This is a genomic window from Escherichia sp. E4385, from assembly GCF_963883145.1.
In the GTDB taxonomy this organism is placed as follows: Bacteria; Pseudomonadota; Gammaproteobacteria; order Enterobacterales; family Enterobacteriaceae; genus Escherichia.
In genome coordinates this window covers 1-57,671 of sequence record NZ_CAWOOJ010000009.1, presented here as the reverse complement: position 1 = coordinate 57,671, position 57,671 = coordinate 1, and the positions used below count along the sequence as shown (strand labels likewise).

45 protein-coding genes and 5 pseudogenes (1 of these 50 running past the window's edge) are annotated in these 57,671 nt (G+C 48.6%); 40 read left to right on the top strand and 10 right to left on the bottom strand.

Features of this window, described 5'->3' with window-relative positions; all coding sequences use genetic code 11:
- The 21 genes from glcB to AACS80_RS08195 form a co-directional block, all read left to right on the top strand.
- A protein-coding gene (gene glcB / locus AACS80_RS08295) for a malate synthase G (protein WP_135410452.1) crosses the window boundary here: on the top strand, positions 1 to 1,188 show its 3' portion. It extends 984 nt beyond the left edge of the window; the window shows 1,188 of its 2,172 coding nt (coding positions 985-2,172); its start codon lies beyond the left edge, outside the window; the stop codon is at positions 1,186 to 1,188.
- 355 nt (positions 1,189 to 1,543) lie between these two features.
- On the top strand, positions 1,544 to 3,226 hold the full coding sequence (gene glcA / locus AACS80_RS08290) for a glycolate permease GlcA (protein WP_106991688.1): 1,683 nt from the start codon (positions 1,544 to 1,546) through the stop codon (positions 3,224 to 3,226).
- 495 nt (positions 3,227 to 3,721) lie between these two features.
- Positions 3,722 to 8,284, top strand: a complete 4,563-nt coding sequence (sslE, locus tag AACS80_RS08285) for a lipoprotein metalloprotease SslE (RefSeq protein ID WP_138183745.1) — start codon at positions 3,722 to 3,724, stop codon at positions 8,282 to 8,284.
- Between the two features lie 184 nt (positions 8,285 to 8,468).
- Positions 8,469 to 9,278, top strand: a complete 810-nt coding sequence (gene pppA, locus AACS80_RS08280; protein WP_135410451.1) for a prepilin peptidase PppA — start codon at positions 8,469 to 8,471, stop codon at positions 9,276 to 9,278.
- A 65-nt stretch (positions 9,279 to 9,343) separates the two neighbouring features.
- Entirely contained in the window at positions 9,344 to 9,754 is a 411-nt protein-coding gene (gspS2, locus tag AACS80_RS08275; RefSeq protein ID WP_138183744.1) for a type II secretion system pilot lipoprotein GspS-beta, read from the top strand.
- A 15-nt stretch (positions 9,755 to 9,769) separates the two neighbouring features.
- Positions 9,770 to 10,729, top strand: a complete 960-nt coding sequence (gene gspC, locus AACS80_RS08270) for a type II secretion system protein GspC (protein WP_135410450.1) — start codon at positions 9,770 to 9,772, stop codon at positions 10,727 to 10,729.
- A gap of 29 nt (positions 10,730 to 10,758) precedes the next feature.
- The gene (gene gspD / locus AACS80_RS08265) at positions 10,759 to 12,819 is read left to right on the top strand and encodes a type II secretion system secretin GspD (RefSeq protein ID WP_000498829.1); all 2,061 of its coding nucleotides are present in this window, start codon (positions 10,759 to 10,761) and stop codon (positions 12,817 to 12,819) included.
- Positions 12,819 to 14,312, top strand: coding sequence for a type II secretion system ATPase GspE (gene gspE / locus AACS80_RS08260; protein ID WP_135410449.1), 1,494 nt, complete (start codon positions 12,819 to 12,821; stop codon positions 14,310 to 14,312). Before gspD ends, gspE begins: the two co-directional genes overlap by 1 nt.
- Positions 14,312 to 15,535, top strand: coding sequence for a type II secretion system inner membrane protein GspF (gene gspF / locus AACS80_RS08255; RefSeq protein WP_135410448.1), 1,224 nt, complete (start codon positions 14,312 to 14,314; stop codon positions 15,533 to 15,535). Before gspE ends, gspF begins: the two co-directional genes overlap by 1 nt.
- A gap of 16 nt (positions 15,536 to 15,551) precedes the next feature.
- Complete coding sequence (gspG, locus tag AACS80_RS08250) at positions 15,552 to 16,007, top strand: type II secretion system major pseudopilin GspG (RefSeq protein ID WP_001087289.1); 456 nt, start codon at positions 15,552 to 15,554, stop codon at positions 16,005 to 16,007.
- A 3-nt stretch (positions 16,008 to 16,010) separates the two neighbouring features.
- The gene (gene gspH / locus AACS80_RS08245; RefSeq protein ID WP_135410447.1) at positions 16,011 to 16,574 is read left to right on the top strand and encodes a type II secretion system minor pseudopilin GspH; all 564 of its coding nucleotides are present in this window, start codon (positions 16,011 to 16,013) and stop codon (positions 16,572 to 16,574) included.
- The gene (gene gspI, locus AACS80_RS08240) at positions 16,571 to 16,942 is read left to right on the top strand and encodes a type II secretion system minor pseudopilin GspI (RefSeq protein WP_135410446.1); all 372 of its coding nucleotides are present in this window, start codon (positions 16,571 to 16,573) and stop codon (positions 16,940 to 16,942) included. Before gspH ends, gspI begins: the two co-directional genes overlap by 4 nt.
- Positions 16,939 to 17,544: a type II secretion system minor pseudopilin GspJ gene (gspJ, locus tag AACS80_RS08235; RefSeq protein ID WP_135410445.1), complete on the top strand. Its 606-nt coding sequence runs from the start codon at positions 16,939 to 16,941 to the stop codon at positions 17,542 to 17,544. The genes gspI and gspJ overlap by 4 nt, the downstream gene beginning before the upstream one ends.
- Positions 17,541 to 18,518: a type II secretion system minor pseudopilin GspK gene (gene gspK, locus AACS80_RS08230; protein ID WP_135410444.1), complete on the top strand. Its 978-nt coding sequence runs from the start codon at positions 17,541 to 17,543 to the stop codon at positions 18,516 to 18,518. Before gspJ ends, gspK begins: the two co-directional genes overlap by 4 nt.
- A complete protein-coding gene (gene gspL / locus AACS80_RS08225; RefSeq protein ID WP_135410443.1) occupies positions 18,515 to 19,693 on the top strand; it encodes a type II secretion system protein GspL in 1,179 nt (392 codons plus the stop codon). Before gspK ends, gspL begins: the two co-directional genes overlap by 4 nt.
- Before the next feature lies 1 nt (position 19,694).
- Positions 19,695 to 20,231: a GspM family type II secretion system protein YghD gene (gene yghD / locus AACS80_RS08220; protein WP_135410442.1), complete on the top strand. Its 537-nt coding sequence runs from the start codon at positions 19,695 to 19,697 to the stop codon at positions 20,229 to 20,231.
- Between the two features lie 1,173 nt (positions 20,232 to 21,404).
- A complete protein-coding gene (locus AACS80_RS08215) occupies positions 21,405 to 22,181 on the top strand; it encodes an ABC transporter permease (RefSeq protein ID WP_138183743.1) in 777 nt (258 codons plus the stop codon).
- Positions 22,178 to 22,843, top strand: a complete 666-nt coding sequence (locus AACS80_RS08210) for an ABC transporter ATP-binding protein (RefSeq protein ID WP_135410441.1) — start codon at positions 22,178 to 22,180, stop codon at positions 22,841 to 22,843. Before AACS80_RS08215 ends, AACS80_RS08210 begins: the two co-directional genes overlap by 4 nt.
- A gap of 135 nt (positions 22,844 to 22,978) precedes the next feature.
- A complete protein-coding gene (locus tag AACS80_RS08205) occupies positions 22,979 to 24,262 on the top strand; it encodes a hypothetical protein (protein WP_138183742.1) in 1,284 nt (427 codons plus the stop codon).
- 166 nt (positions 24,263 to 24,428) lie between these two features.
- Positions 24,429 to 25,802 carry a bifunctional cytidylyltransferase/SDR family oxidoreductase gene (locus AACS80_RS08200; RefSeq protein ID WP_138183741.1) on the top strand — a complete coding sequence of 458 codons (1,374 nt, stop codon included), beginning with the start codon at positions 24,429 to 24,431 and terminating at the stop codon, positions 25,800 to 25,802.
- A gap of 12 nt (positions 25,803 to 25,814) precedes the next feature.
- Entirely contained in the window at positions 25,815 to 26,975 is a 1,161-nt protein-coding gene (locus AACS80_RS08195; protein WP_138183740.1) for a hypothetical protein, read from the top strand.
- A 192-nt stretch (positions 26,976 to 27,167) separates the two neighbouring features.
- Here the strand turns inward: AACS80_RS08195 and AACS80_RS08190 are convergent, their stop codons facing one another.
- Both AACS80_RS08190 and AACS80_RS08185 read right to left on the bottom strand, forming a co-directional pair.
- Positions 27,168 to 27,296 carry a tail fiber assembly protein gene (locus tag AACS80_RS08190; protein WP_077778016.1) on the bottom strand — a complete coding sequence of 43 codons (129 nt, stop codon included), beginning with the start codon at positions 27,294 to 27,296 and terminating at the stop codon, positions 27,168 to 27,170.
- Between the two features lie 126 nt (positions 27,297 to 27,422).
- A pseudogene (locus AACS80_RS08185) lies at positions 27,423 to 27,700 on the bottom strand (hypothetical protein).
- A 585-nt stretch (positions 27,701 to 28,285) separates the two neighbouring features.
- Here AACS80_RS08185 and AACS80_RS08180 point away from each other — a divergent pair.
- Positions 28,286 to 29,614, top strand: coding sequence for a glycosyltransferase family 2 protein (locus AACS80_RS08180; RefSeq protein WP_240730944.1), 1,329 nt, complete (start codon positions 28,286 to 28,288; stop codon positions 29,612 to 29,614).
- A gap of 303 nt (positions 29,615 to 29,917) precedes the next feature.
- Here the strand turns inward: AACS80_RS08180 and AACS80_RS08175 are convergent, their stop codons facing one another.
- From AACS80_RS08175 to AACS80_RS08140, 8 genes are all read right to left on the bottom strand, one after another.
- Positions 29,918 to 31,153 (bottom strand): capsule biosynthesis protein, encoded by a 1,236-nt coding sequence (locus tag AACS80_RS08175; RefSeq protein ID WP_135410440.1) that lies wholly within the window; start codon positions 31,151 to 31,153, stop codon positions 29,918 to 29,920.
- 34 nt (positions 31,154 to 31,187) lie between these two features.
- Positions 31,188 to 33,215 carry a capsular polysaccharide biosynthesis protein gene (locus AACS80_RS08170; protein ID WP_138183739.1) on the bottom strand — a complete coding sequence of 676 codons (2,028 nt, stop codon included), beginning with the start codon at positions 33,213 to 33,215 and terminating at the stop codon, positions 31,188 to 31,190.
- Positions 33,212 to 33,952 carry a 3-deoxy-manno-octulosonate cytidylyltransferase gene (kdsB, locus tag AACS80_RS08165; protein ID WP_135410439.1) on the bottom strand — a complete coding sequence of 247 codons (741 nt, stop codon included), beginning with the start codon at positions 33,950 to 33,952 and terminating at the stop codon, positions 33,212 to 33,214. The genes AACS80_RS08170 and kdsB overlap by 4 nt, the downstream gene beginning before the upstream one ends.
- Positions 33,953 to 33,961: 9 nt before the next feature.
- Entirely contained in the window at positions 33,962 to 35,638 is a 1,677-nt protein-coding gene (locus tag AACS80_RS08160; protein WP_032226219.1) for a polysaccharide biosynthesis/export family protein, read from the bottom strand.
- 23 nt (positions 35,639 to 35,661) lie between these two features.
- The gene (locus AACS80_RS08155; protein ID WP_000905920.1) at positions 35,662 to 36,810 is read right to left on the bottom strand and encodes a capsule polysaccharide export inner-membrane protein KpsE; all 1,149 of its coding nucleotides are present in this window, start codon (positions 36,808 to 36,810) and stop codon (positions 35,662 to 35,664) included.
- Between the two features lie 71 nt (positions 36,811 to 36,881).
- On the bottom strand, positions 36,882 to 37,865 hold the full coding sequence (locus tag AACS80_RS08150) for a KpsF/GutQ family sugar-phosphate isomerase (protein ID WP_135410438.1): 984 nt from the start codon (positions 37,863 to 37,865) through the stop codon (positions 36,882 to 36,884).
- A gap of 722 nt (positions 37,866 to 38,587) precedes the next feature.
- Positions 38,588 to 38,923, bottom strand: coding sequence for a lysozyme inhibitor LprI family protein (locus AACS80_RS08145; protein ID WP_135410437.1), 336 nt, complete (start codon positions 38,921 to 38,923; stop codon positions 38,588 to 38,590).
- A complete protein-coding gene (locus tag AACS80_RS08140) occupies positions 38,920 to 39,411 on the bottom strand; it encodes a hypothetical protein (RefSeq protein WP_138183738.1) in 492 nt (163 codons plus the stop codon). The genes AACS80_RS08145 and AACS80_RS08140 overlap by 4 nt, the downstream gene beginning before the upstream one ends.
- A gap of 642 nt (positions 39,412 to 40,053) precedes the next feature.
- Here AACS80_RS08140 and tssB point away from each other — a divergent pair.
- From tssB to AACS80_RS08055, 18 genes and pseudogenes are all read left to right on the top strand, one after another.
- Positions 40,054 to 40,551, top strand: coding sequence for a type VI secretion system contractile sheath small subunit (gene tssB / locus AACS80_RS08135; protein WP_130207941.1), 498 nt, complete (start codon positions 40,054 to 40,056; stop codon positions 40,549 to 40,551).
- 33 nt (positions 40,552 to 40,584) lie between these two features.
- Positions 40,585 to 42,132 carry a type VI secretion system contractile sheath large subunit gene (tssC, locus tag AACS80_RS08130; RefSeq protein ID WP_130207939.1) on the top strand — a complete coding sequence of 516 codons (1,548 nt, stop codon included), beginning with the start codon at positions 40,585 to 40,587 and terminating at the stop codon, positions 42,130 to 42,132.
- A gap of 18 nt (positions 42,133 to 42,150) precedes the next feature.
- Positions 42,151 to 42,426 (top strand): annotated as a pseudogene (gene tssK / locus AACS80_RS08125) (type VI secretion system baseplate subunit TssK); the annotation flags it as partial.
- Positions 42,420 to 43,097 (top strand): annotated as a pseudogene (locus tag AACS80_RS08120) (OmpA family protein); the annotation flags it as partial. The pseudogenes tssK and AACS80_RS08120, both read left to right, overlap by 7 nt.
- Positions 43,098 to 43,101: 4 nt before the next feature.
- Positions 43,102 to 43,593 (top strand): type VI secretion system effector Hcp, encoded by a 492-nt coding sequence (hcp, locus tag AACS80_RS08115; RefSeq protein WP_024558534.1) that lies wholly within the window; start codon positions 43,102 to 43,104, stop codon positions 43,591 to 43,593.
- 176 nt (positions 43,594 to 43,769) lie between these two features.
- On the top strand, positions 43,770 to 46,409 hold the full coding sequence (tssH, locus tag AACS80_RS08110; protein ID WP_138183737.1) for a type VI secretion system ATPase TssH: 2,640 nt from the start codon (positions 43,770 to 43,772) through the stop codon (positions 46,407 to 46,409).
- A gap of 101 nt (positions 46,410 to 46,510) precedes the next feature.
- Complete coding sequence (tssA, locus tag AACS80_RS08105) at positions 46,511 to 48,106, top strand: type VI secretion system protein TssA (RefSeq protein WP_135410435.1); 1,596 nt, start codon at positions 46,511 to 46,513, stop codon at positions 48,104 to 48,106.
- A 229-nt stretch (positions 48,107 to 48,335) separates the two neighbouring features.
- A pseudogene (locus AACS80_RS23945) lies at positions 48,336 to 48,464 on the top strand (type VI secretion system baseplate subunit TssF); the annotation flags it as partial.
- Positions 48,456 to 48,581, top strand: a pseudogene (locus AACS80_RS23940) (type VI secretion system lipoprotein TssJ); the annotation flags it as partial. The pseudogenes AACS80_RS23945 and AACS80_RS23940, both read left to right, overlap by 9 nt.
- On the top strand, positions 48,574 to 49,023 hold the full coding sequence (tssE, locus tag AACS80_RS08095) for a type VI secretion system baseplate subunit TssE (protein WP_130207931.1): 450 nt from the start codon (positions 48,574 to 48,576) through the stop codon (positions 49,021 to 49,023). The pseudogene AACS80_RS23940 and the gene tssE, both read left to right, overlap by 8 nt.
- A 123-nt stretch (positions 49,024 to 49,146) precedes the next feature.
- Positions 49,147 to 50,550, top strand: a complete 1,404-nt coding sequence (locus AACS80_RS08090) for a VasL domain-containing protein (RefSeq protein ID WP_135410434.1) — start codon at positions 49,147 to 49,149, stop codon at positions 50,548 to 50,550.
- Between the two features lie 181 nt (positions 50,551 to 50,731).
- The gene (locus AACS80_RS08085) at positions 50,732 to 51,607 is read left to right on the top strand and encodes a ParA family protein (RefSeq protein ID WP_135410433.1); all 876 of its coding nucleotides are present in this window, start codon (positions 50,732 to 50,734) and stop codon (positions 51,605 to 51,607) included.
- Positions 51,608 to 51,682: 75 nt separating this feature from the next.
- Positions 51,683 to 53,035 (top strand): SPI-7-type island replicative DNA helicase, encoded by a 1,353-nt coding sequence (gene dnaB-PI, locus AACS80_RS08080; protein WP_135410432.1) that lies wholly within the window; start codon positions 51,683 to 51,685, stop codon positions 53,033 to 53,035.
- Positions 53,025 to 54,635, top strand: a complete 1,611-nt coding sequence (locus tag AACS80_RS08075; RefSeq protein ID WP_135410431.1) for a ParB family protein — start codon at positions 53,025 to 53,027, stop codon at positions 54,633 to 54,635. The genes dnaB-PI and AACS80_RS08075 overlap by 11 nt, the downstream gene beginning before the upstream one ends.
- A complete protein-coding gene (locus AACS80_RS08070) occupies positions 54,632 to 54,853 on the top strand; it encodes a TraR/DksA C4-type zinc finger protein (protein ID WP_135410430.1) in 222 nt (73 codons plus the stop codon). Before AACS80_RS08075 ends, AACS80_RS08070 begins: the two co-directional genes overlap by 4 nt.
- Before the next feature lie 102 nt (positions 54,854 to 54,955).
- On the top strand, positions 54,956 to 55,483 hold the full coding sequence (locus tag AACS80_RS08065; RefSeq protein ID WP_135410429.1) for a DUF2857 domain-containing protein: 528 nt from the start codon (positions 54,956 to 54,958) through the stop codon (positions 55,481 to 55,483).
- Positions 55,480 to 56,679, top strand: a complete 1,200-nt coding sequence (locus AACS80_RS08060; RefSeq protein ID WP_135410428.1) for an STY4528 family pathogenicity island replication protein — start codon at positions 55,480 to 55,482, stop codon at positions 56,677 to 56,679. The genes AACS80_RS08065 and AACS80_RS08060 overlap by 4 nt, the downstream gene beginning before the upstream one ends.
- Positions 56,680 to 57,002: 323 nt before the next feature.
- A partial coding sequence (locus tag AACS80_RS08055; RefSeq protein WP_445236443.1) for a hypothetical protein occupies positions 57,003 to 57,671 on the top strand: 669 nt, incomplete at its 3' end.

Below are 57,671 nucleotides of genomic sequence, written 5' to 3'. Positions count from 1 at the left end.
CTGCACGGGCGCTCGCTGCTGTTTATCCGCAACGTGGGTCATTTGATGACCATTCCCGTAATTTGGGACAGCGAAGGCAATGAAATTCCGGAAGGCATTCTTGATGGCGTCATGACTGGCGCGATTGCCCTCTATGATTTAAAAGTGCAGAAAAACTCGCGCACTGGCAGCGTCTATATTGTGAAACCGAAAATGCACGGTCCGCAGGAAGTGGCGTTCGCCAACAAACTGTTTACCCGCGTTGAGGCAATGCTCGGTATGGCACCGAATACCCTGAAAATGGGCATTATGGATGAAGAACGCCGGACCTCGCTGAACTTGCGTAGCTGTATCGCTCAGGCGCGCAACCGCGTGGCGTTCATCAATACCGGTTTCCTCGACCGTACTGGCGATGAGATGCATTCGGTGATGGAAGCTGGCCCGATGCTGCGTAAAAACCAGATGAAATCGACGCCGTGGATCAAAGCCTACGAGCGCAATAACGTGCTTTCCGGTCTGTTCTGCGGGCTGCGCGGTAAAGCGCAAATCGGCAAAGGCATGTGGGCAATGCCGGACCTGATGGCAGACATGTACAGCCAGAAGGGCGACCAGTTACGTGCCGGGGCAAACACGGCCTGGGTTCCGTCGCCAACTGCAGCTACGCTCCATGCGCTGCACTACCACCAAACCAACGTACAGAGCGTGCAATCCAACATTGCCCAGACCGAGTTCAATGCTGAATTTGAACCGCTGCTGGACGATCTGCTGACCATTCCGGTTGCTGAAAATGCTAACTGGTCGGCGCAAGAGATCCAACAAGAGCTGGATAACAACGTGCAGGGAATTCTGGGCTACGTGGTGCGTTGGGTAGAGCAGGGGATTGGTTGTTCAAAAGTGCCGGATATTCACAACGTGGCGCTGATGGAAGACCGTGCAACGCTGCGCATCTCCAGCCAGCATATTGCCAACTGGTTACGCCACGGCATTCTGACCAAAGAGCAGGTGCAGGCGTCGCTGGAGAATATGGCGAAAGTGGTTGATCAGCAAAACGCTGGCGATCCGGCTTATCGTCCGATGGCGGGGAATTTCGCTAACTCGTGTGCCTTTAAAGCTGCCAGCGATTTGATCTTCCTCGGCGTGAAACAGCCAAACGGTTATACCGAACCGTTATTACACGCCTGGCGTTTACGCGAAAAAGAAAGTCATTAATAGCGTCAAAAAAAGCCCCGGCAAGTTTTATTGTCGGGGCTATTATAGTAACTGCGGTAGTACATTTATCCCGGAAATAACCGGAGCGATTATCAGGGTTTAACAAAATTAAATACCCGCAGCGCATTACTAGCGGGCCTAAAACAACAATATGGACATCTTAACGATACTCTGCACCTGCGTGTGCGGAACAGAAACCCTTACCCGATATACTTGTTATGCCAGAGGTAGCAATTGCGTTAGCAGCGTACTGTTGCTGTAAAGTATAACGCCTATATTTTACAGTTCAGTCCTCTTTTGCTTATTACAACCTTAATCATATCAAGCATATAAAGATAATAAGAGACTGAACAATATGGTTACCTGGACCCAAATGTATATGCCGATGGGAGGACTGGGGCTATCCGCTCTGGTTGCCCTGATCCCAATAATATTCTTCTTCGTTGCACTTGCGGTATTACGTCTGAAAGGGCATGTCGCTGGAGCAATAACCCTTATATTATCTATCCTGATTGCGATATTCGCCTTTAAAATGCCGATTGATATGGCATTTGCGGCTGCGGGCTATGGCTTTATTTATGGATTATGGCCTATTGCCTGGATTATTGTCGCGGCGGTATTCCTGTATAAATTAACCGTTGCCAGCGGTCAGTTTGATATTATCCGCAGTTCGGTTATCTCCATCACCGACGATCAGCGTTTGCAGGTGTTACTGATTGGTTTCTCCTTTGGCGCGTTGCTGGAAGGGGCGGCAGGCTTTGGCGCACCGGTGGCAATTACAGGGGCATTGCTGGTGGGCCTGGGCTTCAAACCGCTATACGCAGCGGGGCTATGTCTGATAGCCAACACTGCGCCGGTGGCGTTTGGTGCGTTGGGCGTGCCGATACTGGTCGCCGGTCAGGTGACCGGAATCGATCCGTTCCACATTGGTGCAATGGCGGGACGTCAGTTGCCGTTCCTGTCGGTGCTGGTGCCGTTCTGGCTGGTGGCGATGATGGATGGCTGGAAAGGGGTGAAAGAGACGTGGCCAGCGGCGCTGGTTGCGGGTGGTAGCTTTGCGGTTACCCAGTTCTTTACCTCTAACTACATTGGTCCTGAGCTGCCGGATATTACTTCGGCGCTGGTGAGTATCGTCTCACTGTCTTTATTCCTTAAAGTCTGGCGACCGAAAAATACCGAAACGGCAATCAGCATGGGGCAATCCGCAGGTGCGATGGTGGTGAATAAACCGTCTTCTGGCGGTCCCGTGCCTTCAGAATATAGTCTGGGGCAAATCATTCGCGCGTGGTCACCGTTTTTAATCTTAACGGTGCTGGTCACCATCTGGACCATGAAGCCGTTTAAAGCGTTATTTGCTCCGGGCGGTGCGTTTTATTCGCTGGTGATTAATTTCCAGATCCCTCATTTGCATCAACAAGTCTTGAAAGCGGCCCCCATTGTCGCCCAGCCGACGCCAATGGACGCGGTGTTTAAATTCGACCCGCTCTCTGCTGGCGGCACCGCTATTTTTATTGCAGCGATTATCTCTATCTTCATCCTCGGCGTGGGGATCAAGAAAGGTATTGGCGTCTTTGCAGAAACGCTAATTAGCCTGAAGTGGCCGATACTGTCGATTGGCATGGTGCTGGCATTTGCCTTCGTGACCAACTATTCCGGTATGTCTACCACGCTGGCGCTGGTACTGGCGGGTACTGGTGTGATGTTCCCGTTCTTTTCGCCATTCCTCGGCTGGCTGGGGGTATTCCTTACCGGCTCGGACACCTCCTCGAACGCTCTGTTTGGTTCACTACAATCAACCACGGCGCAGCAAATCAACGTCTCTGACACTCTGCTGGTGGCAGCAAATACCAGCGGCGGCGTAACTGGCAAGATGATCTCCCCGCAATCTATCGCCGTGGCCTGCGCCGCGACGGGCATGGTGGGCCGAGAATCTGAACTGTTCCGCTACACCGTGAAGCACAGTCTGATTTTTGCCAGCGTTATCGGCATTATCACCCTGCTGCAGGCATATGTGTTTACCGGAATGTTAGTTTCGTAAGTCAATAATGCCGGATGATCGTCAATATCATCCGGCTTCTTTCTACTCACGTTTCATTATCCTGACTAAATAATTGTAAAATCATTTCGTTGTTTATTATCCATGCATAAATAATATTTCGTGTTCAGATAACTCGCTAAATAATTAAGGGAGTGAGAATATCTATTTTTTTGTCACGCAAAACAAGTCTGTATTAATTGTGTTCGCTTGATGAGCAAACACCGTGCTGTCTGTTGCTTTTGCAATCGCAATCGTTAAAACTATCAACAACTTGGGATAGTTACATTGTGAATAATTGTTACTTTTTTGTTTGTTGAATCATTTTATAAATACCCCGTCTGACATCGAATAGGGGATATTCTTATAAATTTCACCTGTTTCGTTATCAATAATGCAGTTTTTTTAAGAATGGAGGAAGTTACTAGAGAAGGTAAAACATAAAACTATTTCCCCAGTTACGAATTTTTTAACTATATTTTGTCACTTGCGTTATTAATGAATAAGAAATTTAAATATAAAAAATCGCTTTTAGCGGCTATTTTAAGCGCAACCTTATTAACCGGTTGTGATGGCGGCGGTTCAGGTTCTTCCTCCGATACTCCGCCTGTAGATTCTGGAACCGGGTCTTTGCCGGAAGTGAAACCCGACCCAACGCCAACCCCGGAGCCGACGCCGGAGCCTGAACCTACTCCGGACCCGACACCTGAGCCAGAGCCAACGCCAGAACCGGAGCCAGAACCTGTTCCTACGAAAACAGGTTATCTGACCCTGGGCGGAAGCCAGCGGGTAATCGGTGCTAAATGTAATGGTGAATCCAGCGACGGCTTTACTTTTACACCTGGCGAGAACGTTACTTGCGTGGCAGGTAACACGACAATTGCCACCTTCAACACTCAGTCAGAAGCTGCGCGTAGCTTGCGTGCGGTTGAAAAAGTGTCGTTTAGCCTTGAGGATGCGCAAGAACTGGCGGGGTCTGATGACAAGAAAAGCAATGCGCTCTCGCTGGTAACCTCCATGAACAGTTGTCCGGCGGATACAGAACAGGTTTGCCTGACGTTCTCCTCGGTGATCGAGAGTAAACGCTTCGACTCGCTGTATAAGCAAATCGATCTGGCACCGGAAGAGTTCAAAAAGCTGGTCAATGAAGAGGTGGAAAACAATGCCGCGACTGATAAAGCGCCATCCACTCATACTTCACCGGTTGTGCCAGTCACCACACCGGGAACAAAACCGGATCTGAACGCTTCCTTCGTGTCGGCTAACGCGGAACAGTTTTATCAGTATCAACCTACGGAAATCATTCTCTCCGAAGGCCGACTGGTAGATAGCATGGGCAATGGTGTGGTTGGCGTAAATTACTACACCAGCTCAGGCCGTGGCGTGACTGGCGAAAACGGCAAATTCAACTTCAGCTGGGGCGAAACCATCTCCTTTGGTATCGACACCTTTGAACTGGGCTCAGTACGCGGCAATAAGTCGACCATTGCGTTGACTGAGCTGGGCGACGAAGTTCGCGGCGCGAATGTCGATCAGCTGATTCATCGTTACTCCCAGGCCGGAAAAAATGATGAGCGTGAAGTGCCGGACGTAGTGCGCAAGGTCTTTGCCGAGTATCCCAACGTGATCAACGAGATTATCAATCTCTCGTTATCCAATGGCGAGGCGTTGAGCGAAGGCGATCAAACCTTTGAGCGGACAAACGAATTTCTTGAGCAGTTTGAATCCGGGCAGGCTAAAGAGATTGATACGGCGATTTGTGACTCCCTTGGGGGCTGCAACTCTCAGCGTTGGTTCTCGCTGACGACGCGCAATGTTAATGACGGCCAGATTCAGGGCGTTATCAACAAGCTGTGGGGCGTGGATGAAGATTACAAATCGGTGACGAAATTCCACGTCTTCCATGACTCTACCAACTTCTATGGCAGCACCGGTAATGCGCGCGGTCAGGCGGTGGTAAATATCTCCAACGCGGCATTCCCGATTCTGATGGCGCGTAATGATAAAAACTACTGGCTGGCCTTCGGCGAAAAACGCGCCTGGGATAAAAACGAGCTGGCGTACATTACTGAAGCGCCTTCTCTTGTGGTACCTGAAAACGTTACGCGCGATACCGCGACCTTCAACCTGCCATTTATTTCGCTGGGGCAAGTTGGTGAGGGTAAACTGATGGTTATCGGTAACCCGCACTACAACAGCATTCTGCGTTGCCCGAACGGTTACAGCTGGAACGGGAGCGTTAATAAAGACGGACAGTGTACGCTCGACAGCGATCCGGACGACATGAAGAACTTCATGGAGAACGTACTGCGCTATCTGTCAAATGAACGCTGGCTGCCGGATGCGAAGAGCAGTATGACCGTGGGCACTAACCTGGATACGGTTTATTTCAAAAAAGCGGGTCAGGTATTAGGAAATAGTGCTCCGTTTGCTTTCCATAAGGATTTCGCAGGTATCACGGTTAAACCGTTGACCAGTTATGGCAATCTGAATCCAGATGAAGTTCCTCTGCTGATCCTCAATGGCTTTGAGTATGTGACTCAGTGGTCTGGCGATCCCTATGCAGTGCCTCTGCGTGCAGATACCAGCAAACCGAAGCTGACCCAGCAGGATGTGACGGATCTGATCGCCTATCTGAACAAAGGCGGATCGGTGCTGATCATGGAAAATGTGATGAGCAATCTTAAGGAAGAGAGCGCATCAGGCTTTGTACGTCTGCTTGATGCCGCAGGTCTGTCGATGGCGCTTAACAAATCGGTGGTGAATACCGATCCGCAGGGTTATCCAGACCGCGTGCGCCAGCGTCGAGCGACTGGCATTTGGGTTTATGAACGTTATCCGGTTGTGGAGGGTGAACTGCCGTACACCATTGATTCCCAAACAGGAAAAGTTACCTGGAAATATCAGATTGATAACAAACCTGATAAGAAACCGAAACTGGAAGTTGCCAGCTGGCAGGAAGATGTCGATGGCAAACAGGTCAAACGCTATGCCTTTATCGATGAGGCGGAGTTTAAAACAAAAGAGTCTCTGGAGGCGGCAAAGGCAAAAATCTTTGAGGCGTTTCCTGGATTAAAGGAATGTAAGGACCCGGCATATCACTATGAGGTCAACTGTCTGGAATACCGCCCGGGCACGGGAGTTCCTGTAACGCCAGAGAATAATACTGGCATGTTTGTTCCGCGCTATACGCAACTGAATCTCAGCGCCGACACTGCGAAAGCGATGGTGCAGGCGGCGGATTTAGGCACCAACATTCAGCGCCTGTATCAGCATGAGCTTTACTTCCGTACCAATGGTCGCAAAGGTGAGCGTCTGAGCAGCGTCGATCTGGAACGTCTGTACCAGAACATGTCGGTCTGGCTGTGGAACGACATTAAATATAGCTATGACAGCAGCAAGGAAGACGAGCTGGGCTTTAAAACGTTCACCGAGTTCCTGAACTGCTACGCCAACAATGCCTATACCGAAGGCACGCTGTGTTCTGCAGATCTGAAAAAATCGCTGGTCGATAACAATATGATCTACGGAGATACAACTGCCAAAGCGGGCATGATGAACCCGAGCTATCCGCTCAACTATATGGAAAAACCGCTGACACGCCTGATGCTGGGTCGTTCCTGGTGGGATCTGAACATTAAGGTTGATGTCGAGAAATATCCGGGAGCGGTATCGGCAGAAGGGCAGGAGGTTACTGAAAGCATCAGCCTGTACTCGAGTCCGACCAAATGGTTTGCGGGTAACATGCAGTCTACAGGCCTGTGGGCTCCGGCTCAGCAGGAAGTCAGCATTAAGTCCAATGCGAACGTTCCTGTGACTGTCACCGTGGCGCTGGCCGACGACCTGACCGGACGTGAGAAGCATGAAGTTGCTCTGAACCGTCCGCCAAAAGTGACGAAAACCTATGATCTGGATGCTCAAGGCACGGTGACCTTCAAGGTGCCTTACGGTGGTCTGATTTATATCAAGGGCAACAGCTCAAAGAATGAGTCAGCCAAATTCACCTTTACCGGTGTAGTAAAAGCGCCGTTCTATAAAGACGGTAAGTGGCAACACGATCTGAACTCCCCTGCGCCGCTAGGCGAGCTGGAGTCTGCGTCGTTCGTCTATACCACGCCGAAGAAGAACCTGAATGCCAGCAATTTCACGGGTGGCGTAAAACAATTCGCTAAGGAACTGGATACCTTTGCCAGCTCGATGAATGACTTCTACGGACGCGATGGCGAAAACGGCGACCACCGGATGTTTACCTTTGAAAACTTGCCGGGTCACAAACACCGTTTCACCAACGATGTGCAGATCTCCATCGGTGATGCGCACTCTGGTTATCCGGTAATGAACAGCAGCTTCTCGACGAACAGCACCACGCTGCCGACGACGCCGCTGAACGACTGGCTGATCTGGCATGAAGTAGGGCATAACGCCGCAGAAACACCACTGACTGTACCGGGCGCAACTGAAGTGGCGAACAACGTGCTGGCGCTGTACATGCAGGATCGCTATCTCGGCAAGATGAACCGTGTCGCTGAAGATATTACCGTCGCGCCGGAATATCTGGACGAGAGCAACGGTCAGGCATGGGCGCGCGGCGGTGCGGGTGACCGTCTGCTGATGTACGCGCAGCTGAAGGAATGGGCAGAGAAAAACTTTGATATCAAGAAATGGTATCCAGATAGCAAGCTGCCAGAGTTCTACAGCGAGCGTGAGGGGATGAAAGGCTGGAACCTCTTCCAGTTGATGCATCGTAAAGCACGCGGCGATGATGTTGGTGACAAGACCTTTGGTGGCAAGAATTACTGTGCTGAATCCAATGGTAACGCTGCCGACACGCTGATGCTGTGTGCCTCCTGGGTCGCTCAGACGGATCTTTCGGAGTTCTTTAAGAAATGGAATCCGGGCGCGAATGCTTATCAGCTGCCGGGGGCAAGCGATATGAGCTTCGAGGGCGGTGTGAGCCAGTCGGCTTACAACAAGCTCGCTGCGCTTGGTCTGCCGAAACCGCAGCAAGGAGGACCGGAAACCATTAACAAGGTTACCGAGTATTCGATGCCTGCTGAATAAACCGGATAAGGCGCTCGCGCCGCATCCGGCATGAAATAAGGTGCATCGGGTTAACACATATGCCCGATGCGCCAGCTTATCGGGCCTGGAGGGAAAGCCGCGATTATTTGCGTTGGCAGACACCCGTAGGCCGGATAAGGCGTTCACGCCGCATCCGGCAAGTTACAACAAATAACCTTTAACCATGCTTTTTGATGTTTTTCAGCAATACCCTGCGGCGATGCCCATACTGGCAACCGTCGGAGGATTGATCATCGGCAGTTTTTTGAATGTGGTGATTTGGCGTTACCCTATCATGCTGCGCCAACAAATGGCGGAGTTTCACGGTGAAATGCCGAGTGCGCAGTCAAAAATAAGCCTTGCGCTGCCGCGTTCGCACTGTCCGCATTGTCAGCAGACCATCCGGATACGTGACAACATTCCGCTGCTCTCCTGGCTGATGCTCAAAGGGCGCTGCCGCGACTGTCAGGCGAAAATCAGCAAGCGTTATCCGCTGGTCGAGTTATTGACGGCACTCGCTTTTTTGCTTGCGAGTCAGGTGTGGCCGGAAAGTGGATGGGGGCTGGCGGTGATGATATTATCCGCCTGGCTGATTGCCGCGAGCATCATCGACCTCGATCACCAATGGCTGCCCGATGTTTTTACTCAGGGCGTATTGTGGACCGGGCTGATTGCGGCATGGGCGCAACAGAGTCCGTTAACGCTACAAGACGCAGTTACCGGCGTACTGGTGGGATTTGTCAGTTTTTACTCCCTGCGCTGGATAGCCGGAATAGTTCTGCGTAAAGAAGCATTAGGCATGGGCGATGTATTACTCTTCGCTGCGTTAGGTGGCTGGGTGGGAGCACTGTCGCTACCCAATGTTGCTTTAATCGCCTCATGCTGCGGCCTGATATATGCCGTTATTACAAAAAGAGGATCAACCACACTGCCTTTTGGACCGTGTTTAAGTCTGGGCGGTATAGCAACACTTTATCTACAGGCATTGTTTTAATGATAACCATGTCATTATCGAAGTGACATTTTAACTCTTATTAATAACCTTAGAGATTATTTACCATGTCGATAAAACAAATGCCAGGGAGGGTATTAATATCGCTATTGTTGAGCGTTACAGGATTATTAAGTGGCTGCGCCAGCCATAATGAAAATGCCAGTTTACTGGCGAAAAAACAGGCGCAAAATATCAGCCAAAACCTGCCGATTAAATCTGCGGGATATACCTTAGTGCTGGCGCAAAGTAGCGGCACGACGGTAAAAATGACCATTATCGGCGAAGCGGGTACTCAGACCACGCAGACGCCTGACGCCTTTTTAACCAGCTACCAACGACAAATGTGCGCTGATCCGACGGTGAAATTAATGATCACCGAGGGAATTAATTACAGCATAACGATTAATGATACACGCACAGGTAACCAGTATCAGCGGAAACTGGATCGTACCACCTGTGGAATAGTCAAAGCATAACGTCGGGTATATAAATTGGCGCGGGTTGTTTTTCGTGACACACGAATTTATCTCATTCAATGGCTGACAAAAATTCGTCACACACTTAGCCAGAGACAATCTCTTAATACAGACAAAGAGCATCTGCGCAAAATTGCACGCGGGATGTTCTGGCTGATGCTGCTTATTATTTCTGCAAAAGTGGCGTATTCACTCTGGCGTTATATCTCCTTTTCTGCGGAATATACGGAGGTTTCCCCATCGGCGAATAAACCGACCCGTGCAGGTGCAAAACCGTTCGATAAAAATGACGTGCAATTAATCAGCCAACAAAACTGGTTTGGCAAATATCAGCCCGTCGCCGCACCGGTAAAACAACCCGAACCTGCGCCTGTGGCAGAAACGCGTCTTAATGTGGTGCTGCGTGGGATCGCCTTTGGTGCCAGACCCGGCGCGGTTATTGAAGAAGGCGGCAAACAACAGGTTTATTTGCAGGGCGAACGGCTTGGCTCTCACAACGCGGTGATTGAGGAAATCAACCGCGACCATGTGATGCTGCGCTATCAGGGAAAAATAGAGCGCCTGAGTCTGGCTGAAGAGGAGCGTTCCACCGTAGCCGTGACCAACAAAAAAGCCGCCAGTGACGAAGCAAAGCAAGCTGTTGCTGAGCCTGCTGTCAGTGCGCCCGTTGAGATCCCGGCTGCCGTGCGTCAGGCGCTGGCGAAAGATCCGCAGAAAATTTTTAACTATATCCAGCTTACGCCTGTGCGTAAGGAGGGGATTGTCGGTTATGCAGTGAAACCGGGGGCAGATCGTTCTCTGTTCGATGCCAGCGGTTTCAAGGAAGGCGATATCGCCATTGCGCTAAATCAGCAGGATTTCACTGATCCACGAGCAATGATTGCTCTGATGCGGCAGTTACCTTCAATGGATTCCATTCAACTTACGGTTTTACGCAAGGGTGCGCGCTACGACATTTCCATCGCGCTGCGCTAACCGCATTTAATCCAGGAGAATCATTCATCGTGTTTTGGCGTGATATTACGTTGTCGGTCTGGCGTAAGAAGACAACTGGCCTCAAAACAAAAAAGCGTTTACTGCCGCTGGTGCTGGCAGCGGCATTATGTAGTTCACCGGTCTGGGCGGAAGAAGCCACTTTCACCGCTAATTTTAAAGATACCGACCTGAAATCGTTCATCGAAACCGTCGGCGCTAACCTTAATAAGACCATCATTATGGGGCCGGGCGTACAGGGGAAAGTGAGTATTCGCACCATGACCCCGCTCAATGAACGCCAGTATTACCAGCTATTCCTTAACCTGCTGGAAGCGCAGGGGTATGCCGTCGTACCGATGGAAAACGACGTGCTGAAGGTGGTGAAATCCAGCGCCGCGAAAGTCGAGCCGCTGCCGCTGGTCGGTGAAGGTAGCGACAACTACGCGGGCGATGAAATGGTCACCAAAGTAGTGCCGGTACGCAATGTTTCGGTCCGCGAGCTGGCGCCGATTTTGCGCCAGATGATCGACAGCGCAGGCTCAGGCAACGTTGTTAATTACGATCCCTCCAACGTAATTATGCTCACCGGACGTGCCTCCGTCGTGGAGCGCCTGACGGAAGTGATCCAGCGTGTGGATCATGCGGGTAATCGCACTGAAGAGGTGATTCCGCTGGATAACGCCTCGGCTTCGGAAATCGCCCGCGTGCTGGAAAGCCTGACCAAAAATAGCGGCGAGAACCAGCCTGCGACGCTGAAATCTCAAATTGTCGCCGACGAACGCACCAACAGTGTGATTGTCAGCGGTGACCCCGCCACGCGAGACAAAATGCGCCGCCTGATCCGTCGGCTGGATTCAGAAATGGAGCGTAGCGGCAACAGCCAGGTGTTCTATCTCAAATACAGCAAAGCGGAAGATCTGGTCGATGTACTGAAGCAGGTCAGCGGCACGCTCACGGCGGCTAAAGAAGAGGCGGAAGGCACGGTCGGTAGTGGGCGTGAGGTTGTTTCCATTGCTGCCAGCAAACACAGTAATGCCCTGATTGTTACCGCGCCGCAGGACATCATGCAGTCGCTGCAAAGCGTGATTGAACAACTGGATATTCGCCGTGCTCAGGTGCATGTCGAGGCGTTGATCGTGGAAGTTGCCGAAGGCAGCAATATCAACTTCGGTGTGCAGTGGGCGTCGAAAGATGCCGGATTAATGCAGTTTGCTAACGGTACGCAGATCCCTATTGGCACGCTGGGGGCAGCCATTTCTCAGGCGAAACCGCAGAAAGGCTCGACGGTGATCAGTGAAAACGGCGCTACCACCATTAACCCGGATACTAACGGCGATCTCTCCACGCTCGCCCAGCTGCTTTCTGGCTTTAGCGGTACGGCGGTTGGTGTGGTGAAAGGCGACTGGATGGCGCTGGTACAGGCGGTTAAAAACGACTCCAGCTCGAACGTTCTCTCCACGCCGAGCATCACCACGCTGGACAACCAGGAAGCCTTCTTCATGGTGGGCCAGGATGTTCCGGTATTAACCGGCTCTACCGTTGGCTCCAATAACAGCAATCCTTTCAATACGGTAGAGAGGAAAAAAGTCGGCATCATGCTGAAAGTCACGCCGCAGATTAACGAAGGTAACGCGGTACAGATGGTGATTGAACAGGAAGTCTCGAAGGTGGAAGGACAGACCAGCCTCGACGTCGTGTTTGGCGAGCGCAAACTGAAAACCACCGTGCTGGCTAACGATGGTGAGCTGATCGTGCTTGGCGGCCTGATGGACGACCAGGCGGGAGAAAGCGTGGCGAAGGTGCCGCTGCTGGGCGATATCCCGTTGATTGGTAACCTGTTTAAATCGACGGCGGATAAAAAAGAAAAACGTAACCTGATGGTGTTTATCCGCCCGACCATTCTGCGTGACGGTATGGCGGCAGACGGCGTGTCGCAGCGCAAATATAATTATATGCGCGCCGAGCAGATCTATCGTGATGAGCAAGGCTTAAGCCTGATGCCGCACACCGCGCAGCCGGTACTGCCTGCGCAAAATCAGGCTCTACCGCCGGAAGTTCGCGCGTTCCTTAATGCCGGGAGAACGCGTTAATGGTGCCTGTAGCACAGGAAACCACCGCTAACACCGTGCGTCTGCCCTACAGTTTCAGCCGTCGGTTTAGCCTGGTGGCATGGTGCGAAGCGTCGCTGGAGATCCTCCATGTTCATCCGTTGTCGCTCTCTGTTTTGCAGGAGCTGCAACGGGGGCTGAACGCGCCCTTTACGCTGCGGCAAATCGACGAGGCCGAATTTGAACAGCGGCTGAATGCGGTCTGGCAGCGGGACTCTTCCGAGGCCCGCCAGCTGATGGAAGATCTCGGTTCCGCCGAAGACTTCTTTACCCTCGCTGAAGAACTGCCAGAAACGGAAGATCTGCTGGAAAGTGACGACGATGCGCCGATCATCAAACTGATCAACGCCATGCTGGCAGAGGCGATTAAAGAAGGCGCTTCGGATATTCACATCGAGACGTTTGAAAAGAGTCTGGTGATCCGTTTTCGCGTTGACGGCACATTACATGAAATGCTGCGCCCGGGGCGCAAACTGGCCTCGCTGCTGGTATCGCGTATCAAGGTGATGGCGCGGCTGGATATTGCCGAAAAGCGCGTACCGCAGGATGGACGTATTGCGCTGCTGCTGGGCGGTCGGGCGATTGACGTGCGTGTCTCCACCATGCCTTCTGCCTGGGGCGAGCGCGTGGTGCTGCGACTGCTGGACAAAAACCAGGCCCGCCTGACGTTGGAACGTCTGGGGCTGAGTCACGAACTGACCGCGCAGTTGCGCCAGCTGTTACACAAACCGCACGGCATCTTTCTGGTGACGGGGCCGACAGGTTCCGGCAAAAGCACCACGCTGTACGCCGGATTGCAGGAGCTGAACAACCATTCGCGCAACATTCTCACGGTTGAAGATCCCATCGAATACATGATTGAAGGGATCGGTCAGACGCAGGTTAACACCCGCGTCGGCATGACCTTCGCCCGTGGCCTGCGCGCGATTTTGCGTCAGGACCCGGATGTGGTGATGGTCGGTGAAATCCGCGATACCGAAACCGCAGAAATCGCCGTCCAGGCGTCATTGACCGGACACCTGGTACTTTCAACCCTGCATACCAACACGGCGGTGGGGGCGATTACGCGTTTGCAGGATATGGGCGTGGAGCCTTTCCTGCTCTCTTCCAGTCTGACGGGCGTGATGGCGCAGCGACTGGTCCGCACGCTGTGTCCCGACTGCCGCCAGGCTGCGCCTGCCACTGACGAAGAAAAACGCCTGCTGGGGATTACCGACGCCCGTACTGTCACTCTGTACCATCCGCAGGGGTGCCCCGCCTGTAATCACAAAGGTTTTCGCGGACGTACTGCCATCCATGAGCTGATCGTGGTAGACGCCACATTGCGTGATTTGATCCACCGTCAGGCCGGGGAACTGGAGCTGGAACGTTATGTCCGGCAACACTCTACGGGCATCCGCAGCAACGGCATTGAGAAAGTGCTCGCCGGAGAAACCTCACTCGATGAAGTGCTGCGGGTCACGATGGAGGCGTAATGGCACTGTTTTACTATCAGGCGCTGGAGCGTAATGGTCGCAAAACCAAAGGCATGATTGAGGCGGATTCCGCGCGTCATGCCCGCCAGTTGTTGCGCGCTAAAGAGCTTATCCCTGTGAACATTGAAGCCCGGATGAATGCTTCTACAGGGGGAATGTTGCAGCGTCGGCGACACGCACATCGTCGTGTGGCGGCGGCAGATCTGGCGCTGTTCACTCGCCAACTGGCAACGCTGGTGCAGGCAGCAATGCCGCTGGAAACCTGCTTACAGGCGGTCAGTGAGCAAAGTGAAAAACTGCATGTGAAAAGCCTCGGAATGGCGCTGCGCAGCCGGATTCAGGAAGGTTACACCCTGTCGGACAGTCTGCGCGAACATCCCCGCGTCTTTGACTCCCTGTTTTGTTCGATGGTAGCCGCCGGAGAAAAATCCGGGCATCTCGACGTGGTGCTCAATCGCCTTGCGGATTACACCGAACAGCGGCAGCGCCTGAAATCACGCCTGCTGCAGGCCATGCTCTATCCGTTGGTACTGCTGGTGGTGGCAACGGGCGTGGTCACTATTTTGCTGACGGCAGTGGTGCCGAAAATTATCGAACAGTTTGATCATCTCGGACACGCGCTGCCCGCCTCCACCCGAATGCTCATCGCTATGAGTGACGCGTTACAGGCCAGCGGCGTTTACTGGCTGGCTGGTCTGCTGGGGCTTCTGGTGTTGGGGCAACGGCTACTTAAAAATCCCGCTATGCGCCTGCGCTGGGATAAAACCCTGCTGCGCCTGCCCGTGACGGGGCGTGTCGCTCGCGGACTGAATACGGCGCGTTTTTCCCGCACGTTAAGCATCCTCACCGCCAGCAGTGTTCCGCTACTGGAAGGTATTCAGACCGCTGCCGCGGTGTCGGCAAATCGCTATGTTGAGCAGCAACTGCTGCTGGCGGCAGATCGCGTCCGCGAAGGAAGCAGTCTGCGCGCTGCGCTGGCGGAGTTGCGCCTGTTCCCACCGATGATGCTGTACATGATCGCCTCCGGCGAACAGAGCGGCGAACTGGAAACCATGCTTGAACAGGCCGCGGTCAACCAGGAACGGGAATTTGATACCCAGGTGGGGCTGGCGTTAGGACTGTTTGAACCGGCGCTGGTGGTGATGATGGCGGGCGTGGTGCTGTTTATCGTCATCGCCATCCTCGAACCGATGCTGCAACTGAACAATATGGTTGGAATGTAATTTACGGAGTTATCACATGAATTCGTTATCCCGCACACAAAAACCACGGGCAGGTTTTACCCTGCTGGAAGTGATGGTGGTGATTGTTATTCTTGGCGTCCTGGCAAGTCTGGTGGTGCCTAACCTTTTGGGCAACAAAGAGAAAGCGGATCGGCAAAAAGCCATCAGCGATATCGTGGCGCTGGAGAATGCGCTGGATATGTACCGACTGGATAACGGGCGTTATCCGACCACCGAACAGGGGCTGGAGGCGCTGATCCAGCAACCGGCCAATATGGCTGACGCCCGCAACTACCGTACCGGTGGATACATTAAACGACTGCCAAAGGATCCGTGGGGCAATGATTATCAGTACCTCAGCCCGGGTGAAAAAGGGCTGTTTGATGTTTACACCTTAGGGGCGGATGGTCAGGAAAACGGGGAAGGTGCTGGCGCAGATATCGGTAACTGGAATTTGCAGGAGTTTCAGTAATCAGTGCCTGAACGCGGATTCACACTTCTGGAAATCATGCTGGTGATTTTCCTTATCGGCCTTGCCAGTGCGGGCGTGGTACAGACGTTTGCGACCGATTCTGAACCGCCCGCGAAAAAAGCGGCGCAGGATTTCCTGGCCCGCTTTGCGCAGTTTAAGGACAGGGCAGTGATCGAAGGGCAAACACTCGGTGTGTTAATCGACCCGCCTGGCTACCAGTTTATGCAGCGTCGTCAGGGGAAGTGGCTGCCCGTTTCTGCGACCCGGTTATCGGCACAGGTTACGGTGCCAAAACAGGTGCAGATGCTGTTACAACCCGGAAGTGATATCTGGCAGAAGGAATATACGCTGGAGCTGCAACGTCGCCGCCTGACGCTGCACGATATTGAACTGGAGCTGCAAAAAGAGGCGAAAAAGAAGACGCCGCAGATCCGTTTTTCGCCTTTTGAACCCGCCGCGCCGTTTACGCTGCGCTTTTACCAGAAGGCGCAAAACGATTGCTGGGCGGTAAAACTGGCGCACGATGGTGCGTTATCTCTCAATCAATGTGATGAGAGGATGCCATGAAGCGCGGATTTACCTTGCTGGAAGTGATGCTCGCGCTGGCGATTTTTGCGCTGGCTGCCACGGCGGTGTTACAGATTGCCAGCGGCGCGCTGAACAATCAGCAGGTGCTTGAGGAAAAAACGGTAGCGGGCTGGGTAGCTGAAAACCAGACCGCGCTGCTCTACCTGATGACCCTCGAGCAGCGGGCGGTCAGGCACCAGGGCGAGAGCGATATGGCAGGAAGCCGCTGGTACTGGCGAACCATACCGCTGAATACAGGTAATGCGCTACTTCAGGCGGTGGATATTGAAGTCAGCCTTCATGAAGACTTTTCGTCGGTGATTCAGTCACGGCGCGCCTGGTTTAGCGCCGTGGGAGGCCAACAGTGAGAAGGACTCGCGCTGGTTTCACGTTACTGGAAATGCTGGTGGCAATCGCCATTTTTGCCTCACTGGCACTGATGGCGCAGCAGGTGACAAACGGCGTCACGCGCGTGAATAGCGCCGTCGCCGGACACGATCAAAAACTAAACCTCATGCAGCAAACGATGAGTTTTCTGACCCACGATCTGACACAAATGATGCCGCGTCCGGTAAGAGGCGAGCAGGGCCAGCGTGAACCAGCGTTACTGGCTGGCGCTGGCGTGCTGGCGTCTGAGAGTGAAGGGATGCGCTTTGTGCGCGGCGGCGTGGTTAATCCGTTGATGCGCCTGCCGCGCAGTAATCTGCTCACCGTCGGTTACCGTATTCATGATGGTTATCTCGAACGGTTATCCTGGCCGCTGACCGATGCAGCAGGCAGCGTGAAGCCAACAACGCAAAAATTAATCCCGGCGGATTCGCTCCGTTTGCAGTTCTACGACGGCACGCGCTGGCAGGAGAGCTGGTCATCACTTCAGGCGATCCCTGTGGCGGTGCGTATGACCCTGCATTCGCCGCAATGGGGCGAGATTGAACGCATCTGGTTGTTACGCGGGCCGCAATTATCATGATCATCTCACCACCAAAACGCGGAATGGCACTGGTCGTGGTGCTGGTATTGCTGGCGGTTATGATGCTGGTGACCATCACGCTTTCAGGGCGGATGCAGCAACAACTTGGGCGAACGCGCAGCCAGCAGGAGTACCAGCAGGCGCTGTGGTACAGCGCCAGTGCAGAAAGCCTGGCGCTGAGCGCGCTCAGTCTGAGCCTGAAAAATGAACAACGCGTGCATCTGGCACAGCCGTGGGCTTCTGGTCCTCGTTTTTTCCCACTGCCGCAGGGGCAAATCGCTGTCACTCTGCGTGACGCACAGGCCTGCTTTAACCTGAATGCCCTTGCTCAGCCGACAACGGCGTCGCGTCCGCTCGCAGTGCAACAACTGATTGCCCTGATCTCGCGCCTGGATGTGCCTGCTTATCGGGCCGAACTGATAGCCGAAAGCCTGTGGGAGTTTATTGACGAGGACCGCAGCGTGCAGACGCGTCTGGGGCGTGAAGACAGCGAGTATCTCGCCCGTTCGGTGCCGTTCTACGCCGCGAATCAACCGCTGGCGGATATCAGCGAGATGCGCGTGGTACAGGGAATGGACGCCGGGCTTTATCAAAAACTGAAACCGCTGGTCTGTGCGCTGCCGATGAACCGTCAGCAAATCAACATCAATACCTTAGACGTCACGCAAAGTGTGATTCTTGAGGCGCTGTTTGACCCGTGGTTAAGTCCTATTCAGGCGCGGGCGTTATTACAACAACGTCCGGCGAAGGGCTGGGAAGATGTCGATCAGTTTCTTGCACAGCCGCTACTTGCTGACGTCGATGAGCGTACTAAAAAACAGCTAAAAACCGTCCTGAGCGTGGACAGCAATTACTTCTGGCTGCGTTCAGATATCACCGTGAATGAGATTGAACTGACGATGAATTCGTTAATTGTCCGCATGGGCCCACAACACTTTTCTGTTCTCTGGCATCAGACAGGAGAAAGTGAGTGAGTTCCATGCTTGAGATTTTTTTCCCGCTTTGCGCCTCCGACCCCATCCGTTGGCAGCGCCATACACCCGACGTGGAGCACGGCACTTGGCCTGACGCTGCCGACGAACGTCTTCAGCAATGGCTGCAAACCGATGCGATTCGACTCTACATCCCCGGCGAATGGATCAGCGTCTGGCAGGTTGAACTGCCTGATGTTGCCCGCAAGCAGATACCGACTATTCTGCCCGCCTTACTGGAAGAAGAGCTGAACCAGGATATTGACGAACTGCATTTCGCCCCGTTGAAAATCGACCAGCAACTGGCAACCGTGGCAGTGATTCACCAACAGCATATGCGCAACATTGCGCAGTGGTTGCAGGCAAACGGCATCACCCGCGCTACCGTCGCGCCGGACTGGATGTCTATTCCTTGTGGGTTTATGGCTGGCGATACGCAACGGGTTATCTGCCGCATCGATGAGTGCCGGGGATGGAGCGCCGGGCGGGCGCTGGCTCCGGTCATGTTCCGCGCCCAGCTCAATGAGCAGGATTTACCGCTTTCGCTAACCGTGGTCGGTATTGCACCGGAAGAGCTATCTGCATGGGCTGGCGCGGATGCCGAACGCCTGACCGTTACGGCTCTGCCAGCCATTACCACTTATGGCGAACCGGAAGGAAACCTGCTAACAGGGCCGTGGCAGCCTCGTGTCAGCTACCGAAAACAGTGGGCGCGCTGGCGGGTGATGATTCTGCCGATATTGCTGATTCTGGTTGCGCTGGCAGTGGAACGGGGCGTGACGTTATGGAGCGTCAGCGAGCAGGTGGCGCAAAGTCGCGCCCAGGCGGAGAAGCAGTTCTTAACGCTGTTCCCGGAGCAGAAGCGGATTGTGAATTTACGCTCTCAGGTGACGATGGCGCTTAAAAAATATCGCCCGCAGGTCGACGATACCCGGCTGCTCGCAGAATTGTCAGCGATCGCCAGTATCCTGAAATCAGCGTCACTTTCCGACATCGAGATGCGTGGTTTCACCTTTGATCAAAAACGGCAGACGCTTCACCTCCAGCTGCGGGCCGCGAACTTTGCCAGTTTCGACAAACTGCGTAGCGCACTGGCGGCAGATTATGTTGTGCAACAGGACGCGTTACAGAAAGAGGGTGATGCGGTTTCCGGCGGCGTAACGTTGCGGAGGAAATAACATGTTACGCGATAAATTTATTCACTATTTTCAGCAATGGCGTGAACGCCAGTTAAGCCGTGGCGAACACTGGCTGGCACAACACCTGGCAGGGCGTTCGCCGCGTGAAAAAGGCATGTTACTGGCAGCGGCAGTGTTCCTGTTTAGCGCCGGATATTACGTCCTCATCTGGCAGCCTTTGAGCGAACGGATTGAGCAACAGGAGACGATGTTGCAACAGCTGGTGGCGATGAACTCCCGGATGAAGAGCGCCGCGCCGGATATTATTGCGGCGCGAAAATCCGCCACGACAACGCCTGCACAGGTATCGCGGGTCATCAGTGACAGTGCTTCCGTGCACTCCGTGGTCATCAAGCGGATAGCCGAGCGCGGGGAGAATATTCAGGTCTGGATAGAACCGGTGGTGTTTAATGACCTGCTGAACTGGCTCAATACGCTGAACGAAAAATATGCGCTGCGGGTGACACAAATTGATGTCAGTGCGGGTGAGAAGCCTGGGATGGTGAACGTGCAGCGACTGGAGTTTGGGCGGGGGTAGATATTGCTATTTCCTTAACCCCACCTGATAACCCTTAGCCCAATGGTGAGTGCGGAACTGTCAAACCCGCTCACCGGGCTGAGTTCTGATGTAGCAAGAATGCACTCTCCTTCCAGGCCGCCACGGAATGTTCGACAATACTGTAGGAATTCGTTTTTCACCATGTAGTCCTTGTGAATCGACACCTTCTCAGAATGTAAAGTTGCTTAAGTGTTTTGACACATTATGATTATTAATAGTTGCAATAAATCATTGGGTAACAATTGATAGGCCAAAACATATAGGATAATTCTTGTGTGATCTGTATTTTGTGTAGCCTGGAAATTAGTAAAATTCCTGGAGATAATCAGAAAGGGAATTTTGGGAAAGCAAAATAATTTCCGCGGAAACTATTCGTCGATTTTAAGAAATGTCTGATTTGGTATATCTACCGACGGTTAATGCTGGCTGTAACGCTGGTTAAAGTAAATAATAAAAATAATCAAGCTGTATATCTTAATCGGCAAAAATAATTACCTGCGGAATTATTGATGCAACTTAAATAACACCGTTTAAATGTGATAGAGATCACAAATATAACTGTGAAGAGGGTGCTGTAGATATAAATAAGAAGTACATGAGTGAATTTTAAATACGGAAATAGTTTCCCGGTAAATAATTTATTGATAATCAATCACGTGCGTTCTGTTGTGAGACAGAGTGCAGGTATTGTTACGCATAAAATTCATAGGTGGCATTATAATCAAGTAGTTAACTGTAATAGTAAAAAATAATTTCTTGCGAAATTAGCGGTCCATTTTGAATAAGTGTGTTCCGGAGTAATCCAGAACGCATGCTGCGTTACGTCTTTTTCAAGCCATATTGGTTAAGCAAAAAGAGGTAGAAATAATTTCCTGAGAAATTAACCCTACATTCTAAAACGGCCAGTTTTCTGAAATTACCAGAAGACCGAATACAGTCATGCCTGAAGAATGGATTAAAAGAAATGAGACGGAGATAGAACAGTTTGTTCCTGCGGAAATAATTTCTGCTGAAATTGTTTGCGGCTATTTAAAAGGCCAAACCGTCTGAGTGAATTTTATCCAGTTACAAACAAGTATTACCTCCAGTGTATTGGTAGCTGTTAAGCCAAGGGCGGTAGCATACCTGAAGAGATTAGGATCACATCATCAAATGGTAAGAAGTGGATTTGAAGTCCAGAAAGTCACCGTAGAGGCATTATTTCTACGAGAAATACGAACACGCTTTGGTAAGTTCCGTCTGGGATATTTGTGGGCGATTCTCGAACCCTCTGCGCATTTGCTGATACTGTTGGGCATTTTTGGTTACATTATGCACCGCACGATGCCAGACATCTCATTCCCGGTGTTTTTACTTAATGGCCTGATTCCCTTTTTTATCTTTAGCAGTATCAGCAAACGTTCTGTAGGTGCTATTGAAGCGAACCAGGGGTTGTTTAATTATCGACCAGTAAAACCTATCGATACGATCATTGCACGCGCACTGCTTGAGACACTGATTTACGTTACTGTTTATATTTTGCTCATGCTTATCGTCTGGATGGCAGGCGAATATTTCGAAATAACAAACTTTTTACAACTTGTGCTTACCTGGAGTCTGCTGATCATTCTTTCATGTGGCGTCGGCTTAATATTCATGGTCGTTGGCAAAACCTTCCCTGAAATGCAAAAGGTCCTGCCGATACTGCTTAAGCCGCTGTATTTCATCTCCTGCATCATGTTCCCTCTACACTCGATTCCAAAGCAATACTGGTCATATCTACTCTGGAACCCATTAGTGCATGTCGTGGAGTTAAGCCGCGAGGCAGTTATGCCTGGCTATATCAGCGAAGGCGTGAGTCTGAACTACCTGGCAATGTTTACTCTGGCCACCCTGTTCATCGGTCTGGCGTTATACCGAACGCGTGAAGAGGCAATGCTGACATCATGATTAAGATTGAAAATTTGACGAAGTCCTATCGCACGCCAACAGGGCGACATTATGTCTTTAAGGATTTAAATATTGAAATCCCTTCAGGAAAAAGTGTTGCCTTTATTGGTCGCAACGGCGCAGGTAAATCAACGTTACTGAGAATGATTGGTGGCATTGACCGCCCCGACAGTGGAAAGATCATCACCAATAAAACCATATCATGGCCAGTGGGCCTCGCTGGTGGATTTCAGGGAAGTTTAACCGGACGCGAAAACGTAAAATTTGTTGCGCGGTTATACGCGAAGCAAGAAGAGCTGAAAGAGAAAATTGAGTTTGTCGAAGAATTTGCCGAGCTTGGTAAGTACTTCGATATGCCGATTAAAACTTACTCATCAGGTATGCGATCTCGCCTGGGCTTTGGTTTAAGCATGGCATTTAAGTTTGATTATTATATCGTCGATGAAGTAACCGCAGTCGGTGATGCCAGGTTTAAAGAGAAGTGCGCTCAATTGTTTAAAGAAAGGCATAAAGAATCTAGTTTTTTAATGGTTTCACATAGTTTGAATTCATTGAAAGAGTTTTGTGATGTAGCCATTGTGTTTAAGGATGATAATGTGGTTAGTTTTCATGAGGATGTTCAGGAAGGGATCGAGGAGTATGTTGTAGAACAAAAAATATAGTCATTAGATACATTTATCATAAACCTGTGCGTTTAATAAATAATGCAATTGATTTTTTAATAAATTATCTCTCGTATCATGAATTATATAAATGTGTGTGTGAAATTATATTTGTCTTAAAATTAAGGAGATAAAATGAGTAAACTAACAAAGTTAATCACGAAACCGAGACTTTTTTTTAGAGATGCGAAAATAAATCGAAGTAATACAGAACCATCTAAACAAGTTGCGAAAAAAAACATGCCGGTACAAAAAAAAGTGGAAAGTAAAAAAGAGAAAGTTGTAACCAAGCCAAAAATAAATAGTCTTGATCATTTTAATATATTAGATGACATCAGGGTTATTTTACATTCAGGAGAAAGTTTCGATGCAGGTGTGGCACATTTAAAACCCTGGATTGCAGTATTGATGCGCAGTAATGTTAAATTTTTAATATTAGTGCGTAATTTAAATTTATTTGAGTGGGTAAAGACGAACTTTCCATGGACATATGTATCCTATGCGAAAGGAGCTCAGGATATTGAAAATCTTTTAAAAAAAATGCCATATGTTAATACTGTTCTATATCCTTCAAGTACGGGTAACAATATACATCTTGTGCGATTTAGCTATTTGAATCATATTTTTATTGGGCATGGTGATAGCGATAAGGCCTCTAGTGCGCACAAGGGATTAAGGTTATATGATGAGATATGGACGGCAGGAGAAGCACATATTGATAGATTTCGCAATAGTGATTTTAATACCCAGCATATGATATTCAATAAAGTTGGGAGGCCAAACAGTAAAAAAATTATAGAAGCATGCCAATCAAATTGGAAAGAAAGAAACTATCGCGTACTTTATTTGCCCACCTGGGAGGGGCATTTTGAAGAAAGCAACTATTCCTCTGCGTTGATTTCTGGAGGTATCATACAAACTGTTGCAAATAATCTAAAACTACATATTGATGCCAAGTTTCACCATATAACAGGGGCACGAATTAGTGAGTTAAAAAACCTTGATGCTAATTTATCACAATATAATTCTGATGAGGAAAGCAGAGTTACTATTATTCCGCGAACTATTCCTGTTGATACAATTTTAGCTACTTATAACATATTCATTTGCGATATTTCTGCTGTCATCAGCGAATGTCTCGCTGGTAATGGACCAATATTTGTATATATTCCTCAAGATAGAGAAATTAATATCTCAAATTCTAATATGGCTTATGGCGATTATTGTTATACTTTTTCTACACTTAATGAACTGGAAGAGAAATTAAGCTCTGTATTAGCTGGCAATGATTATCTTGAGGAAAAAAGAAAATTTGCCATGGATTACATTTTAGGTTATGAAGAAACTCTTAATGATAAGTTTGTTAAAGAAATAAAAGAAATTTATGAACAACCTCAGAAAATAACGCAGCTTAAATAAAAGTAAGCATATCGATTAGTGAGAATGAATAACTGTGCTCGCGAATATTGCTAAAAACGTTAAAGTTCTACACTAATTATTAATTAAAAAATCTTATCAAAACAATATCTGTAATTTATTGTTTTTTACTTATTATAGTCTTTAATTATAAGCTTAGAGTTGAAACATGAAGAATATAGCTGTGATTTTATCTGGAGGTACAGGTTCTCGTTTCGGAGGCACCCTGCCAAAACAATTTACAAAACTAGCTGGTAAAGCTGTTATAGAGTATACGATAGACGCGTTCGAAAAATCTAATAATATTGATGAAATAATTGTTGTATCTCAACCGGAGCATATGCATTTAACATGGGATATAATCAAAAAAAATAAATGGAAGAAAGTTGTTAAAGTCTTTGCTGGAGGTAAAGAGCGGTTTGATTCAACTTATTCAGCTATAGTTGGATTAGAGGGGTATAATCATGAATGTAATATTCTTATTCATGACGCAGTACGGCCATTGATAAATGAACATATTATAAATGACTGTATTTTTGCTCTCAAAGAATTTGATGCTGTCGATGTTGTAATCCCTTCATCAGATACTTTAGTCGAAGTTTTTGATGATGAATGTATTTCCAATATACCCAATAGAGCTTTCATGCGTAGAGGGCAAACACCACAAGCTTTTAAACTTGGCACAATAAAAAAAGCTTATCAAAAAGCAATAAAAGAACAGAGATTCACATTTACTTGTGACTGTGGTGTTGTTAGATCAATGATACCGGGTATTAGAGTCGCTACAGTTAAAGGAAATGAAGCTAATATAAAAATTACTCATCCTATAGATCTCTTTATTGCTGAAAAATTATTGCAAGAAGCTAATAAAATTTCTTATAATCCTGAAGATGATTTATCATTTTTAAAAAATAAGAATCTAGTAATTTTTGGAGGGTCAAGTGGTATTGGTTTAGAAATAAAAAATTCAGCAATTTTGTTGGGTGCAAATGTGGATGTTGCAAGTCGCTCTTATAATAATGTAGATATAACTGACATTCATTCTATCAATAAATTTCTGGCTGTGGTTAAAAAAGAACGTGGCACAATCGATTATGTTATCAATACAGCTGGGCTGCTAATAAAAAAACCTATTGATTCTTTATCTCAGTCTGAAATTAATAATTTAATAGGAATAAATTATACAGGTGCAGTAAATGTTGCAATTGCATCTAAAAAATATTTAACTGAAAGTTCAGGTATGCTTGTTAATTTCACGTCAAGTTCATATACTCGTGGACGCTCATTATACGCGCTCTATTCATCATCTAAAGCAGCAATAGTTAACTTCACTCAAGCACTTGCTGAAGAATGGACAACAGAGAACATTCGCGTAAATTGTATTAATCCGGAAAGAACTGCAACACCAATGCGTACAGCTAATTTTGGTCTTGAACCAACTGAACTTTTACTAAATGCAAAAGATGTTGCATTAACAACTATTAAAATATTAGGAACCAGTAATACAGGGTTGATTGTTGATATTCGAAAAGATGGTCGTTAAGAGGTGATGCAAGTGTCTGGAAGTAATTTATATTATATTTATTTGGATACTAAAATAATTGGAGCTTTGGAGCAACTTATTGGTTATTTCCAGACACAAGTTTTTGACTCAAATAAATGTATTGAAGTAATATGTAAATACTATAAAGAGATAGCAGATACATTTAAGAATGTTTTTATTAAACATAATATTCCTTTCAGATTTGTACGCAAACAAGCAGATTATAACCTCGATAAAGGGAAAGTAGTATTATATCTTTTCAATGCACAGTCTAACTGTAGACTAGTCGCCAATAGGAGTTTGGTTCATATTTTTGTTACTCATGGTGAAAGTCATAAATTAGCTTCAATTAAACCAATTATAAGAATTTATGATTATGTTGTAACATCAGGACATGTTGGGATAGATCGTTTTCTTAAATCTGGAATTTTTTCTCCCTATGATGTTCAAAGCGGACGTATAATCCCGTTAGGAGACACGTTTTTAGGAAATAATGAGTTTTATTATAATTTTAATAGCAATGCTTTAGTTTATGCTCCTACTTGGGAAGGAGGAGTGCCTGAAGAAAATTACTGCTCATTACAAGAGGTAAACATAAATAAAATAATTGATTTTTGTAAGCGGGAATTAATAAAATATGTATACATTAAGCCTCATCCAAATCTAGGCCACAGAGATAAGACTTATATATCACAATTAAATTTAGCCATTAAAAAGATTAGGAAAAATGGGATCTTTGTGTTTGTTTGTACACCAAAATATAAAAAATTCAATATTTTTAAGTTTTTACTAATTGCAAAAAATGGAGATGTTAAAAAAATTAATGATTGGGGGGCGGTTAAGTTTGCTATAACTGATATTTCTGCAATGGAAATGCAATTTATACGAAAAAAAATACCATGCCTAACGTTAATTGATAAAAAATACACCAATGAATTATACATTCCTAAAAGGCTTAACACGTATACATCAAAAACTTTTTTTGATGTTAATGATTGTTTATCGTATGATTCAGATTCAGAAAAAATCCGAGATGAGTTATTTGATTATTTTATAACTTATCCTTCAAAGGAAATTGCTGGCATGTCATATTCCGAACGTATTCAATGGCTCTGCCAGTATACAACGATGCACATGCGGAAAAGAAATAAATTCTTTAAAGAGAATTATTGAGTATAAGATGAATGTTTTATTAATCTTGTCTCGACTTATTTTAATTGATTACTGTCATGCAACACTTCATGACTAAATATTCTCTCATTATGTAAATAACCCGTCTTCGAGTTTAGACGATAAGCGTTCTACTTCTCATTCATATCTATATCCTATTGACGCACATTACATAGATAAAAATCGTAATGATAGTCACTCGATACTTGGCGCGGTTGATGTATCAACACGGTTATATTGTACTTGAAACTTCTTCTTGGCAGTCAGCAACGATGAATCTACTTCTGTGGCTTTCACAACCGATCTTTCAGTCTGAAGTGGAATCGTTACCTATCAGTACAAAGTTTAGCAATACAGCATATAATGCTAATTTTCTAATACACTAACCCACAATAATTACTTTCACCGAAGCACAATAAGCTTTATTTTCCACCCGCGATTAACCAACAACTAGAGTAGAAAACACGTCATAACAGGAGCCGCAAAATCCAACAAAATTGCCCTTCCTGTATGCTGAAATTAAAACTATCCCACCATGGCATGTTATTTCACTTGCTATGTCAGAATATTTTTATCCAGCGATATTCAGGTTGGACATGTTCACGCGCAATGAAGAATGTGCAATCAGCTATAACACAATAGGATCAATTTCCAGTAAGAAAGCCGACCAGTACCAGTGCAACCACAGCACAAAGCACATGAAAATGGGGAGTATTTCTATCATGAATTTCCCTACTAATCCCAGCATAATTCCATTTGTTATTAAATTAGATGAAATAGTGCACATACGCAAATATATAATTACTTCACTGTGAATAATATATATGATAAAATCATGACCTAAACTATCTGGAATTTAACCATTTCCGCGTTTTATGCCCGCAGCTTCCGCGGGCTTTTTTAGTAAAATTATCCCTAAAAAGAAACTATCATATTCACTTTTATTCAATGCGGAATAAAATATACAATCGCACAATTTGTACCGTTAGTTTTGTTTCGTGCCTTCCCCGCTTTCGAAAGAATGTGGGGATTTTTATATAACCGGAACCTCACATCCACTATATGTGTACATATAATTCGCTGCATTTTAAGATATTAAAAATGCATTTAGACAGATTTAGATATGCTAAACCCAACGTCCACAAAACAATCACTAGTAAAACTGTTATGAATATTAAGTATATTGTGTCATTTTGTAGTCTGCTATACAGATGACAACATAAAATCATGTAATAATATTTAGATGTAATTCTCCATCTTAAGGCGGTGGTGTTTTTATATTGTTAAATGACATTGATATTAGAGGTCGAAAAATGAACGGTGATATTGCAGCTATGACTGAAAATATAGTGATGTTTTTTGAGCAGACATCACTACGCGAATACATCAAAAAAACATGGTTCTACAATGAAAATTGCTTCGTTGTTGATTTTGAATATAAAGATGTGAAATTTGCATTAGACTTCACCGCCAACCAGACAGCTTTGGACGTGGATTTTGTACTTCGTACTGATTGTTCTTTTTTTACCGTAAAAGGTAGTGAAAAAAAAGAAAGAATTTCATCTTGCGTTATTTTGATTGAGGCTCTGCCCTGTGCTTTATATAAAATAATGTCCGTTATAAATACTATCGATTCAAATATTAAATTCGACATATCTGTTATAATTCCTGTTCATAATAGGGAAAGGTTAATTGTTGAATGTATAAAATCAATTAATTCGCAAACGCTAGATAAAAATAGATTTGAAGTGATTTTTATTGACGATGGTTCAACAGATAAAAGTATTCCGGTAATTGAGTATTTTATTGCGTCGGACATAAATTGGCGTGTTATTCGCAGAGAAATTCCTTCTGGAAATGCTTCCGCTCCACGCAATGAAGGAATAAAAGCAGCCAAAGGACGTTATGTTTTCTTTTTAGATTCTGATGATGCAATTCATCCAGAATTACTTTATGATGGACTACATATTGCAGATAAAAATAATAGTGATATTGTATATTTTAAACAAGCCTCATCTACAGGGCGTGGAATACCTGTACGGGCATTCAGAAAAAGTGCTAACAAAGCAGATATTATCAAAAATCATTTATTCAGATCACTGAAAATTTTTAAATTATTTAAGAGAAAATTACTTATTGATAATGGGGTTTTATTCAACCCATCAATACCTGTTTACGAAGATATGATTTTTTCATGTCACGCGTTAACTGTTGCTAATACTGTATCAGTTTTAGCAGATAAGGATTATTATATTCTTAACGGGCACGATCAACCACATCTTTCTAAAGTGAGCTTCCCAGTTGAAAATAGAATTTTTGTTTTGCAAAGTGGATTGAACTATATTTTGCTTAGTAAAAATGGAATGATTGAAAAAATAAAAATGTTCAACGCATGGATGATCATATGTTCAGAACATTTAGCAGCCATCATAAGAAACAAAAATCTATCTAATGAGAAAAAAGAATACTTTTTTAGTCAGATGCATAAATCATTAGCAGCCCATCCAGAACTTACAAACATTGATTTTATTTATAAAAAATTTAAAAATCTTTCACAATATCTTCTGGAGGGAAACTATGAAGATTTTAAACATGATGCTTTAGAATTGAATAAAATAAATAAAAAACAGGAGAAGAATTGATTTAATAGTCTATTTGGCTGTATAAAAATATTTTCACATAAGGAATTCCCATGCGAGATAAAACTAGTTATCTCGCATGGTTTTATACATGTAAATAGATCTTATATATCAAAAGTATTGGAAGCAGAACTGTAGTCAATATGTGAAAATTCTAGCGATGTAGTTAACTATAGAAAATTATATTTATCTTAATAAATCAAATTGTAAAGCGTAATTTTTCAACATATATCTAATAGTTGGTTGTGTTTTTTAATTAACATTCATTGAGACTTAAATTTAAATTATCTATTAATACATTATGTTTCACACTTGACGCGTAATACTACAAAAATCCTTATCCACCTTAATATCATGTTCAAAAAATCTATCCCCATAATAAACCGCATTAACCTGCGTTTTAACCAATAAATACCCCCGAAACTTCTTAAACAGTTTCATATCCGGTTTAAAATCGGCCTGCCAGAACTGGTGCAAATGCCCTTGATACGTCAATCCTTTGATGTCGTACAGGGCATTGCCCATCACTTTGAGTGGTTTGTTATGAATCAGCGCAGAAATCCCCGCCGTACTGTTAATTGTCACCACCGCTTTTGCATGGCGTAATAATTCCGGCATCGGGAGATCGTGCACGTATATGACTCGCTCACCTAAGCCATATTCCTTACTCAACCGCTTAATTAATGGTCGATAGAGCCTGTGACCACGATCCATTGGATGGTGCTTGATCACCAAATAACTTTCTTTCGGCGCTTTACGCGAAAATGAGTACATGACTTCATTAATATAGTCACGCACATCGTTATAATTGCTGTGGTTACGAATCTGGCTATCGTTATACACCTGCAAAACGGCAAGATAATAACGCTGGTCCAGCTCGTTCATTAACCTCGGCAATACCTTACGCTGTGTTACCTTGTAAAGTTGCTTGCGCCAGTATGCACGAACCCAGCAACGAGCCTCATACCAGGGGGAAAACGATTTGTGGTGGCGGTAGCGAGGGAACTCATGACGGTAATGCCAACCCATCAGGTAATACCACATCGCATGGCCAATACGTTTCATCGTTGAAGGTTTTAAATTCTCAACGTGCGGCGCAGGCATATCTGGCAACTTACGATAAAAATCCGGGTCGCGCGGTAGCGATGAATATGCGTTTACTCCGCCTTCTTCCACGGTTATAAATTGCGGGCGTAAATATCCTTCTTCAAATGCCAGAAAGCGGATCCCTTTCGACTTTGCCCACCGTTTTGCTTCTTTGTGCAATGGGCGGCAGTCACCAAAGCAGAGGATGGTATCAAAGTCATATTGTCGGTGAAGATTTCGCAACCAACCGGGAAACTCTTTCGGCGTTTGGTAGTAAGCCAGGTATTGTCGATTACGGCAGTAAAAACGATCCCCGCCGTTGAATACAACATTCACAGCGTTACGGCCTAATGACTCTAACCATTCCGCGACGTCATTGAAAAAAGGTCCCATCGGTCCCTGCAATAGCAGATATTTTTTACCCGATAATAAAACGGTTAGTGCGTTGTCTTGCATAAATAATCTGTGTAATAGTCAATGGTGAAATTATTTAGCCAAATCTGACTTTGCAGAACATAATTAATTTGCGGTAATAGCGTATGACTCGCCCCGCTTTTTTTCGGGTAATAAACATCTGCTTGCGCGGCGTCTGGATTAAATATTCCGCAGCTTCTTCAACCGTAATAGGTTGTAACCGTGTTGGGTGAATGTATGTTGGATAAACAATCAACGCCTGATAGATCAAGTCTGCTAACGTTAATCTGCGCTCGCGGCGCGGGCAGTGATGTTCATCAACGGTTAAACCCCAACCGGCGTAGAAGGGCAGGCCGTAACAATGAACTTGTTTGCCATGTAATAACGCTTCAAACCCGGACAATGATGTCATGGTGTGCACTTCATCTGCGCGCTGAATGCATTGAATAATATCTGCATCCAGTGCCTGATAATTGGCAAGTTCAGCAATCAGTTCTGCCGGAATATCACCCTTGCGATTTCCCACCAGTACATCCGGGTGCGGTTTATAAATAATGTAGGCGTGCGGATTACGCTCGCGTACTGTGCGCAATAACTCAAGGTTGCTCTTAATCGAGACAGTGCCAGTTTTAATAGATGCATCGTCCTCTACCTGACCCGGTACCAGGATGATTTTTTTATCTTTGGCTTCGGCAGGCAGAGAGAAATCGGCCCCCAGGTTGTACTTGCTCAGTTTGCTTTCAACCAGGCGTTGCTGCAACTTCTCAGCTCGCATCTGCTGCGCCAGCGTTAACTGGCTGTGATTAAGCCGCTCCTCCAGGTCGCTGGCGCGCGTGGCGTCATAGTAGATCCCGCGTTTATCCAGCACTAACGATAGCGGCGGCAACAGGTCAGAGCCAAGCCCGGATGAACGCAGAAAACCATCTTCCATTCGCCATAACGGCAGTGATTTCCGCTGCGCTTCGGCTCGCCATTGCTGCTCTCCCTTTACCCCCCATACCACGCAAGCCGTCGCCGCAGTACAACGGCGTGAATAACTCAGCCTGTTTGTTGCGGTACGCAAGAAAGGTTTCAGGATCGCCGACTTCCACAACGTTAAGCCTGGCGCCCATAAATAGCCATTACGCTGCTGCTGATGGCTGCGCTGTAATTGCAGCCATTGCAGTACGGTAAATAGATCGCTTGCGGCCCCCGTGAGCGGGTCGATATAGCGACAGTAACGCAGGTATGCTGCGGCAAAAAGTTCTTCCAGCGTGGCAGAACCGCGTCGAGCGGATAACAAAGCGGACTGCGGATGGCGATCGTCGGTTAAGCCCCAGCCTGCATACCAGGGCTGACCGAAACATGTCACTGGTTTTCCTGCCAGCAAGGCTTCAAAGCCGTATTGGGATGTCACGACGTAAACCCGGGAAACGTGTCGCAACAGCGACTGCGGGCTGACATTCTCGGCAATCAAATGTACTCGTTGCGTGGCACGCAGATCAGCGAAATAACCTGTTTTCTTTCCTTCCAGTACGTCCGGATGCACCTTCACCCAAATTTCGGCTTGAGGATTTTCCGCCATCGCGGTTTCCAGCATGGCGGCAAACTCATGCGGGCCAGCACTGCCATACGTCACTGACATATCATTAAATGTCTGATCGACAATCAGAACGATGTCTGCACGTTCTGACTCATCAGCCACAAATGCAGGCGCCAGGTTATATTTCGACAAATCCCCGGTCACGATGGTGTGCATCGCTTCTCTGGCCTGGCTTATCAGAGCTGCATTTCCGGCTTTATCCTGTACCAGTTTCTCCAGTGCCGAAGGCTTGCTGGCATCGTAGTAAATGCCGCAATCATCCACCACCAGAGAAAGCGGCGGCGCGCCATTGACGCCAAGATCCAGCGAACGTACAAATCCATCTTCCAGACGGATGACCGGTTTTCCCGCGGCTTTGGCGATGGCGACTGGTTTCGCCGCGCTGGGGCGATGCCCCCACACGGCGATAGCATCGACGTTTTGCGGAACAGGACGCAGCAGAGAAAGTTTCTGGCACGGTTGCGCCAGAAATTTCTCCAGATGCGGAATACGCCAGATGCCTGGCGAGTAAATGCCAATCATGTGTTTTCGGCCAGTTCCTGCGCCATCAGAGCGCGCACCTTTTCAAGGCATGCCGGGGTGTCGACGCCCGGACCGGTTGCGGCAACCTCAAATGTGCGAATGTTGATCCCCGCGTTCATCAACCGTAGCTGCTCCAGTGATTCCGCCTGCTCCGGCATGGACTCAGGTAACTGGCTGTAGTTTTGCAGCACATCGCGACGATAAGCGTAAATACCGACGTGTTTCAGGTAGCGCGCTTTTTCAGCATTACGCGGATACGGAATCGGCGAACGGCTGAAATAAAGAGCATCCTGGCGGGTATTTACCACCACTTTTACCGTGCTTGGCTCGGTCGCTTCTTCGGCAGAAATCGCGTGGCATAGCGTTGCCACTGGCAACGCGGGGTCATCACGCATTCCTTGTAACAGCGTTTCTACATCCCGCGGACGAATCATGGGTTCATCGCCCTGCAGGTTAATGTAGATATCTGCTTCCACCGTATGCATTACCTCGACCAGCCGATCGGTGCCGGATTCATGATCGTTGCGCGTCATGATGGCTTTCCCGCCAAACGCCTGCACGGCCTGTTCAACGCGCGGGTCGTCTGTTGCCACCCAAACTTCTGCGACGCCCGCCACCTGTAACGCACGCTCGTAAACGTGCTGGATCATCGGTTTGCCAACAATATCGAGCAGTGGCTTACCCGGCAGGCGCGAGGAGCCGTAGCGGGCCGGAATGACAATAACTGCTTTGTTCATCTCAATTCCTTACAAAGACAGAATCACTTTTGCACCCACCGCCAGCTGATAGAGGATGGTGGAAATACCACGGGTAACTTCAATGTTTTTCGATTCATATTTCGGCAGAACCATAATTTCATCGCCAGGCTTGAGTGAATCCACATCTTCAGCGTTGACTGCCGCACCGTTCTGACGAATGACGATAATTCTGGCGTTACCCGATTTTTGCGTCAGGCCACCACATTTCTCGATGTAATCCTCGGTGGTCATTCCCTTCTGCCAGCTCACCGCGTTCGGGAACAGCACCTCGCCATGAACCATAACCAGCGATGTTTTCTCCGGAATATTGATGACGTCGCCATCTTCAAGCAGAACAGAATCAATATTGGACTCGTTGAGGATCACTTCACCTTTCGGAACCACGGTGCGCGCTTTCGCCACAAAGCGGCTGATCAGTTGCGCTTCCTGCATTCGCAGGCTGGCTTCTTCTTTGGTGGAGGACTGGGCGGAAAGTGATGCTTCCTCCAGCTTTTGCAGCGAGAGATTCAGCATCTCTTTCTGACGCTGGGCCACTGATGGGCGATAAAGCTGAACCGCGTTCATCTGCGACATACTGTTCGGACGGACTTTTTCCAGAACCGCACGCATGGTGGAGCCATATGGCAGCACCATGGCATGTTCGCCAGAGTGCGCGCCTTCAACCCGCACCTGAATGGTGCCGGCATAGCGGTCAGTGCTGACGATTAAGGTATCGCCATTTTGCAACATACGGCCTGGCGCTGAGCTTATCGGATAGTATTCGCTACGTTTTTGCAGTCCCTGTTTACGCATAATCGTAATGTGAGTCGCGCCAGGCTTAGGGCGCGCCCAGCTCAACGCTTCCGTTACGGGAATGCTGCTTTCGCGGAACTCAAAGTCGTAGCTGTTAAAGACATCGCCCTGAACGCTGAAAGTATGCTGACGCGGCCCGACAATGATGGTGTCACCATCGGCGAACTGCGAAAGCCCCAGTTTGCCGTTCAGCAGGAAGTCGTACAGGTTGACGTTGGAGCGCACGCGGTTACCGCGCTTGACCACAATATCAACGTAACTTCCGCGCTCTGGATCAACGCCGCCAGCCTTGATCAGATAATTGAGTAACGAATCAGACGTCACACCGCCATACAGACCAGGATTACGCACAAATCCGGTCACGTACACTTTTACTGGCTGCGCCTGTAATAAGGAGGCGTAGACGTTGACGTTGGACTGGTACACTTCCTTCACTTTGGATGTGACCAGGGTATTTAACTGACTATTACTGACGCCTGCAACTTTCACCGGACCAACGTTCGGCAGGAAAATATTACCTTTGGGATCAACCTGTAACGCACCATCAAAGGTGAACGCACCCCACAAGCGAACCTGAATGCTATCGCCCGGATTCAGAATATAGTCAGGGTTGAATCCTACCGTCGCACCGCTATCCGCGCTGGTGCCGTTGAAAAGTTGAGCACCAAACATACGGCTCATTACCACCGGCGGTGCGGGCGGCGGGGTATTGTCGAAGCCGCTCATGTTTTGCGTATCCGACTTTTGTCCGCTCAGAATACCGGGCAGTGGTGCGGCTCCTGTCAGGTTTGGGTCAGCGTTAATATCAATGGCCGCGCTGGCCTGCGCCGCGTGACAGGCGGCAATCAGTAAAATTGATTTAAATAATTTCATCACAAACTCATTCAGCGACAGCGTTAATCTCGGTGATCTTCAATAACAGCCAGCAACAGTTTCAGGGTGCCGAACAACAGGCAGCACACCAGTAACCAACAGGCGATCAAATAAGGGATATTTGGAAAAGAGGATTCCTGCGGCAACTGTGGCGAACTGATCACAGACAGCACCTTGAGCTTACGAGCCGCTTCTACACGGGTCTTTTCAATGGAGGTCAGCGTCAGTTTGTAGAGCTCGGTGTTGAACTCTACTTTTGATTTGATTTCCTCAAAATCCACCGCCATACGGTTTAGCTTGTCACCCTGTGGCGCTGTGATTTTGCTTTTTTCTTCATCGATTTGTGCCTGCAATGACTGAATCGCATTACGCGCACTCACAACTTGCGGGGCGTCCTCACGCAGATACGTCAGCAAGTTCCGCAGGTCCGCTTCCATCTGGATCTTCTGGCCCATCAGCGTATTCACCAACGTGCTCGCTGCCTGTGCCTGTGCCTGTGGATCCAGAACGTTGTTGTTGTCCTGATAAGAGAGCAGTTCCGCTTTGCTGGCGTCCAGACGCTGGCGTGCCTTTTCCATTTCCGTTTCCGCAAAGGCAAGCTGGTCACGCGCAATGCGATGTGACATCTCATTGATAAAGCGCTCTGACTCTTTCAGCACGGTCTGGTTAAACTTAAGCGCAAACTCCGGGCTAAAGCCCTGCGTCTGAATATTGAGCAATCCGGTTTTATCGTCATACGAGACGTTGATACGGTCCTTGTAGTACTTCAGGAAGCCTTCTGCGGTTTCATCCTTGCTAAGATGATTAAGAAAATCGAGCCCGCTGTGGCTAAACGCTTCGCGAAAATTCAGTTGCTTATCTAACGCTGCCAGCATATCTGGAGAGTTAATGTACTCTTTCAGATATAACGCATCCTCTGCGGAACTCGGGTTAGAGGCACCCAATAGCAGACCAAAATTTAAGCTGCCACTGTTTAAATCATCTGAGCGTTTAATGGCAACTTTCGATTCGCTCATATAGCGAGGCTGGCTGAAGATAGCCAGATAGATGAGCAGCACTGCCATCGGTGCCAGAATGATGATTTTCGCCAGGTGTTTTTGGATATCTGCCAGTGAGATGGCAGACAAACGAGCACGCATCCAGGATACGGCAGACTTCACTTTTATCAACATGTAACGATTATCAGAGTTTCAGTGGGGCGCAAACTCAATGAGAGACTTAACTCTCGCGCCCTGTTGCTTAATTAGTCGAAAATGCGCACAAGACCAGTGACTTTGTTCGCCTTGTTGGTCACCAATAACGTCGAGACGCGGTGTTTTTGCATCTTTTCTTCCGCTTCGATGATCATGGTTTCTTCTGGCAACGTCAGCGGTTCACGCGTCATCATCTGCGCCGCCGTGGCGGATGTCAGAGAATCTTCTTTTTCCATAAAGCGACGCAGGTCACCGTCGGTGATAATGCCCGCCAGCTCGCCTTCTGCGTCTTCTACCATCACCATTCCCTGGCAACCGCTGGTGATACGTTGAATCACCGTTTTAAAGGGCGCATCCAGATGAACCGAAGGGACATCATGCTGCATGACATCCGCAACGCGGGTCAGCAGGCGACGGCCTAATGAACCGCCCGGGTGATAGCGTGCAAAATCATTCGGCATAAATTTGCGTTGGTGGATCATGGCAATCGCCAACGCATCGCCGATCGCCATGGTCAGCGTGGTAGACGTTGTTGGTGCAAGATTATTCGGGCAGGTTTCATTCGCCATGTGGAGTTCCAGCACGGCATCGGCATTTTTCGCCAGCGTGGAATTTCCATTATTGGTAATGGCGATAATTCGGTTGCCGAAATTCTTCAGTGACGGGACGAGCTTCAGGATTTCATCTGTTTCGCCGCTGGCAGAAATAAGGATCAGAAGATCGTAAGGCGTAATCATGCCCAGATCGCCATGGAAAGCTTCTGCGGGATGAATAAAGAAACTCGGCGTACCCGTAGAGGCCAGAGTCGCAGACATTTTTCGACCAACATGCCCTGATTTACCCATTCCCGAAAGAATAACGTGTCCTTTACAATTAATTATCAATTCAAGAGCACGCTGGTACTGAGTGGAATCCAACTGTTTGGACAAGTTTTGTAATGCAGCACCTTGTTCTGCCAGAGTCTGGCAAACCGAGGTAATTAAATATGGATCGATAGTACTGCTCTGGTCATCAGGGAAATGTCTTTCAGACATATCAACTCCTTTGCTCGGAAATAATGCCATAGTCACAACAAACCCGAACCAACAATAAATTATTGATATTAAATCAATTGCTTATAACAAAGTGTTTTAATGAATATAAAACCATGGTCAGCCCATGTGCTTATGTTGGGCTTATCACCTTCTTATTAAGTCGCAATGTCTCGTGGAAGTGCGAAGATGCTGCAATATTACAGGCGAGAAGGGGGAACCAAATTTTGCCCACCTATTTAACACACCCCTACATTATGAACAAGGAATTTAGGATTTTTATCAATCATTAAAATGTTTCGCGATTAACTATTAAGTCGAAAAACAATTTAGCGATTGATTGTTTGCTTATAAAAATAGAACGTATGTCACTGTTATCAATAAATAAAACACGTCAGTAATGGCGATGATATTTTGTGATTAACTATTTAAGCTGAATATAATAAACAGGTTGACAATCCCCCTGTAAAGCAGAAGAGAATAACAATTTTTTTGCGGTGAATATTGACCAGCATGATAGTTTTGCGCTTGATTATTTATGGCGACAAATATGTTTTTAAATTAAACAGGGGCGCATTTATCACCGCATATATTTTCTGTGGAAACTATTATTAAATTAAAAAATAATGATGGGGATTATCATTCGCTAACCAATAACTGTGCACACTGATAAGGAAGTGCCTCGCATGAAGGCACTTCCAACAACCAACGAGCCCACTCTGGATTCAGAGTGGTTTGTTAATCGCGTCATAAAGATGGTTCAACGTTGTTAAGCGCTTTCTGTATATTTCTCTCAGGCAGGGTTTGTCACTGCCACAACGGCGTCGTTCTGTCAGCCACTGTGCCTGTGATTCTTTTAGTTCCCCGGCGGCACCCATTGCGTAAAGCCCGTGGAGAAATTTGTATTTAACGCTCATCTCCACATCCATGTCATTGAGGGTACGCGATGCACAAATCGCTTTTTCATCCGCACTGCGGGCCAGCCGACAGTCAAAACTGGCTGCCGTGACAGAGAAAACAGGCAACGTAATGATGAGAAATGCCGTAAGTATATTTTTCACTGGTTGGCTCCTTCAGATCGGATAACTGGCCCAGGAGCCATGGTCAGGGCTCTGTTTCTCGTCAGCCTGAATCCTGTTGCTTCCCCGGTTTTTACTGACAGTTGACATTCGTAGTGAAACGGCGTCCAGCTAATCCCCCTACGGTACTGGCCATTGCCTGTCAGTAGTGCAGGTGAGATCAGTCGCTGCATATTATGTTTTCCCTGATCGAAAATAACCTTATCTACGTCGGGATACTGCTTCTGCAGCTCTTTTAGTGCGAGCGGTCGGCAAATAAATTCGGCTACGCGCTGAGCTTCAGTCCAGTTGTTATTGACAAAATTACGGTCATTCGTCCCTTTTACCTCACGATTGATAACACTATTCAGATGTTTTACCTGGACAGAGTTCAATGTGACGTTCGTTGCAAATGCAAATCCGGTATACATACAGGATATCGCAGTAATAACAACCAAATACTTACTAATCCGAAATACTCCATTACGCATAAGTACCTACTTTTACTGTGCAATTACAATGTCTATGTGAATATAAGTGGTGAAAATAAATAATTTGCTGCGCTGCATCAATGTTTATGCTTAATCAGAGTATTCCTGAAGAGGTTTCTGGATGCAAAAATGCAAAATTCCGATTGCCTGAAATAAAAATATTAATAAGTAAACCTTCTTTCTACGGTATTTAACCTAATAGAAACTGGTTTGACTTTAAGCTGGAGCGTGCAAAGAGAAAATGCCAGTGCACGGTGAATATTCACGGTTTACTTTAGTGATATGTTTTATATACAAACGAATTACTTCGATATTACATCGCAAAAACACTCAGGACTGCCGCCTGAGGATCATGAAGAATGTTGTTATATAATAAGTCAGCATTTCGCACTTTGTACAATCTTGGTTAGGGTATAAAAAATAATGTAGTTACGTAATGAAAATATAATTCAGAACATGTATAGAGTCGTTTTTAATTGCTTGATATGTCTGAAATTATTTTTGTTTTTTGGCAGATTTCTTATTGTTTTTTATACTCAATTTATTGATCTATATTGTTTTTTTGAAATTGATATTGCCCTAGTATCTGGTTAAGGAAATATTGTTGTTAATTTGACTTTAACTGAATTACGTGAGGGAACTATGAGTGACAGCTTCCAGCGGGAGATCCCGAAGGCCCGTATTAATCTAAAATTAGAACTGCATACAGGTGGCGCAAGCAAAAAAATGGAATTACCCCTTAAGTTACTTATTGCGGGTGATTTTAGTAATGGTCAGGAATCCGCGCCATTATCAGAACGTAAAAAAGTTAATCTTAACAAAAATAACTTTGATGCAGTCCTTTTTGATTATTCCCCAAAAGTAAATCTTATCGTTAAAAATACGCTTGCTGATGACGATAGCGAAGACAGCATCAAACTGACATTCCGCAGTATAAAGGATTTTTCCCCGGAACAAGTCTCCAGGCAAATACCGCAGCTGAAGGCCATGCTTTCCATGCGTAATTTACTTCGTGATTTAAAAGCAAATCTTCTGGATAACCAGGCTTTCCGCAAAGAACTGGAAAATATTCTGCTGGACCCGGCATTAAGCGCAGAACTCAGAGCCGAACTCTCAGCCCTGGCCCCAAAACAGCCATAACGGTCATGACGATTTAACGGATTAATAAGGAATATGTTGATGTCTGTAAATAATGAGAATGCCACTGCTGGCGAGAGTGTGGTCCTTGAACGTCCTGTGGCAAGTGGAGTTTATGCGTCCCTGTTTGAAAAAATTAATCTGAGCCCAGTCTCAGAGTTGAGTGCACTGGATATTTGGCAGGATGCACAGGCGATGTCGGATGCGACCGCGGATGAACGTTTAACGGCCGGGATGCAAGTGTTCCTGGAATGTCTGACTAAATCCGGCTCTAAAGTTGAAAAGCTCGACAAAAATTTGATTGACCACCATATCGCTGAACTGGATTACCAGATAAGTCGTCAACTTGATGCAGTTATGCATCATGAGGCCTTTCAGGCGGTAGAAAGCCTGTGGCGGGGCGTGAAATCGTTGGTTGATAAAACCGATTTCCGCCAGAACGTGAAAGTTGAACTGCTGGATATCTCTAAAGAAGACCTGCGCCAGGATTTTGAAGATAGCCCGGAAATTATCCAGAGTGGTTTGTACAAACACACATACATCGATGAGTATGACACTCCGGGCGGCGAGCCGATTGCCGCGCTGATTTCCTCTTACGAGTTTGATGCTTCTGCGCAGGACGTGGCGCTGATGCGTAATTTGTCGAAAGTGTCTGCTGCGGCACATATGCCCTTTATCGGTTCTGCGGGGCCGAAATTTTTCCTGAAAGAGTCAATGGAAGAGGTCGCGGCCATCAAAGATATTGGTAACTACTTTGATCGCGCCGAGTACATTAAATGGAAAAGTTTCAGGGATACGGATGACTCCCGATACATGGGGCTGGTCATGCCTCGCGTGCTGGGCCGTTTGCCGTATGGCCCGGACACAGTACCGGTACGTAGTTTTAACTATGTTGAAGAAGTAAAAGGCCCGGATCACGATAAATACCTGTGGACCAATGCCTCCTTCGCTTTTGCGGCCAACATGGTGAAAAGCTTCATCAACAACGGCTGGTGCGTGCAAATCCGTGGCCCACAGGCCGGTGGTGCAGTGCAGGACTTGCCCATTCATCTGTATGATCTCGGCACGGGTAATCAGGTAAAAATTCCGTCAGAGGTGATGATCCCGGAAACCCGCGAATTTGAATTCGCAAATCTTGGATTTATTCCCCTGTCGTACTACAAAAACCGCGATTATGCCTGTTTCTTCTCGGCGAACTCCACGCAAAAACCTGCGCTCTACGACACTGCTGATGCCACTGCAAATAGCCGCATCAATGCGCGTTTGCCGTACATCTTCCTGCTGTCGCGAATCGCTCATTACCTGAAGCTGATTCAACGGGAAAACATTGGTACAACCAAGGATCGTCGTCTGCTGGAACTGGAGCTTAATACCTGGGTTCGTGGTCTTGTGACAGAAATGACCGATCCGGGCGATGACTTGCAGGCTTCTCACCCGCTGCGTGACGCGAAAGTGCTGGTGGAAGATATCGGGGATAACCCAGGCTTCTTCCGCGTGAAACTCTTTGCTATCCCCCACTTCCAGGTGGAAGGGATGGACATCAACTTATCACTGGTTTCCCAGATGCCAAAAGCCAAGTCGTAAGGCGAGGGGAAATCAAGGATGAAAATTTTTCGCCCACTTTGGGAGGACGGGGCTGCGCTGGCCCCGCAACAGTTCCAGCAGCAGGCCCGCTGGAATGCGCACGTTGCCGATACCGTTGCAAGAATGGGGATTTCCCATCCCTGGGGCGTGGTGAATGCTGAATTTGACACCGCCGCCCTGGCGCTGTCACGGCTAAATGCTACCCGTCTGGTGGTACGTTTCCAGGATGGCACGATCGTTGATACCGACCTGGCGGATAATCTTCCTCCGGTTTGTGATTTATCCGTCGCAATGTCGGCGACCACCTTGCCTTATACCACCATCTTACTGACACACCGGCAGAACCTAAACTCCAGGCCCAACAGCGTCTGCGCGCTGATGGTGCACTGCTGGATGACTGGCATCGTCGCGGTGAGCCTGTGCGTTATCGCCTCGGACTGTATCAGGGACTGCGTCTTGTACCTGTTATTGAAGCCGTCATGGATGACCTGGCACCACCGTCGTTCTCTTCACCTGTTATCCAAAAAATCGTCCCGGGGCAGAAGATTATCCGCCTCGACAGTATGTCGCTATCTGATTCCGGCAAATCGGTGCTGAAGGCCGGGTCCACCAAAATGTTGGTTAATTCACTGGTGGGAGTCAGAGCAAAACCGGGCTGGTTGATTGTGGTCGCTGGCCACACGGATAACACCGGGAACGCACAACTAAACCAGACGCTTTCTCAGAAACGTGCCGAAGCGGTGCGCGTCTGGATGCATGAAACCGGTGACGTACCGGAGAGCTGTTTTGCGGTACAGGGCTATGGCGAAAGCCGTCCGGTCGCAACCAATGACACCCCAGAGGGCCGTGCGCTCAACCGGCGTGTCGAAATCAGTCTGGTACCGCAGGCTAATGCCTGTCAGATACCTGGACACACCCTGGCGTCATCGCAGGATGATGGCGCATCACAACATAATGGAGAGTAATTCCATGGCAATACCTGTTTATCTTTGGCTGAAGGACGATGGCGGCGCGGACATCAAAGGGTCTGTGGACGTTCAGGATCGTGAAGGCAGCATCGAAGTCGTGGCTCAGGAACACAACCTGTACATCCCGACTGATAACAACACAGGCAAACTGACCGGCACCCGTATCCATACTCCGTTCCTGTTCACCAAGGAAATCGACTCCTCCAGCCCGTACTTGTACAAGGCAGTGACCACCGGTCAGACCCTCAAGTCTGCCGAATTCAAGTGGTACAAAATCAACGACGCAGGCCAGGAAGTGGAGTACTTCAACACCAAACTTGAGAACGTGAAAGTGGTGAAGGTGAATCCTGAAATGTATGACATCAAGGATCCTTCTAAAGAGAAGCACAACCACCTTGAGCGCATTGAACTGCGTTACGAAAAAATCACCTGGACCTACAAAGACGGCAACATCATTCATTCCGATTCCTGGAACGAACGCGCCACCGCCTAAGCCACGAGCGGACAGAGTTTCTCTGTCCGTTTTTTGTTTTTGCTGAACGTCTGAAGCCAACGGGCTTTCAGCAAAAACTCCACAATCTGTCAGCACGACCGTATGCGCTTTGGTCTTCCTCACGGAAAACAGCGAGGGGCGGTAGTGTGTTCAGAAACCGACAAAGAGAGATATTCATGGAAAATCCAGCCATTTTGCTGCGACGTCTGAATCCTTATTGCGCCCGTGCGATGGAAGGCGCGGCTTCACTCTGTCAGATTCGCGCGCATGCGGAAATTTTGCCAGAGCACTGGCTGCTGAAACTTCTTGAGCAGGGCGAGGGGGATCTCACAGTGCTGGCACGCCGCTACGAGTGGGACATGGACACTCTCTGGCAAGATTTGCTTGCCTGGCTCGACAAACAACCGCGCTCGGTGCGCCATCGCCCGCAGCTTTCAGAAAATATCCAGATATTGATGCAACAAGCCTGGCTGATTGCCTCACTGGCGGGAGAAGAACAGATTCGAAGTCACCACCTGCTGATGGCGCTGGTGGCTAAACAGAAGCTGGTGCGCTGCGATGGTCTGTGGCCATTGCTGACTCTGGGCCAGAGCCAGTTAGAGTGCCTGCGCCCGCTACTGGATGCCCAGTCAGACGAGCGAGCGCAGGTACAGCAGGAAGCCGAAATTACGGGGAGCCACGGTGGGGACGTGGAGTTTATTGGGCGTCCAGTAGGGAGTGAGATGAAAGATGGGGAACTGAGTCCGGCGCTGCAGAATGCGCTGGATAAATTCACCCATGACGTCACCGCCCAGGCGCGTGAAGGTAAAATTGATCCGGTATTTGGCCGCGATAGTGAAATCCGCCAGATGGTGGACATTCTTTCTCGTCGCCGAAAAAATAACCCAATCCTGGTCGGTGAGCCAGGTGTCGGGAAAACCGCACTGGTTGAAGGTCTGGCGCTCAGAATCTCTGACGGTAATGTCCCTGAATCCCTCAAACCGGTGGTGCTACGCACTCTTGACCTCGGGCTGCTGCAGGCGGGGGCGGGAGTGAAGGGGGAATTTGAGCAGCGCCTGAAAAACGTGATTAATGCTGTACAGCAGTCTCCGGTACCTATCTTGCTGTTTATCGATGAGGCCCATACCATCATCGGCGCAGGTAACCAGGCTGGTGGTGCTGATGCTGCCAATTTGCTGAAACCTGCCCTGGCGCGCGGTGAGTTACGTACCATCGCCGCGACGACCTGGTCTGAGTATAAACAATACTTTGAGCGCGATGCCGCACTCGAACGCCGCTTCCAGATGGTGAAAGTTGACGAGCCGGACGACGACACGGCTTGTCTGATGTTGCGTGGCCTGAAATCCCGTTATGCCGAACATCATAATGTGCACATCACTGATGATGCGGTGTGCGCTGCCGTTACGTTATCCCGACGTTATCTGACAGGCCGTCAACTCCCGGACAAAGCCGTTGACCTGCTCGACACTGCAAGCGCTCGCGTGCGTATGAGTCTCGACACCGTACCCGAACAGTTGACCCGTATCCGTTCCCGGATTACCTCTCTTGAAATGGAGAGACAAGCGCTACAGGAAGACATTACCGTCGGTAATCAAAATCACGGAGAACGCTTGCCGGCAATCGAACAGGAAGAGAAAAACGTCATCGTTGAACTCCACGAACTTGAAACCCAGTACGGCCAGGAACTGAAACTTACTGAACAACTACGGGAATGCCGCCAGGACATTTCCCGTCAGAGCGAAACGCATGCCCTGCAACAGGAGCTGAACGGTTTACAGCAGGGCAATCCGTTGTTGTCGGTGGATGTGGATGTGCGCACTGTTGCAACAGTGATTGCCGACTGGACCGGCGTGCCGCTTTCTTCGCTGATGAAAGACGAACAGACTGAACTGCTTACCCTGGAAAATGAAATCGGTAAACGTGTAGTCGGTCAGAATATTGCGCTTGAAGCCATCGCCCGGCGCCTGCGCGCCGCTAAAACTGGCCTCACCTCTGAGAACGGTCCACAGGGTGTATTCCTGCTGGTTGGTCCAAGCGGTGTAGGAAAAACTGAAACCGCGCTGGCGCTGGCGGATGTGCTGTACGGTGGCGAAAAATCGCTGATTACCATTAACCTGTCGGAATACCAGGAGCCACACACAGTTTCCCAGCTGAAAGGTTCTCCACCTGGTTACATCGGCTACGGCCAGGGCGGCATCCTTACCGAAGCCGTACGTAAGCGTCCGTACAGTGTGGTGCTGCTCGATGAAGTCGAAAAAGCGCACCGTGACGTGATGAATCTGTTCTATCAGGTATTCGATCGTGGTTTTATGCGCGACGGCGAAGGGCGAGAAATTGACTTCCGCAATACCGTTATTTTGATGACCTCCAACCTTGGTAGCGACCACCTGATGCAGTTGCTGGACGAACAACCGGAAGCCACCGAGGCAGACCTGCACGAACTGCTGCGCCCGATACTGCGCGACCACTTCCAGCCTGCGCTGCTCGCCCGTTTCCAGACCGTGATTTACCGTCCGCTGGCAGAAGCAGCCATGCACACGATTGTGGAGATGAAACTCTCCCAGGTCAGCCAGCGCTTACAGCGCCACTACGGCCTGACCACGCTGATTGACGAAAGTCTGTACGACGCGCTGACCGCAGCCTGCCTGTTACCGGACACCGGGGCGCGCAATGTCGACAGCTTACTCAACCAACAAATTCTGCCGGTGCTGAGTCAGCAATTGCTGACTCATATGGCGGCGAAACAAAAGCCAGCGTCGTTGACGCTGGGGTGGAATGATGAAGAAGGGGTTGTGCTGGAGTTTAAATATGACTGAAGGAACCTTATGAGTCTGACAGATACCATCTTCAGCACGGCGAAAGTGGCAGTGACAGACCCGGTCGCCAGCACGAACCGTGATGCGGTGGAGGTCAATTGATGAGCACGTTAAATGCCCTGGTTAGCGCCTGTCAGACAGAGCCGACGACACTCCTTGACGCTACCCGTGAGCGAGTGGTGCAGTGGAGCAATTGGCTGCAGCCGTTACCCGGAGAGTCATCAGTGGGGGATGACCCAGGTTATGACGATGGCTTCCAGCAAATGCGCGAGGAGGTCAACAAACTTTCCGGGGCGGATACTGAGCTTATCTGCCAGTTGGCGGAGAAAGTGCTCACCACCACCGCTAAAGACATTCGTGTGGCGACGTATTACTGCTGGGCCAGGTTGCATCGTGAAGGCGAGCAGGGGCTGGCAGAGGGACTCGAACTGCTGGCGGGTCTGATAGACCGTTTCGGTGTGCAACTGCATCCACAGCGCAACCGCAGCCGTAAGGCAGCACTGGAGTGGCTGGCAGGTTCACGCATGACGGATTCTCTTTCACTGTATCCGGAAGTGGTCAGGGAAGATGCGCAGCGCACCATCGGTGCGCTGCTGCTGATAGCGCAGCTCACCGAAAATGAGCCGGATGAAACCCGCCCAGAACTTAACGCGCTGTATGGTGCGCTGGAAAACCGCCTGCAGAAAGCGGGCGGTGTGGATGCAGTTGTACCGCAGAACGCCAGTACTACTGAGACACTTTCCACTGCGAGTCACAGCGATGCCCCAGCTATCGGGAGAATCACTTCCGGTCAGGATTTGCTGGCGCAGGCGCGCACACTCAGCGAATACCTGCGCGAACAGCCCGACGGTTGGTTGTCGGCGCACCATCTGATGAAAAGTCTGCGTCACGATACCCTGCAGGCTATTCCGGCTCCAGATGCACAGGGGCGAACTCGCATCGAACCCCCAAGAGCAGACCAGCGAGCGTTGCTCAAACGTCTGTACCTGCAGCAAAACTGGGCTGAAATTCTGGAAACGGCAGACAGTACTTTTTCCCGCGGTGCTAACCACCTGTGGCTGGATCTGCAATGGTATATCCACCAGGCGCTGACGAAGTCCGGTAAGGAGATAGTGGCTGACATTATTGCCGCTGATCTGAAGGGGCTACTGACCCGGCTATCCGGGCTGGAGACGCTGGCATTCAGTGACGGTACGCCGTTTGCTGATGAAGTGACGCTGAACTGGATCCAGCAGAGCGTACTGGATACCACCGCTGGGTGGGGCAAAGAAACGCCTTCCGCCCGTATGGCCGAAGTGAATGACGACATTCTGGCTCTGGAGTCGGAAGCCGTGGCGCTGGCGGACAGCGAAAGCCCGGATGCGGCACTGAGCTGGTTACAGCATCGACCAGGCATCGCCACTGCGCGGCAGCAGTGGCTGCTGCGCCTGCTAATGGGGCGTATTGCAGAACAGTACGGAAAAAATGAGCTCGCGGTGCACCTGTTTGCAGAGCTGGGTGAGCGTGCCACAGAAGTGGCCCTTAGCGACTGGGAACCCGAGCTGCTGTTTGAGGTACAGGCCCGTCATCTGAAACTCCTCAGACTGAAAGCCAGTCGCAGTGAGGCTGACAAGATTCGCCTCGGGCCTGCTATGGAAAAATTGCTAGGCGGGCTGATTCAGCTCGATCCGGCGCGGGCCGCGGTGTTATGTGGTTAGAGAAAGTTATTGGCTGGATAAAAGGAGGATGAATAAGCGTGGCTCATAATTTATAGCAAGGTACTTTCTCACATTTTTTATCTGGTCAGTCATTCAGAAAAATAACTACTGAATTTGAGATTTTAAATGAGGAGATAAAACCTATGTCTCTGACTACTCGCGAAGTGGTGAGATAACTTCCACTTTTGGGGAAGAAAACATTGTTTCCTATATTTTGAGTAACTATTTTATGGAAAATTTAACCCCGCGTTATTACGACGCAGAAATGCGCTACCTGCGTGAAGCCGCGAAAGAGTTTGCACACAATCATCCGGACCGGGCAGCGATGTTAGACCTGGATAAGGTCGGCACTCCGGATCAGGTGAATAACACCTGGCGGATCGTGTTGAGTCGTGACGACCTTGACCCGGATTCAGCCAGAATCATTGAAGCAGGAAGTGAACGGTTGACTCTGAAGGCGTTGAAAGATGAATGACACTCCGCGTCCGTCGCTATATGAAACCCTGTTTGGGAATTTTACCGGAGGTCTGGATCTGAATCAGGTTAGCGAGCAGAACCAGATAATCCTCTCTGTACTGGACAATATGCAGCGCATTCTTAACAGTCGTGCCGGCACGCTGGCACATCTGCCGGACTATGGTCTACCGGATATGACCAAAATTCTCCAGGGAATGCCGGGGACGGCGCATGAAATGATGGGGACGTTATCTACCGTACTGCTCAAATATGAGCCGCGTCTGAAAAAAATAACCGTTGTTCTGCTGGAACAGGCAGTCCCTGGCGAGCTGTGCTATGCCATTGACGCTGAACTCAAAGATGTTGGTCTGGTGCGTTATGGCACTGAATTTATGCCTGAAGGGCGAGTCCTGTTGAGACACCTGAAACAGCAGTATCTCGACACGGCAGCTCGTATTTAAGGTCTGGTTTTAGCGTTTCTCCCTAACCCCGTCAGTATCTGCTACGCCCTGAATATGCAGAACACCAAGCTGCATAAACAATCATCTTCTATAACCGCAAGTACGTCAGATGGATAACTGGTCATGAATGACATTACCCCACGTAGAATTAAAACCGGCGGTGACCCGCGAAGGCTACCGGATTATGCCGCTTTGTGTGATGAACTCAATAAGCTAACGCATCCGGCACGTCCTGATGTGAACTGGCGTTATGCTGAAAAACTGTGTCTCTCACTGTTTGAGCAAAATGGTGTTGAGCTGCAGACTGCGGCCTGGTATACGCTGGCCCGTACGCAGCTGGCCGGATTGTTTGGTCTGAATGAAGGGTTGGCAATACTGGAGGCTCTGATAAGCCATCAGTGGGGTGTGCTTTGGCCACAGCCTGTCCATGTTCGGATTGAGATCCTCAGTAATCTGAGCCAGCGTTTGCAACAACGGATGCGCTCACTTCCGCTGAAATACAGCGACCTTAGCCAACTGTATCGGGCAGAGCAACTGCTTACCCGTTTGGGGGCAGTTTTACAGCGCCTGGAACTCAGACATCTCAGTCAGCTGGATACATTGCGTACCCTGATACATAACAACGCTGTCAGGCTGGAGAACAGCGATGACACAATCTGTACAGGGGCGACAATTCAGTCGGGTATCGTTTCGCATGCTCCGGTCATGAATGACGTGGGTATAACAACAGGTTCCCATACTGGTCGTTCGTTTGAAGATATCCGGGCGCCAGACAGTGCAGTGCAATGGGTGTACGTTACACAGCCGAACGTGGAGGTACTGCCGGCAATACCTGAGCCAGTAAAAAAATGGAAATCTTTTGTCGGTGGGATGTGTACCATGCTGGTGATAGGTGCAGCAACGCTATGGACGTGGCAGTTTTTGCATCGGCCGGACCCGTTACAAACCCAGTTTACTGCCTCTCTGGCACCGTTACCCGCAGTACTCACGTCTGAACAATTGGATTTATTGCGTCAGCAATCTCCGTTGCCACAAGCTTTAATTACGCAAACACAACAGCAGCTTTCGCTTCTGGACAAGCTACCGCCGGACTGGCTCATAACCCGGGAAAGGCAGCTTGTCGAACAGGCCCAGGTGATATGGCCGGAGCGCGCAAAGCCCCTGATACAGCAGTGGCAGCAACAATTTAATGTCGCTGCGTTGCCGACAGAAAATTTGAATGGCTGGCATCAGGGAATGGTTACGCTACAGAAACTGAGTGAACGACTAAACGGACTGGATGAGCATAAGGGGAAATACATGACGGTCAGTGAGCTGAAGTCAGTGGTGTTTTCAACGATACAGTCTTTTAATCAATCCATACCGGCTGAAGAGCAACTGCGGATACTGGAACAGTTGTCGGCAGGACAACCACTTCCTCCTGCCGCAGGGGCTGAGGCAGAGATGCATCTGAAACAGCTCATCGCCAGATATGCCGACATTAGACAGAATGCTTTGAAATTAAAAGGCGTTAACGATTACGAATGACCTGTAGCAACGATCTGAAATTTACCGTAGCCAGAAAAAGAAAAAGCCCCGCTTTGCAGCGAGGCCTTATGAATAGTGGTGCCCGGACTCGGAATCGAACCAAGGACACGGGGATTTTCAATCCCTGATTTAAACACGCATAGAACGTTTGTTACCTGTAAATCGTACACAGGTGACTTATATGCATGTAATTTCAGTAATTTCTACCAAAGGTGGTGAAGGTAAATCTACTCACTCCGCTAACCTGGCTGGCTTCTGTGCCGACGCAGGTCTTAAAACCCTTTTGATTGACGGCGACTACGCCCAGCCAACTGCCTCCAGTTACTACTCCTTACGCTATGAAGCCCCATGCGGTCTTTACGAAATGTTGATGCAGACCGTAGATCTCAACCATCCCGAGCAACTGATTTCTCAGACCTGCATCGATAATCTTGACCTGATTATCTCTAACGATCCCCATGAACAACTCAAGACGGCGATGATGCATGCGCCGGATGGCAGAATTCGTCTGCGCAACTTACTCCAGCATCCGCTGTTTGCTGCTTACGATGCCATCATCATTGATTCACAGGGCGCGCGTTCAATCATGCTGGAACTGGTGTTGTTGGCAACAACACATACGGCAGTGGCGATGGTAAAACCGGTTGTCCCGGATGTCAGGGAGTTCCTGCGAGGAACAGTGACACTAATGGAGGAACTTCTGCCTTATCGTGGGTTTGGTCTTACTCTGCCGCCAATGAAAGTCCTGGTCAACTGTATGGACTACACCCTGCTGGCTGAAGAAGCACTGAGTGCGTTAACCACGATTATTGCTGATGGAGCATATAGCAAAGCAGATATTCCCCCCGTCACTCTGCTTGAAACGCAAATTTACGACCTTGAAGTCTACAAGCTTGGTCATACGAGGGGGCAACCAGCTCACCGTCTTGAATACCAGACCGACCGGAAAAGTCTACCAGCTGCGAAGACCATGCATTATCTGGCCTGTGAATTATTCCCTGAATGGCGCGACCGCTTTGATGTGGTACTGCAAAACCAGCCGAAGGGGGATAGATAATGAAAATATTCTCCCCGTCCTGGCTGGCCCGTTTGAATAAAGCTCTGGTCGAATGTCGTAGCACAGGAGGCCTGCATGAATAACACAGAACAGATATTGCCGCCGCATTCAATCAGCGCCGAGCAGGCCGTCCTTGGCGGTTTGATGCTTGATAACGATCGTTGGGATGATATTGCGACGATTGTCTCTGCTGACTGTTTTTATTCACGACCGCATGGCATGATTTTTTCTGCGATGCAGACGTTGTTACTTCAGAACAAGCCTATCGATCTGATCACGCTTGCGGAATCAATGGAGCTGCAGGGCACATTAGAACAGTGCGGCGGTTTTGCCTATCTCGCCGAACTTTCCAAAAATACGCCCAGTTCAGCGAATATTGTGGCTTATGCGGAGTATGTTGCTAGCTACGGCCAGAAACGTCAGTTACTAGCACTGGGGTACGATCTGGTCGGGCAGGCCAGCAATGTCAGAAGTGACCTGATGGTGTTACTGGATGAAGCTGAGCGCCGCATATTTGCTATTGCCGAACAGCAATCTCCGGATGGTGACGTTGATTTACCTGCTTCACTTGAAGTCTTCCTTAACCGATTGGAGCAACGTTGCGGTAGTGAGGACCTGATTACCGGTACACCTACCGGTTTTACGCAACTTAACAGTATGACCAGCGGCTTCCAGTCCAGTGATCTGATTCTCCTGGCTGGCCGTCCGTCGATGGGGAAAACCGCGCTCGGGCTGGCGTTCTGCGAAGGTGCATTGAACGAGCGCCCGGATATGGCAGTGCAGGTCTACAGCCTGGAAATGCCTACCGAGCAGCTGCTGATGCGATTTACCGCCATGTTGGGGCGTGTGCCTCTGCAACATCTGCGCAATGGCGATATGCAGGATGAAGACTGGGCGCGGGTCGGTGTAGCAATGAAAGTCCTGCTTGAAGACTGGAAAGACAGGCTGGTGATTGACGATTCCAGCTATATGACACCGGCGCTCCTGCGTTCCCGGGTGAGAAAAAATATCCGTAAATACGGCCATCCATCCGTAATCCTGTTGGATTATCTGCAACTGATGCGCTGCCCGGGGCAGGAGAACCGGACGCAGGAGATTGCGGAGATATCCCGCTCGCTTAAAGCGCTGGCGAAAGAAATTGGCTGTCCGGTGGTGGCGTTGTCACAGCTCAATCGGTCACTGGAAAGTCGGGTAGATAAGCGCCCGAATAATGGCGATTTGCGTGACTCCGGGGCGCTGGAGCAGGATGCCGATCTGATTATGTTTGTTTATCGGGACGAAGTGTATGACGCCGATACGCATGAACCTGGTGTGGCTGAAATTATTCTTGGCAAGCAGCGCAATGGGCCTATCGGCACAATAAAGGTGCAATATCAGGCGGAGATTACCCGTTTCGAGGATTTCATTGGAGGTCGCTATGACTTCTAAGAAACCTAGCCAACTGGGCGAAAAGCTACTCCAGCGTGGTCGTACCCCAAATACTGAAAGCGCCGCCGTGGTGTTGCCGGTCAATGAGATGCCGATGGTTCTGACGCTGGAGCAGTTGCGCCCGAATCCCGATAACCCCCGTACTTCCCGTAATCCGAAGTATGACGATATCAAAGCGTCGATCTGCGCACGGGGGCTTGATTCGGTGCCAAAAGTCACCAGAGATCCGGAAAGCCCGGAGGATGTTTATATCTTCAGCGACGGCGGCAACACTCGCTATTCCATTCTGACGGAACTGTATGCAGAAACAGGCGATGAGCGTTTTCGCCGTGTTCAGTGCATCGTGAAACCGTGGCCCGGGCGTTTGCAGTGTGTCATCGGGCATCTGGCCGAGAATGATGTGCGTGGCGAGCTGTCATTTATTGAAAAAGCCTTCGGTATCGAGAAGGCACGGGCTATTTACGAGGAACAACTGGGGCGTGAAGTGAGTCAGCGCGAGCTGGCCGACCTGCTGAAAGAAGCGGGTTATCCGGTTCACCATTCGAATATCAGCCGTATGGTGGCGACAATCGAATATCTATGGCCGTGGATGCCCAATTTGCTTAATTCGGGTATGGGACGGCCTCAGATTGCCCAGCTAATTACGTTGCGAACAGCGGCAGAAAAAGCTTGGCAAGCCTTCAGTCAGAACGTTGCGTTATCCCCGGAACAGGAATTTAACGATGTATTCGGCGGTGTCTGTCGCGCCTTTGATGACCCGGACCACTACTCTGTCGATGTTTTTAAAGAAGAACTGATTGCGGCCCTGTTGAAGGCTATGCCCGATCCACAACTGACCTACGATAGCTGGCTGATTGAACTCGATCCGCAGGAACAGAACCGTCGCAAATTGTTCGGCGAGCCGGAGCCGCTTCCCCAGCATGTTCTGGATGCAGACAAAAACAATGATGAGCCTTCACCACCACCGGCTGAGGAGCTGCCATCCGTCACTACTGACTCCAGGCCATCGGGGAAAAAGCCTGCCGCTACTGAAGCTGATTCCTCTGACCATATTGACCAACAGTCTGATGAAGAACAGCTGGATCTTTATGATGGGAACCTAAACAGGAATTCAACACCTGATTTACCAGACACTTTTCCGGGTGCTGAGCCAGAGCCTGGTGTTAATGATGATGCGCTTCAGGAACTACCTGCAAATTCCATTACGTTTGCTGCGAACGGGCTGGAGCCGGTAACCGATATCTGGCATATCCCGGCTTTGCAGGATGATGTTGAACATCTACAGGACATCGCGTTTCGCCTGTCGTTTGAACTGGCGGAGGTGATGGGAATTGAGAGCACGGTTCTGGAGGATAAATCCTTTCTGAGTACGGGTTATATCCTTCGATCAACACCTGAGGGTGAGCTACTGAGCGCATTGTGTGGTGATGTGACTTATACCCCATTATCAGCCTTGACCGGGTTCCTTCTTGGTGCCAGTGGCCCGTTCGATGATCCTCTGTTTGATGATGTTTACGCGGTGAAATTTCTGCGGTTGATCAGAATTGTGCGTCGTTTACGTGAGCTGCAACGCCAGACATTCAGGGAGGGTGCAGCATGAAAGCAGACTGGGTTGATGAGGCACAGGAAGTGACCCAACTGATGGTCGATAGCCAGATTGAGCGCATTCGATCTTCGTTGATCTCACCGACGATGTCGTCTGCTGAATGCGAACTCTGTGGACATGCGATCCCGGAGGCCCGTCGCAGAGCTATTTCTGGTGTCAGGCTGTGCGTTGAATGCCAGACCATTGCCGAGTTTCGGCGGCGTGTTGGATAAGGGGGATTCGATGAAAGCTGAAGCCACATCGTTGATTGTTATCCTACTTTGTTTTCTGGTATGGACTGTTGATATTGCGATTATTTATGAGGGGAGTGCGCAATGAATGCATTGTTAACGCAGATAGTTATGGAGCTAAAGTCGGGCAATATCCGCCGTTGTGAAGCTATGGGGTTAACCCTGGAAGAGATTCAGGAACTTAACAGCTTAACCGTTGAAGATCTGCATTATCTGGTAAATACGCAGGTATCTCTTCTAACCTTTCGTATCAACCATACCAACCTTAACACCATGCTGGCGCAGGCTCGTCGTGAGCAGACCCGGACGCAGCGGATAGACAGGGCGTTAACGCTGGGTGGATCTATCGAGCTGATGCAGCATTTTTTCGGTCTGACGGCGACGGAGGTCAGCTCCCGGCGACGCCTGGTTGGTGTTGTAACACGGCAGGGGCGCAGCCAGATCCCCACAGAAGAACAGGAGCTGGCGGTGTGGCAACAGTGGAAGGCATCGAACGTTGACAACCGGGAATCACTGGATGCGCTGGAAGCCATAATGTTAATCGCTGAGCAGCAGGATATCTCGTTAACCGCAGTCTGGACGCTAACCAAAGGTTGGAGTGCTGCCTCATGACTGCTGTTCCCGTCGATGATGTTATCCAGCGTACGCTGGCAAAGATGCAAAACCGGATTGAGCAAAAAACGCAGTCCGGTGAGCAGAGTAATGAGCAGAGTGGATTGCTCTTTCTGGGGAACGTGCATGATGCCGTTCCCCGGCGTTTATTTCTGGATAGCCGGTTATCGCCGCTGGATAAAATGGCGTGGGTGATGATCCGGCTGTACGCCCAACAGAACGAGGGCGCTGTTTTTCCTACCTACGACGAATTGCAGTGCCAGCTCGCGCTTCCTCATTCGGATAAAGCCTCCCGGGAGACAATCAGCAGGGCGCTGTTAATGCTGCGTCTGACCGGGTGGCTGAGCTTGTGCAAGCGTGTCCGGGATAAATCAGGTCGTATTCGCGGCAATATCTACGCTCAGCATGATGAACCGCTGGGACTGTTTGATTCGGAATACTTCGATCCCGGCTGGTTTGATGCCGTGGCTGATGCCTGCCGGCACACTAATAAAACGATACGCCTCACTGCGCTGGCTGTTTTGCAGGACATGAAATCCGATACTCGTATGCGCCACCGGCACTCACGCGTTGCGTTGATCGAAGCCCGGTTATCCGCGCCACAAACTCCGCAGGAAATGGTGTCATCGCGGCAGAAGAAAACTCACGGTTCTGAAACCGAACTCGGTCAAAAAACACAGAGTTCGGAATCCGAACTGGGCCATCTGAAGGGGGATATTTTTCCGGGTTCGGATTCCGAACTAAGCCGGAAATCAAGGGATGGCGGCTTAGTTCGAAAATCGAACCGTTACGTACGTAGTTTTACACAGAGTGTAAAAGATACGTACGTAGAAGGCGAAAGTCGGTTGTCGTGGTCGACGAAGGTAATCGAACGGCTGAATACGCCCGACAGGGATATGCTGGAGCGGCAACTTAGCGCGTTACCTGAAGGGCTGGGACAGCGGATTCTGGACGATCTGGCTGACCGCATGAAAGCGACAGAGGTCAGGAACGTCACTGCGTATCTGCTGGCAAACCTGAAACGGGCGAGAGAAGGGCAGTTTAACGTTGGAGATGCGCGTGTTCTGCATACGCTTGTAAAACAGACATCGGTTAGTGTGCCACCACTCAATGAGAAAAAAGAGGTCAAACGCGCCCGGAGAGAGTTTGTGTCTGGCGTGATGGCTGAGATTAGGGGGAATTATTTCAGCTCATAAAGTGAGCACTGTTGACAGTGTCAACAGCAAGGGAGAATAAACATGCCTTATTATCATGGTCGCTAGTATTTATATGACGAAGCATGGACGAGAACCGTAGTAGTTATTTTAGGTCATAAAACGACCAGTGTTGACAGTGTCAACACTAAGGAACTGATAGTGGTTTAAGGGCAGGAGGGAAATGAGATTTAATCTGTAATTTTTCTTGCTGAGGTTTGTGGCAGGTAACCCTGAAAAATACTAAAAATGCAAATACGGTTTTTTGTGGGGAAAACATCGTAGTTTTTGTTTACTTCTTTTTTTGATAGAAAAAGGAAGTTTAAATGAAATACTCTAAAATTTATTTACTTGTTATGTCTGCACTGTTATCAGGCCCTGCGATGGCTGATTTTACTGAGGATGGCTCAGGACATATCCGCTGGCGTAACGAATGCACTCGTTCTGGCGGCGGGGATGAAAACTGTACAAATATGGATGAGCGAAGCGTCGCAGACGCAGTTAATACAGGTATTGATATTTCAAAAAATTATACAGATCAAAAATATAATGAAATGAAATCGTATGTCGAAAATAATTCGGGGGTAGAGAAAAGTTATGTTGATGCTGGCGATGCCGCAGCTAAATCATATGCAGATAATAAAGCATCTACAGCAGAGTCTAATGCAAAAAAATACGCAGACACGACAAGTGCTACTGCTGAATCTAATGCTAATGATTACACTGATTCAAAAATCAGTGATATGAAGAGCTATGTTGACAACTCTATTTCTAATTTCGGTTCAGGGGTTGAACAGAGTTATGTTGATGCTGGCGATGCTGCATCAAAAGATTATACTGATAGCAAATCTGCCGCTGATCGTTCCTATACTGAACAGCAAGCCGATAAAGCTGAGACTGACGCTAATATCTATACCGATTCAAAAATTGTTGATGCCAATACGTACACCGACACTCAGGTAACGAACGCCATCGATGATATGCGCTCCTACACT

Excerpts from the sequence above, each read along its gene's own strand:
- AACS80_RS08140 (WP_138183738.1), bottom strand. The coding sequence starts at position 39,411 with ATGCGTAATGGAGTATTTCGGATTAGTAAGTATTTGGTTGTTATTACT.
- gspE (WP_135410449.1), top strand. The coding sequence starts at position 12,819 with ATGGTGCCTGTAGCACAGGAAACCACCGCTAACACCGTGCGTCTGCCC.
- AACS80_RS08150 (WP_135410438.1), bottom strand. The coding sequence starts at position 37,865 with ATGTCTGAAAGACATTTCCCTGATGACCAGAGCAGTACTATCGATCCA.
- gspI (WP_135410446.1), top strand. The coding sequence starts at position 16,571 with ATGAAGCGCGGATTTACCTTGCTGGAAGTGATGCTCGCGCTGGCGATT.
- tssH (WP_138183737.1), top strand. The coding sequence starts at position 43,770 with ATGGAAAATCCAGCCATTTTGCTGCGACGTCTGAATCCTTATTGCGCC.
- dnaB-PI (WP_135410432.1), top strand. The coding sequence starts at position 51,683 with ATGAATAACACAGAACAGATATTGCCGCCGCATTCAATCAGCGCCGAG.
- AACS80_RS08175 (WP_135410440.1), bottom strand. The coding sequence starts at position 31,153 with ATGCAAGACAACGCACTAACCGTTTTATTATCGGGTAAAAAATATCTG.
- AACS80_RS08160 (WP_032226219.1), bottom strand. The coding sequence starts at position 35,638 with ATGAAATTATTTAAATCAATTTTACTGATTGCCGCCTGTCACGCGGCG.
- AACS80_RS08090 (WP_135410434.1), top strand. The coding sequence starts at position 49,147 with ATGAATGACATTACCCCACGTAGAATTAAAACCGGCGGTGACCCGCGA.
- yghD (WP_135410442.1), top strand. The coding sequence starts at position 19,695 with ATGTTACGCGATAAATTTATTCACTATTTTCAGCAATGGCGTGAACGC.
- gspG (WP_001087289.1), top strand. The coding sequence starts at position 15,552 with ATGAATTCGTTATCCCGCACACAAAAACCACGGGCAGGTTTTACCCTG.
- AACS80_RS08205 (WP_138183742.1), top strand. The coding sequence starts at position 22,979 with ATGAGTAAACTAACAAAGTTAATCACGAAACCGAGACTTTTTTTTAGA.
- tssB (WP_130207941.1), top strand. The coding sequence starts at position 40,054 with ATGAGTGACAGCTTCCAGCGGGAGATCCCGAAGGCCCGTATTAATCTA.
- tssA (WP_135410435.1), top strand. The coding sequence starts at position 46,511 with ATGAGCACGTTAAATGCCCTGGTTAGCGCCTGTCAGACAGAGCCGACG.
- kdsB (WP_135410439.1), bottom strand. The coding sequence starts at position 33,952 with ATGAACAAAGCAGTTATTGTCATTCCGGCCCGCTACGGCTCCTCGCGC.
- AACS80_RS08070 (WP_135410430.1), top strand. The coding sequence starts at position 54,632 with ATGAAAGCAGACTGGGTTGATGAGGCACAGGAAGTGACCCAACTGATG.
- AACS80_RS08180 (WP_240730944.1), top strand. The coding sequence starts at position 28,286 with ATGAACGGTGATATTGCAGCTATGACTGAAAATATAGTGATGTTTTTT.
- AACS80_RS08215 (WP_138183743.1), top strand. The coding sequence starts at position 21,405 with ATGGTAAGAAGTGGATTTGAAGTCCAGAAAGTCACCGTAGAGGCATTA.
- AACS80_RS08200 (WP_138183741.1), top strand. The coding sequence starts at position 24,429 with ATGAAGAATATAGCTGTGATTTTATCTGGAGGTACAGGTTCTCGTTTC.
- hcp (WP_024558534.1), top strand. The coding sequence starts at position 43,102 with ATGGCAATACCTGTTTATCTTTGGCTGAAGGACGATGGCGGCGCGGAC.
- tssC (WP_130207939.1), top strand. The coding sequence starts at position 40,585 with ATGTTGATGTCTGTAAATAATGAGAATGCCACTGCTGGCGAGAGTGTG.
- pppA (WP_135410451.1), top strand. The coding sequence starts at position 8,469 with ATGCTTTTTGATGTTTTTCAGCAATACCCTGCGGCGATGCCCATACTG.
- AACS80_RS08210 (WP_135410441.1), top strand. The coding sequence starts at position 22,178 with ATGATTAAGATTGAAAATTTGACGAAGTCCTATCGCACGCCAACAGGG.
- sslE (WP_138183745.1), top strand. The coding sequence starts at position 3,722 with ATGAATAAGAAATTTAAATATAAAAAATCGCTTTTAGCGGCTATTTTA.
- gspF (WP_135410448.1), top strand. The coding sequence starts at position 14,312 with ATGGCACTGTTTTACTATCAGGCGCTGGAGCGTAATGGTCGCAAAACC.
- AACS80_RS08075 (WP_135410431.1), top strand. The coding sequence starts at position 53,025 with ATGACTTCTAAGAAACCTAGCCAACTGGGCGAAAAGCTACTCCAGCGT.
- gspS2 (WP_138183744.1), top strand. The coding sequence starts at position 9,344 with ATGTCGATAAAACAAATGCCAGGGAGGGTATTAATATCGCTATTGTTG.
- tssE (WP_130207931.1), top strand. The coding sequence starts at position 48,574 with ATGAATGACACTCCGCGTCCGTCGCTATATGAAACCCTGTTTGGGAAT.
- AACS80_RS08170 (WP_138183739.1), bottom strand. The coding sequence starts at position 33,215 with ATGATTGGCATTTACTCGCCAGGCATCTGGCGTATTCCGCATCTGGAG.
- AACS80_RS08060 (WP_135410428.1), top strand. The coding sequence starts at position 55,480 with ATGACTGCTGTTCCCGTCGATGATGTTATCCAGCGTACGCTGGCAAAG.
- glcA (WP_106991688.1), top strand. The coding sequence starts at position 1,544 with ATGGTTACCTGGACCCAAATGTATATGCCGATGGGAGGACTGGGGCTA.
- gspK (WP_135410444.1), top strand. The coding sequence starts at position 17,541 with ATGATCATCTCACCACCAAAACGCGGAATGGCACTGGTCGTGGTGCTG.
- AACS80_RS08155 (WP_000905920.1), bottom strand. The coding sequence starts at position 36,810 with ATGTTGATAAAAGTGAAGTCTGCCGTATCCTGGATGCGTGCTCGTTTG.
- AACS80_RS08065 (WP_135410429.1), top strand. The coding sequence starts at position 54,956 with ATGAATGCATTGTTAACGCAGATAGTTATGGAGCTAAAGTCGGGCAAT.
- AACS80_RS08085 (WP_135410433.1), top strand. The coding sequence starts at position 50,732 with ATGCATGTAATTTCAGTAATTTCTACCAAAGGTGGTGAAGGTAAATCT.